Annotated in this window: 57 protein-coding genes (2 of these 57 cut by a window edge); 23 read left to right on the top strand and 34 right to left on the bottom strand. The window is 68.6% G+C overall.

The genetic code is table 11. The features are described 5' to 3' along the window. The 3 genes in view from BLV94_RS37690 to BLV94_RS37680 are tightly spaced (at most 11 nt apart) and all read left to right on the top strand, a layout consistent with a single transcriptional unit that may run on beyond the window. Nucleotides 1-791, top strand: the 3' portion of a protein-coding gene (locus BLV94_RS37690) for an ATP-binding protein (protein ID WP_072940182.1). 313 nt of this gene lie to the left of the window's left edge; the window shows 791 of its 1,104 coding nt (coding positions 314-1,104); its start codon lies beyond the left edge, outside the window; the stop codon is at nt 789-791. Nucleotides 792-802: 11 nt separating this feature from the next. Next, nucleotides 803-2,980: a DUF5682 family protein gene (locus BLV94_RS37685; protein WP_072940446.1), complete on the top strand. Its 2,178-nt coding sequence runs from the start codon at nt 803-805 to the stop codon at nt 2,978-2,980. Continuing rightward, nucleotides 2,977-4,137 (top strand): VWA domain-containing protein, encoded by a 1,161-nt coding sequence (locus BLV94_RS37680; RefSeq protein WP_072940179.1) that lies wholly within the window; start codon nt 2,977-2,979, stop codon nt 4,135-4,137. The genes BLV94_RS37685 and BLV94_RS37680 overlap by 4 nt, the downstream gene beginning before the upstream one ends. Before the next feature lie 8 nt (nt 4,138-4,145). Here the strand turns inward: BLV94_RS37680 and BLV94_RS37675 are convergent, their stop codons facing one another. The 3 genes from BLV94_RS37675 to BLV94_RS37665 all read right to left on the bottom strand — a co-directional run bounded on the left by BLV94_RS37675 (nt 4,146) and on the right by BLV94_RS37665 (nt 6,846). Then, nucleotides 4,146-4,349, bottom strand: coding sequence for a hypothetical protein (locus BLV94_RS37675; protein WP_012688808.1), 204 nt, complete (start codon nt 4,347-4,349; stop codon nt 4,146-4,148). Between the two features lie 184 nt (nt 4,350-4,533). After that, a complete protein-coding gene (locus tag BLV94_RS37670; protein WP_072940176.1) occupies nt 4,534-5,661 on the bottom strand; it encodes an acyl-CoA dehydrogenase family protein in 1,128 nt (375 codons plus the stop codon). A gap of 9 nt (nt 5,662-5,670) precedes the next feature. After that, nucleotides 5,671-6,846, bottom strand: a complete 1,176-nt coding sequence (locus BLV94_RS37665) for an acyl-CoA dehydrogenase family protein (RefSeq protein ID WP_072940173.1) — start codon at nt 6,844-6,846, stop codon at nt 5,671-5,673. A gap of 149 nt (nt 6,847-6,995) precedes the next feature. Between BLV94_RS37665 and pnuC the strand changes: the two genes are divergently transcribed. Genes pnuC through BLV94_RS37650 form a run of 3 tightly spaced genes read left to right on the top strand, consistent with a single transcriptional unit; the run spans nt 6,996 to nt 9,426 of the window. Next, on the top strand, nt 6,996-7,637 hold the full coding sequence (gene pnuC, locus BLV94_RS37660; RefSeq protein WP_072940170.1) for a nicotinamide riboside transporter PnuC: 642 nt from the start codon (nt 6,996-6,998) through the stop codon (nt 7,635-7,637). A 5-nt stretch (nt 7,638-7,642) separates the two neighbouring features. Then, nucleotides 7,643-8,728, top strand: coding sequence for an AAA family ATPase (locus BLV94_RS37655; RefSeq protein WP_072940442.1), 1,086 nt, complete (start codon nt 7,643-7,645; stop codon nt 8,726-8,728). A gap of 2 nt (nt 8,729-8,730) precedes the next feature. Further along, nucleotides 8,731-9,426, top strand: a complete 696-nt coding sequence (locus BLV94_RS37650; RefSeq protein WP_174705474.1) for an NUDIX hydrolase — start codon at nt 8,731-8,733, stop codon at nt 9,424-9,426. Between the two features lie 32 nt (nt 9,427-9,458). On the opposite strand, the gene BLV94_RS37645 is transcribed toward BLV94_RS37650, so the two are convergent. From BLV94_RS37645 to BLV94_RS37635, 3 genes are read right to left on the bottom strand one after another with little or no spacing between them, the layout of a single operon-like run. Continuing rightward, nucleotides 9,459-9,908: a hypothetical protein gene (locus BLV94_RS37645; RefSeq protein WP_072940167.1), complete on the bottom strand. Its 450-nt coding sequence runs from the start codon at nt 9,906-9,908 to the stop codon at nt 9,459-9,461. A gap of 11 nt (nt 9,909-9,919) precedes the next feature. Further along, on the bottom strand, nt 9,920-10,435 hold the full coding sequence (locus BLV94_RS37640) for a twin-arginine translocation pathway signal (RefSeq protein WP_072940164.1): 516 nt from the start codon (nt 10,433-10,435) through the stop codon (nt 9,920-9,922). Beyond that, nucleotides 10,432-11,055 carry a hypothetical protein gene (locus tag BLV94_RS37635; protein ID WP_307718309.1) on the bottom strand — a complete coding sequence of 208 codons (624 nt, stop codon included), beginning with the start codon at nt 11,053-11,055 and terminating at the stop codon, nt 10,432-10,434. Before BLV94_RS37635 ends, BLV94_RS37640 begins: the two co-directional genes overlap by 4 nt. Nucleotides 11,056-11,200: 145 nt before the next feature. On the opposite strand from BLV94_RS37635, the gene BLV94_RS37630 reads away from it, so the two are divergent. The 6 genes from BLV94_RS37630 to BLV94_RS37605 are packed head-to-tail and all read left to right on the top strand — an operon-like array spanning nt 11,201 to nt 14,001. Further along, nucleotides 11,201-11,662, top strand: coding sequence for an Asp23/Gls24 family envelope stress response protein (locus BLV94_RS37630; RefSeq protein ID WP_072940161.1), 462 nt, complete (start codon nt 11,201-11,203; stop codon nt 11,660-11,662). Then, the gene (locus BLV94_RS37625) at nt 11,659-11,973 is read left to right on the top strand and encodes an Asp23/Gls24 family envelope stress response protein (RefSeq protein ID WP_072940158.1); all 315 of its coding nucleotides are present in this window, start codon (nt 11,659-11,661) and stop codon (nt 11,971-11,973) included. The genes BLV94_RS37630 and BLV94_RS37625 overlap by 4 nt, the downstream gene beginning before the upstream one ends. Then, entirely contained in the window at nt 11,970-12,149 is a 180-nt protein-coding gene (locus tag BLV94_RS37620; protein WP_005252219.1) for a hypothetical protein, read from the top strand. Before BLV94_RS37625 ends, BLV94_RS37620 begins: the two co-directional genes overlap by 4 nt. After that, a complete protein-coding gene (locus BLV94_RS37615) occupies nt 12,142-13,122 on the top strand; it encodes a DUF6286 domain-containing Asp23/Gls24 family envelope stress response protein (RefSeq protein WP_072940155.1) in 981 nt (326 codons plus the stop codon). Before BLV94_RS37620 ends, BLV94_RS37615 begins: the two co-directional genes overlap by 8 nt. Next, a complete protein-coding gene (locus BLV94_RS37610; RefSeq protein ID WP_072940153.1) occupies nt 13,119-13,694 on the top strand; it encodes a hypothetical protein in 576 nt (191 codons plus the stop codon). Before BLV94_RS37615 ends, BLV94_RS37610 begins: the two co-directional genes overlap by 4 nt. Before the next feature lie 46 nt (nt 13,695-13,740). After that, complete coding sequence (locus BLV94_RS37605; RefSeq protein ID WP_241031307.1) at nt 13,741-14,001, top strand: YciI family protein; 261 nt, start codon at nt 13,741-13,743, stop codon at nt 13,999-14,001. Nucleotides 14,002-14,071: 70 nt separating this feature from the next. Here the strand turns inward: BLV94_RS37605 and tuf are convergent, their stop codons facing one another. From tuf to BLV94_RS37535, 14 genes are all read right to left on the bottom strand, one after another. Continuing rightward, nucleotides 14,072-15,262, bottom strand: a complete 1,191-nt coding sequence (gene tuf, locus BLV94_RS37600; protein WP_072940147.1) for an elongation factor Tu — start codon at nt 15,260-15,262, stop codon at nt 14,072-14,074. Nucleotides 15,263-15,351: 89 nt separating this feature from the next. Continuing rightward, nucleotides 15,352-17,454, bottom strand: coding sequence for an elongation factor G (fusA, locus tag BLV94_RS37595; RefSeq protein ID WP_072940144.1), 2,103 nt, complete (start codon nt 17,452-17,454; stop codon nt 15,352-15,354). Nucleotides 17,455-17,615: 161 nt separating this feature from the next. Next, complete coding sequence (gene rpsG / locus BLV94_RS37590) at nt 17,616-18,086, bottom strand: 30S ribosomal protein S7 (RefSeq protein ID WP_005252199.1); 471 nt, start codon at nt 18,084-18,086, stop codon at nt 17,616-17,618. After that, nucleotides 18,086-18,460, bottom strand: a complete 375-nt coding sequence (rpsL, locus tag BLV94_RS37585) for a 30S ribosomal protein S12 (RefSeq protein ID WP_005252198.1) — start codon at nt 18,458-18,460, stop codon at nt 18,086-18,088. Before rpsL ends, rpsG begins: the two co-directional genes overlap by 1 nt. A gap of 362 nt (nt 18,461-18,822) precedes the next feature. After that, nucleotides 18,823-19,362, bottom strand: coding sequence for a DUF3558 domain-containing protein (locus tag BLV94_RS37580; protein WP_072940141.1), 540 nt, complete (start codon nt 19,360-19,362; stop codon nt 18,823-18,825). A gap of 11 nt (nt 19,363-19,373) precedes the next feature. Next, the gene (locus BLV94_RS37575) at nt 19,374-19,898 is read right to left on the bottom strand and encodes a DUF3558 domain-containing protein (protein ID WP_072940138.1); all 525 of its coding nucleotides are present in this window, start codon (nt 19,896-19,898) and stop codon (nt 19,374-19,376) included. A gap of 38 nt (nt 19,899-19,936) precedes the next feature. Beyond that, complete coding sequence (locus BLV94_RS37570) at nt 19,937-20,578, bottom strand: TetR/AcrR family transcriptional regulator (protein WP_072940135.1); 642 nt, start codon at nt 20,576-20,578, stop codon at nt 19,937-19,939. A 59-nt stretch (nt 20,579-20,637) separates the two neighbouring features. Then, complete coding sequence (locus BLV94_RS37565; RefSeq protein WP_083395796.1) at nt 20,638-21,438, bottom strand: enoyl-CoA hydratase family protein; 801 nt, start codon at nt 21,436-21,438, stop codon at nt 20,638-20,640. Then, on the bottom strand, nt 21,438-22,628 hold the full coding sequence (locus tag BLV94_RS37560) for an acyl-CoA dehydrogenase family protein (protein WP_072940133.1): 1,191 nt from the start codon (nt 22,626-22,628) through the stop codon (nt 21,438-21,440). The genes BLV94_RS37565 and BLV94_RS37560 overlap by 1 nt, the downstream gene beginning before the upstream one ends. Further along, complete coding sequence (locus tag BLV94_RS37555) at nt 22,625-24,619, bottom strand: acetyl/propionyl/methylcrotonyl-CoA carboxylase subunit alpha (RefSeq protein WP_072940437.1); 1,995 nt, start codon at nt 24,617-24,619, stop codon at nt 22,625-22,627. Before BLV94_RS37555 ends, BLV94_RS37560 begins: the two co-directional genes overlap by 4 nt. Nucleotides 24,620-24,627: 8 nt before the next feature. After that, the gene (locus BLV94_RS37550) at nt 24,628-26,226 is read right to left on the bottom strand and encodes an acyl-CoA carboxylase subunit beta (RefSeq protein ID WP_072940130.1); all 1,599 of its coding nucleotides are present in this window, start codon (nt 26,224-26,226) and stop codon (nt 24,628-24,630) included. Continuing rightward, entirely contained in the window at nt 26,223-27,371 is a 1,149-nt protein-coding gene (locus BLV94_RS37545; protein WP_072940128.1) for an acyl-CoA dehydrogenase family protein, read from the bottom strand. Before BLV94_RS37545 ends, BLV94_RS37550 begins: the two co-directional genes overlap by 4 nt. Beyond that, on the bottom strand, nt 27,368-29,074 hold the full coding sequence (locus BLV94_RS37540; RefSeq protein ID WP_072940125.1) for an acyclic terpene utilization AtuA family protein: 1,707 nt from the start codon (nt 29,072-29,074) through the stop codon (nt 27,368-27,370). Before BLV94_RS37540 ends, BLV94_RS37545 begins: the two co-directional genes overlap by 4 nt. Next, nucleotides 29,071-29,862 carry a TIGR03084 family metal-binding protein gene (locus tag BLV94_RS37535; protein WP_072940123.1) on the bottom strand — a complete coding sequence of 264 codons (792 nt, stop codon included), beginning with the start codon at nt 29,860-29,862 and terminating at the stop codon, nt 29,071-29,073. Before BLV94_RS37535 ends, BLV94_RS37540 begins: the two co-directional genes overlap by 4 nt. A gap of 91 nt (nt 29,863-29,953) precedes the next feature. Between BLV94_RS37535 and BLV94_RS37530 the strand changes: the two genes are divergently transcribed. From BLV94_RS37530 to pepN, 4 genes are read left to right on the top strand one after another with little or no spacing between them, the layout of a single operon-like run. Further along, nucleotides 29,954-30,808, top strand: coding sequence for an SDR family oxidoreductase (locus BLV94_RS37530; protein ID WP_255314964.1), 855 nt, complete (start codon nt 29,954-29,956; stop codon nt 30,806-30,808). A 57-nt stretch (nt 30,809-30,865) separates the two neighbouring features. Further along, nucleotides 30,866-31,666: a crotonase/enoyl-CoA hydratase family protein gene (locus tag BLV94_RS37525; protein ID WP_072940117.1), complete on the top strand. Its 801-nt coding sequence runs from the start codon at nt 30,866-30,868 to the stop codon at nt 31,664-31,666. Nucleotides 31,667-31,685: 19 nt separating this feature from the next. Further along, nucleotides 31,686-32,540 carry an EamA family transporter gene (locus BLV94_RS37520; RefSeq protein ID WP_072940114.1) on the top strand — a complete coding sequence of 285 codons (855 nt, stop codon included), beginning with the start codon at nt 31,686-31,688 and terminating at the stop codon, nt 32,538-32,540. Nucleotides 32,541-32,577: 37 nt separating this feature from the next. Beyond that, on the top strand, nt 32,578-35,085 hold the full coding sequence (gene pepN, locus BLV94_RS37515; protein ID WP_072940111.1) for an aminopeptidase N: 2,508 nt from the start codon (nt 32,578-32,580) through the stop codon (nt 35,083-35,085). Here the strand turns inward: pepN and BLV94_RS37510 are convergent. After that, the gene (locus BLV94_RS37510; protein ID WP_072940108.1) at nt 35,075-36,517 is read right to left on the bottom strand and encodes an FAD-dependent oxidoreductase; all 1,443 of its coding nucleotides are present in this window, start codon (nt 36,515-36,517) and stop codon (nt 35,075-35,077) included. The two genes, pepN and BLV94_RS37510, sit on opposite strands and share 11 nt — an antisense overlap. A gap of 104 nt (nt 36,518-36,621) precedes the next feature. Here BLV94_RS37510 and BLV94_RS37505 point away from each other — a divergent pair, with 104 nt between their 5' ends. After that, nucleotides 36,622-37,182 (top strand): TetR/AcrR family transcriptional regulator, encoded by a 561-nt coding sequence (locus tag BLV94_RS37505; protein ID WP_072940105.1) that lies wholly within the window; start codon nt 36,622-36,624, stop codon nt 37,180-37,182. A gap of 5 nt (nt 37,183-37,187) precedes the next feature. On the opposite strand, the gene BLV94_RS37500 is transcribed toward BLV94_RS37505, so the two are convergent. After that, nucleotides 37,188-37,493, bottom strand: coding sequence for a hypothetical protein (locus BLV94_RS37500; protein WP_072940103.1), 306 nt, complete (start codon nt 37,491-37,493; stop codon nt 37,188-37,190). Nucleotides 37,494-37,576: 83 nt separating this feature from the next. Then, complete coding sequence (locus tag BLV94_RS37495) at nt 37,577-38,779, bottom strand: adenylate/guanylate cyclase domain-containing protein (RefSeq protein ID WP_072940100.1); 1,203 nt, start codon at nt 38,777-38,779, stop codon at nt 37,577-37,579. Between the two features lie 89 nt (nt 38,780-38,868). Here BLV94_RS37495 and BLV94_RS37490 point away from each other — a divergent pair, with 89 nt between their 5' ends. Genes BLV94_RS37490 through BLV94_RS37480 form a run of 3 tightly spaced genes read left to right on the top strand, consistent with a single transcriptional unit; the run spans nt 38,869 to nt 40,840 of the window. After that, the gene (locus BLV94_RS37490) at nt 38,869-39,432 is read left to right on the top strand and encodes a TetR/AcrR family transcriptional regulator (RefSeq protein ID WP_072940098.1); all 564 of its coding nucleotides are present in this window, start codon (nt 38,869-38,871) and stop codon (nt 39,430-39,432) included. Nucleotides 39,433-39,436: 4 nt separating this feature from the next. Beyond that, complete coding sequence (locus tag BLV94_RS37485; RefSeq protein ID WP_072940095.1) at nt 39,437-39,865, top strand: PaaI family thioesterase; 429 nt, start codon at nt 39,437-39,439, stop codon at nt 39,863-39,865. A 30-nt stretch (nt 39,866-39,895) separates the two neighbouring features. Further along, the gene (locus BLV94_RS37480) at nt 39,896-40,840 is read left to right on the top strand and encodes a serine/threonine dehydratase (RefSeq protein ID WP_072940092.1); all 945 of its coding nucleotides are present in this window, start codon (nt 39,896-39,898) and stop codon (nt 40,838-40,840) included. A 12-nt stretch (nt 40,841-40,852) separates the two neighbouring features. Here the strand turns inward: BLV94_RS37480 and BLV94_RS37475 are convergent, their stop codons facing one another. The 7 genes from BLV94_RS37475 to BLV94_RS37445 form a co-directional block, all read right to left on the bottom strand. Then, entirely contained in the window at nt 40,853-41,830 is a 978-nt protein-coding gene (locus BLV94_RS37475) for a pirin family protein (RefSeq protein ID WP_072940089.1), read from the bottom strand. Between the two features lie 19 nt (nt 41,831-41,849). Further along, nucleotides 41,850-42,296: a MarR family winged helix-turn-helix transcriptional regulator gene (locus BLV94_RS37470; protein ID WP_072940086.1), complete on the bottom strand. Its 447-nt coding sequence runs from the start codon at nt 42,294-42,296 to the stop codon at nt 41,850-41,852. After that, the gene (locus BLV94_RS37465) at nt 42,280-43,377 is read right to left on the bottom strand and encodes an LLM class flavin-dependent oxidoreductase (RefSeq protein WP_072940083.1); all 1,098 of its coding nucleotides are present in this window, start codon (nt 43,375-43,377) and stop codon (nt 42,280-42,282) included. Before BLV94_RS37465 ends, BLV94_RS37470 begins: the two co-directional genes overlap by 17 nt. A 145-nt stretch (nt 43,378-43,522) precedes the next feature. Continuing rightward, nucleotides 43,523-45,052: a DHA2 family efflux MFS transporter permease subunit gene (locus BLV94_RS37460; protein WP_072940080.1), complete on the bottom strand. Its 1,530-nt coding sequence runs from the start codon at nt 45,050-45,052 to the stop codon at nt 43,523-43,525. Further along, nucleotides 45,049-45,519 carry a MarR family winged helix-turn-helix transcriptional regulator gene (locus BLV94_RS37455; protein ID WP_072940077.1) on the bottom strand — a complete coding sequence of 157 codons (471 nt, stop codon included), beginning with the start codon at nt 45,517-45,519 and terminating at the stop codon, nt 45,049-45,051. Before BLV94_RS37455 ends, BLV94_RS37460 begins: the two co-directional genes overlap by 4 nt. A gap of 107 nt (nt 45,520-45,626) precedes the next feature. Continuing rightward, nucleotides 45,627-46,592, bottom strand: a complete 966-nt coding sequence (locus BLV94_RS37450; RefSeq protein WP_072940075.1) for an NADPH:quinone oxidoreductase family protein — start codon at nt 46,590-46,592, stop codon at nt 45,627-45,629. 37 nt (nt 46,593-46,629) lie between these two features. Beyond that, a complete protein-coding gene (locus BLV94_RS37445; RefSeq protein WP_072940072.1) occupies nt 46,630-48,291 on the bottom strand; it encodes an FAD-dependent oxidoreductase in 1,662 nt (553 codons plus the stop codon). A 151-nt stretch (nt 48,292-48,442) separates the two neighbouring features. Here BLV94_RS37445 and BLV94_RS37440 point away from each other — a divergent pair, with 151 nt between their 5' ends. Beyond that, on the top strand, nt 48,443-49,222 hold the full coding sequence (locus BLV94_RS37440) for an acyl-[acyl-carrier-protein] thioesterase (protein ID WP_072940069.1): 780 nt from the start codon (nt 48,443-48,445) through the stop codon (nt 49,220-49,222). On the opposite strand, the gene BLV94_RS37435 is transcribed toward BLV94_RS37440, so the two are convergent. After that, the gene (locus BLV94_RS37435) at nt 49,223-50,059 is read right to left on the bottom strand and encodes a helix-turn-helix transcriptional regulator (RefSeq protein WP_072940067.1); all 837 of its coding nucleotides are present in this window, start codon (nt 50,057-50,059) and stop codon (nt 49,223-49,225) included. Nucleotides 50,060-50,193: 134 nt separating this feature from the next. Here BLV94_RS37435 and BLV94_RS37430 point away from each other — a divergent pair, with 134 nt between their 5' ends. Both BLV94_RS37430 and BLV94_RS37425 read left to right on the top strand, forming a co-directional pair. Beyond that, nucleotides 50,194-51,207 (top strand): aldo/keto reductase, encoded by a 1,014-nt coding sequence (locus BLV94_RS37430; protein WP_072940435.1) that lies wholly within the window; start codon nt 50,194-50,196, stop codon nt 51,205-51,207. Between the two features lie 9 nt (nt 51,208-51,216). Continuing rightward, the gene (locus tag BLV94_RS37425) at nt 51,217-51,729 is read left to right on the top strand and encodes a SixA phosphatase family protein (protein ID WP_072940064.1); all 513 of its coding nucleotides are present in this window, start codon (nt 51,217-51,219) and stop codon (nt 51,727-51,729) included. Between the two features lie 5 nt (nt 51,730-51,734). On the opposite strand, the gene BLV94_RS37420 is transcribed toward BLV94_RS37425, so the two are convergent. From BLV94_RS37420 to BLV94_RS37410, 3 genes are all read right to left on the bottom strand, one after another. Next, nucleotides 51,735-51,935 carry a hypothetical protein gene (locus BLV94_RS37420; protein WP_043826362.1) on the bottom strand — a complete coding sequence of 67 codons (201 nt, stop codon included), beginning with the start codon at nt 51,933-51,935 and terminating at the stop codon, nt 51,735-51,737. Between the two features lie 96 nt (nt 51,936-52,031). Further along, complete coding sequence (locus BLV94_RS37415) at nt 52,032-53,264, bottom strand: M23 family metallopeptidase (protein WP_083395795.1); 1,233 nt, start codon at nt 53,262-53,264, stop codon at nt 52,032-52,034. A gap of 165 nt (nt 53,265-53,429) precedes the next feature. Continuing rightward, nucleotides 53,430-56,505, bottom strand: the 3' portion of a protein-coding gene (locus BLV94_RS37410) for a DNA-directed RNA polymerase subunit beta' (protein ID WP_072940061.1). Its footprint extends 881 nt past the window's final position; the window shows 3,076 of its 3,957 coding nt (coding positions 882-3,957); its start codon lies off the right edge, out of view; it ends in the stop codon at nt 53,430-53,432.

Below are 56,505 nucleotides of genomic sequence, written 5' to 3'. Positions count from 1 at the left end.
CGGTGTCCGGCGAGTCGACCCTGCTCGTCCAGGGAACGTCGGGCACACCCGAGGAGGCCATCCGGTACGGCTGGAACTACGCGAGGCTCCTCGCCGAGGGTCCGACCGCGGGCGCACTCGTTCCGTCCCCGGTGATGACGGCCATGCAGGGTGGCCGTATCGCGCGCGTCGAGGAACTGACCCGCATTCCCGCCGACGTGCAGGACGCGCTCATCACCGTGCTGTCGGAGAAGACGCTGCCGATCCCCGAACTGGGCACCGAGGTGCAGGCCACCAAGGGTTTCAACCTGATCGCCACCGCCAACGACCGAGACCGCGGCGTCAACGACCTGTCCTCCGCGCTGCGCAGGCGTTTCAACACGGTCGTCCTGCCCCTGCCCGCCGACGAGGAGGACGAGGTCGCCATCGTCGCGCGGCGAGTCGAGCAACTCGGGTCCTCCCTGGAACTGCCGGCAGTCCCGGCGACGGACGACGAGATCCGGCGTGTGGTCACCGTGTTCCGGGAACTGCGGTCCGGCGCCACGAGCGACGGTCGCACCAAGCTGAAGTCGCCGTCCGGAACGCTGTCGACGGCGGAGGCGATCTCCGTGGTCACCAACGGACTCGCCCTCGCCGCGCACTTCGGGGACGGGGTGCTCCGTCCCTCCGACGTCGCCGCAGGCATCCTCGGGTCCGTACTGAAGGACCCGGTGGCCGACCGGGTGGTGTGGACGGAATACCTCGAGGCCGTGGTCCGCGAACGGGAGGGCTGGGCCGACTTCTACCGGGCGTGCCGCGAGGTCACCGGGTGAGCACCAGGGCGATGAGCCCGCCGGCGGGCGACGTCCGAGTCTTCGGCATCCGCCACCACGGGCCCGGTTCCGCACGATCGGTGCGTCGCGCGCTCGACGAGTTCGTCCCCGACGCCGTGCTGATCGAAGGGCCCGCCGACGCCGATCCGCTGGTCGCGCTGACCGCGTCCGGCACCATGGAACCCCCGGTGGCGCTGCTCGCGTATGCCACCGGCGAACCCCGGACGGCGGCGTTCTGGCCGTTCGCCGTGTTCTCCCCGGAGTGGCAGGCGCTGTCGTGGGCGGCCGGACACGGCGTCGACGTGCGCTTCTGCGACCTTCCGGCCGCCAACACCCTCGCCGCCGACCGCGCCGAGTCCCGTTCCGAGGATCCACTGGCGGCGCTGGCCGCGGCGGCCGGCTACGACGACACCGAACGCTGGTGGGACGCCGTCATCGAATCCGGTTCGGGGGCCGACTCGTTCGACGCGATCACCGACGCCATGACCGCGCTGCGCGGCACCGTCGAACTCGACGAACCCACCAGCAGACGCGAGGCGTACATGCGCCAGACCCTGCGGAAGGTGATCAAGGGCGGTGCCGTGCGGATCGCGGTGGTGTGCGGCGCCTGGCACGCCCCGGCACTCGCCGGACCCCTCGGACCGGCCACCGCGGACGCGCGAATCCTCAAGGGAATCCCCAAGATCAAGACCTCGCTGACGTGGGTGCCGTGGACGCATTCGCGGCTGTCCACGGCGTCCGGATACGGCGCCGGCATCACCTCCCCCGGCTGGTATCACCACCTGTTCACCGCCCCGGACCGCACGATCACCCGGTGGCTCACGAAGGTCGCGCGGGTGCTGCGGGACGAGGACCTTCCCGTGTCGAGTGCACACGTCATCGAATCCGTCCGTCTCGCAGACACGTTGGCCGCGTTGCGAGCGCGGCCGCTGGCCGGACTCTCCGAGGTCACCGAAGCCACCCGCGCCGTGATGTGCGACGGGGACGACGTCCTGCTCGACCTGATCACGCGTCGCCTCGTCGTCGGCGAGGCCCTCGGCGCCGTCCCCGACGACACCCCGACCGTTCCGCTCGACGCCGACCTGCGTGCCCGGGCGAAGACCCTGCGCCTGAAGCAGCAGGCCACCGAGAAGACCATCGACCTCGACCTCCGCCGGGACAACGACGTCGCGCGGTCCCGGCTCCTGCACCGCCTGCAGATCCTCGGTGTCGACTGGGGCACCCCGGCCGACAGCGACGTCCGCGGCACCGGCACGTTCCGTGAGACGTGGTCGCTCACCTGGCAACCCGAACTGGCGGTGTCGATCATCGAGGCGTCGCTGTGGGGCACCACCGTCGAGGCCGCGGCGACGGCGAAGGTCCGTGAGGAGGCGGCGGCCGGCGACGTCTCCCTCGCCCGGCTCACCGGGCTGCTCGAGCAGGCGCTGCTGTCGGATCTCGGCGACGCCCTGGCCGAACTGTTGCGCGCGCTGGAGACCGCGGCCACGCTCGACCACGACGTCATGCACCTGATGGACGCGCTGCCCGCGCTGACCCGCACCCTGCGGTACGGCGACGTCCGCGGCACCGACGTCTCGTCCCTCACCCGCGTCACCGACAGCCTCCTCGTCCGTATCTGCGCGGGACTGCCGTCGGCGATGTCCGGTTTGGACGACGACAGTGCCCTCGACCTGCGCCGCGCCGTCGACGACGTCCACGCGGCGGTGATGTTGCGCGACGACGACCGTGCGTCGGCGCGGTGGCTCGGCACGCTCACCGGCCTCGTCGACCGCACCGACGTGAACGGCCTCGTGATCGGGCGCATGGTCCGACTACTCCGCGACGCGGGCGCCGTCAGCGAAACCGAGGCCGCCACCCGGCTGTCGCGGGCGCTGTCCGTGGGCGCCGACCCGTCGGCCAAGGCCGGGTGGGTCGACGGCTTCCTCGGCGGCGGAGGGCTGCTGCTGGTCCACGACCGGCAACTGCTGCGACTGCTCGACGGGTGGGTGTCGGGGCTGCGCGAGCAGGATTTCGTCGACGTGCTGCCGCTGCTGCGGCGCACGTTCGGCAGCTTCGAGACCGGGGAACGCCGGGCCATCGGACAGTCCGTCGAGGGTGGCTCCACGGCCGAGACCCCCGCCGAGGTCGATGCCCGGCGCGGCACCGTCGCGATCCGCACCGTCGCCGACATCCTGGGGGTGACGTCGTGACCGAAGACGCGGAGCGGCTACGTCGGTGGCGACTCCTGCTCGGCAACGCCGCCGAGGAATCCACCGGCGGACTGGCGTCCAGGACGGACGCGGCGATGGACGGCGCACTGGCCGCGCTGTACGACACCAGCAGCGACGGGTCGAAGAGCCGCCGGCGCACTGCGGGTCTCGGCGGATCGGCACCGAAGGTCGCACGCTGGCTCGGCGACATCCGCACCTACTTCCCGAGCAGCGTCGTGCAGGTGATGCAGAAGGACGCCATCGACCGGCTCGGCCTCACCCAACTGCTCCTCGAACCCGAACTGCTCGACGCCGTCGAACCGGACGTCCACCTCGTCGGCACCCTCCTGAGCCTCAACCGGGTGATGCCCGAGACCAGCAAGGCCACCGCCCGGATGGTCGTCGAGAAGGTGGTCCGGGAGGTGGAGGACCGGATCGCGCAGAAGACCAGAACCGCCGTCACCGGTGCCCTCAACCGCTCCGCCCGAATCACCAATCCCCGGCACCGCGACATCGACTGGAATCGCACCATCCGCGCCAACCTCGCGCACTACCTGCCCGAGCACAAGACGGTGGTGCCGGAGCGGTTGCTCGGCTACGGCCGCCGATCGCAGGCCGTGCAGCGCGACGTCGTCCTCGCCATCGACCAGTCCGGCTCGATGGCGTCGAGCGTCGTGTTCGCGTCCGTGTTCGGCGCGGTGCTCGCGTCGATGCGCGCGCTGAAGACGTCGCTGGTCGTGTTCGACACGGCAGTCGTCGACCTCACCGACAAGCTGTCCGATCCCGTCGACGTGCTGTTCGGCACGCAACTCGGCGGCGGCACCGACATCAACCGGGCAATCGCCTACAGCCAGTCACTGATCGACAGGCCGGCGGAATCGTTGTTCGTGCTGATCTCCGACCTGTACGAGGGCGGGATCCGCGCGGAGATGCTCCGCCGGATGGCGGCGATGAAGAACGCGAGTGTCCAGGTGGTGGTGCTGCTCGCTCTGTCCGACGACGGCGCCCCGTCGTTCGATCACGACAACGCGGCGGCCCTCGGTGCGCTCGGCATTCCCGCGTTCGCCTGCACACCGGACACATTCCCGGAACTGCTGGCGCTCGCACTGGAACGCGGCGACATCGGCAGGTGGGCGGACGGGCTCCAGCAGGGGTGACGGCGGGGTCAGCCGGCAGCCATCCGGCGCTCGCTGTGCAGTTCGGGGTGTGCGTCGGCACGGATCCTGAGCAGGACCAGGCCGGACACCGACGCGACGATCAACGACGCGACCGTCCACGGGACGTGCAGTTCGGAGATCCCGACTCCCGCACCGACGAGTCCCACGACGAGCAGGCTCCACATGATCGCTTTGACTGGACCGGACCCCATGACAACGCTCCTTCACCGAGATACGTACATCCCCCGTGAGTTCTGATGTGCGCGCAGAACGTTAGCTGCGTCACACGGGGGTCCTCGTGCGACACGTCGAAAACGCTCTTTCCGATACCAATCCGAGACCTGCCCCGTGAGTACTTGTTAACCGCCCGCGGTTAACAAGTACTCACGGGTGGGGCTAGATGATGCTGACGGTGCCCTGGGTCGTCGCCGCCGCGAGCACGCGCAGGTGGTCGTCGGAGCCGCCGAGGGTGTGCTCGATGGCGGTCAGCCGGCTCACGTAGTGCCCGACCGGGTACTCGGCGGTCATGCCGATGCCGCCGTGCATCTGGATCGCTTCCTGCCCGATCGTCCGGGCCGACCGGCCGATCTGCAGCTTGGCGCGGGACGCGACCACCGGGTCCACGGTTCCGTCGGCCAGCGACATCGTGGCGTAGAGACTCATGCTGCGGGCCAGTTCCAGCAGCACGTACATGTCTGCCGCACGGTGGGTGAGTGTCTGGAACTTCGCGATCGGGACGCCGAACTGCTTGCGGGTCTTCAGGTACTCGGTCGTCAGCCGCAACGCCTCCTCCATCGCGCCGACGGCCTCCGCGCACAGTGCCGCCTGCGCCCGGATGTGTGCGCCCTCGATCGCCGAAGACGCGTCGCCGCCCGCACCGAGCGGCTCGGCCGGGGTGCCGGACAGTTCCACCTGCGCGGCCCGCAGTCCGTCGTGGGTCGCGTAGGGGGTGCGGGTCAGGCCGGCGGCGTCGCCGTCGACGAGGAACAGTCCGACCCCGCCGTCCGGGAGTGTCGCGCTGACGACCAGCATGTTCGCGCCGCCACCGTGCGGAACAGGATTCTTCGTACCTGTCAGGGTCCACGCGTCGCCGTCCTTCGTCGCGGTCGTGGACACCCGGGCCGACGGCCAGCGCACGCCCGGTTCCCGATCGGCGAAGGCCAGCAGGAGGGTGCCCTCGGACACGTCCGGGAGAATCCGGCGACGCTGCTCCGTACTGCCGGCCGCAGCGATCAGACCGCCCGGCACGAGCACGGCGTCGAGGACCGGTTCGGGGGCGAGGCGGCGGCCTATCTCGGTCATCACCGATGCCACCTCGACGGGTCCGGCGCCCATTCCCCCGTCTTCCTCGCCGAAGCTCAGGCCGAGCAGCCCCACCTCGGCGAGTTGCTTCCAGACCTGCGGGCTCCACCCCTGCTCGGTGTCGGTGACAGCGTTGCGCTTCTCCGCGTCGTAGCTGCGCCCCAGCAGTTCGCGGGTGGTGTCGCGCAGCAGTTTCTGTTCGTCGGTCAGGTCGAAGTCCATGTCACGCCCTCACAATCCGAGGATCGAGGAGGCGATGATGCTGCGCTGCACTTCGCTCGATCCGCTGTAGATGGAAACCTTGCGGTAGTTCAGATAGGTCGGTGCCGTCCGCTGCGCCCAGAGCGGTGAGGAGATGCCGTCACCGGCGGCGAAGGGTAGGGAGTCGGGGCCCGCGACGTCGGTCAGCAGTTCGAGTGTCGCCTGCTGCAGTTCGGACCCGCGCAGCTTCAGCAGCGACGACGCCGGGTTCGGCTTGCCGTCGGCCGAACTCGCGACGACCCGCAGCTGGGTGAGCTCGAGCGCGATGATCTCGTTCTCCAGTTCCGCGATGCGGGCGGCGAACAGCGGGTCGTCGAGCAGCGTCCCCTCGCCGACCGAGATCTCCGCGGCGCGCTTCTTCGCCTGCGCGAGCCGGACCTTGGAGAATCCCAGGCGGGTGACGCCGGCGCGCTCGTTGCCAAGCAGGAACTTGGCGTAGCTCCAGCCCTGGTTCTCCTCACCCACGAGATTCTCGGCGGGCACGCGCACGTCCTCGAAGAAGACCTCGTTGACCTCGTGGCCTCCGTCGATCAGCTTGATCGGGCGCACTGTGACGCCGGGCGTCTTCAGGTCGACGAGGATGAACGAGATGCCGGCCTGCTTCTTGGGGGCATCCGGGTTGGTGCGGGCGAGGACGAAGATCCAGTCTGCGTGCTGCGCGAGGGTGGTCCACGTCTTCTGGCCGTTGATCACGTAGTCGTCGCCGTCGCGGACGGCGCGGGTCTTCAGCGACGCGAGGTCGGAACCGGCCTCGGGCTCGGAAAATCCCTGGCACCACCAGATGTCGAGGTTGGCGGTCGCGGGAAGGAACTTCTTCTTCTGCTCCTGCGAACCGAACGCCGCGATGACGGGGCCCACCATGCTGGTGTTGAACGCGAGCGGCTCGGGCACCGACGCGAGCTGCAGTTCATCGAGCCAGATGTGCTTCTGCACCGGCGTCCAGTCGCGGCCGCCCCACTCGACCGGCCAGTGCGGCGTCGCGAGCCCGTTGGCGTTCAGAATCCGCTGAGACTCGATGAAGCCTTCTTTCCCCACTTCTTCGCCCCGCGCATACCGCTCGCGGATCTCCGCCGGAATCTGTGTGGTGAAGAACGTTCGCATCTCGTCGCGGAACGCCAGCTCCTCGTCGGTCAGGGCCAGATTCATCGGAATTCCTTCGCACTCGAGGTCGGATTCATGTTCTGGTCCCGACGGTACCCCCACCTCCCGCGGGACACCACGACATCCCCAGTTGTAGTCACAATGACCACATCAGTGATACCATTTCGTAGTCACTACGACTACAAGGAGTTCCCGTGATCGCACTACTCGTCGACTGGCTCAATTCGGCCGCGGTGACGTCGTTCGGGACGACGACGAGCTGGGCCGAAGTGCTCGGTTTCACGTCGGGCGCCGTGTGCGTCTGGCTCGTCGCCCGGCAGTCCACCTGGAACTGGCCGATCGGAATCGCGAACAACCTGGTCTGGATCCTGCTGTTCTACGCAGCCGGACTCTTCGCCGACTCGGCCCTCCAACTGGTCTACATCGCGCTCGCCGTGGCCGGGTGGATCCGGTGGATCCGCGGTCGCGCCGGCAACCCGTTGCCCGTCACCGGGACGTCGCCGGAGGAATGGAGGTGGCTCGCCGGGACCGGCATCGTCGGCACCGCCGCCTTGACCGTGCTCCTGCACACGGCGACGTCGTCCACGGTCCCGTTCTGGGACGCCGTCACCACAGCCCTCTCGCTGCTGGCCACCTGGGGACAGGTGAACAAGCGCTGGGAATCGTGGCTGCTGTGGATTGCAGCCGATCTGGTCTACGTCCCGCTCTACCTGCACAAGGGTCTGACGCTGACGGCCCTGCTGTACGTCGGCTTCCTCGTGCTCTGCGTCCGCGGTCTCCTCGAGTGGCGCAGGTCGTCGGGACTCCCCGCCCTCGCGACGACCGCGAGCAGGTGACCGCAATGCGCGACCACGCGCTCGTGATCGGAAAGTTCTATCCCCCGCACGCCGGGCACCACCTGCTGATCCGGGAGGCGGCGCGGGTAGCCGCCCGGGTGACGGTGGTGGTGATGGCGTCCCGGGTCGAGTCGATTCCCTTGGCGGACAGAGTGTCCTGCCTCGCCGAATCGCATGCGGGCGACCGCACGGTGACCGTGACCGGCATCGCGTGCGACGCCCCGATGGACCTGGCGTCGCGACCGGTGTGGGCCGCCCAGGTGGCGTGCATGCGCGCCGCGGTGCGCCAGGTCACCGGAATCGCCGTCGACGTGGTCGTGTCGAGCGAGAAGTACGGCGACGACCTCGCCCGCTGGTTCGACGCCGTCCACGTCCCCGTCGACCCCGAGCGGGTCCGGTTCCCGATTTCGGGAACCGCCTGTCGAGGCGACCTCGCCGGCAATTGGGAACACCTCGACGCGCCCGCGCAGGCACTGCTCACCACCCGGATCGTGGTGCTCGGCGCGGAATCCACCGGGACCACCACCGTCAGTCATGCGCTGGCGCAGCGCTTCCGCGCCCGCGGCGGGATCTGGCGGCGCACGCACTGGGTTCCCGAATACGGTCGCACGGCAACCGCCGACAAGCTGGCGAGAGCCCGCGTCGCCGACGCGTCCGCCGGCGTCGACGACCTCGTCTGGATCGGGCAGGATTTCGCCGACATCGCCCGCATCCAGAACGAGTGGGAAGAGGCGGCGGCGCGGTCGGGGTCGCCCCTGACGATCTGCGACACCGACGCAGAAGCCACCACCGTGTGGGAGCGGCGCTACCTCGGCCCCGACAGCACCCGGGCGCACGACCACCGGCCGGGCCGCCATGCCCTGTACCTCATTACCGACCACGTCGGTGTCCCCTTCGTGCAGGATGGGTTGCGTGACGGAGAGTCGATCCGGGAGGAGATGACAGAGTGGTTCGTCGATGCACTCACCGCCGCCGGGCGGTCGTGGGTGATGCTGACCGGGAGCCAGGCAGAGCGTCTCGACCTCGCGACGCAGGTCACTGAACAGGCACTCGCCCACCGATCGACGTTCGCCGCACCACTGGGAGGCTGACAGTGTACGACGCAACCGAGTACCCACCGTTCGCCGTGACCGTCGATCTCGCGATGTTCACGCTGCGCGGCCCCTCGCTGTCGGTCCTGCTGGTGCGGCGGGGAGAGGAACCGTTCCAGGGGATGCCCGCGCTGCCCGGCGGTTTCGTTCACGCCGACGAATCGGCGGACGTCGCGGCGCGACGCGAACTGGCGGAGGAGACCGGACTCGACAGCTTTCCCGGTCACCTCGAGCAGTTGGCGACGTACAGCGAGCCGGGCCGCGACCCGCGCATGCGCGTCGTGTCGGTGGTGTTCGTGGCGTTCGCGCCGAACCTGCCGGAGCCGTCCGCCGGTTCCGACGCCGCCGACGCCTACTGGATGCCGGTCGAGGACGCGTCCCGCGAGTCGCTGGCGTTCGACCACGCGCAGATCCTCGCCGACGCCCTCGAGCGGGTGCGGTCGAAACTCGAATACACCACTTTGGCAACCCATTTCGTGGAGTCTCCGTTCTCGATCCGGGACCTCCAGACGGTGTACGAGGCCGTGTGGGACGTGACGTGGGACCGCGCGAACTTCCGCCGCAAGGTCCTGGGAACGCGGGGGTTCGTCGAACCCGTCGAGGGCGTCGCCGACGCCGCATCCACGGGCGGCAGGCGCGCCCAGCTGTACCGCCCGGGCGACGCCACCACCCTGCACCCGCCGATCCCCCGCCCGTGAGTACTTGTTAACCGCAGGCGGTTAAGAAGTACTCACGGGTGGCGGAGCCGCAGAACGAGCAGAAACGCGCCACCGGCCGCGTCGATCTGCGTCTCGACGTCCAGTTCCGGTGCGAGACGGGACAACCGGTCGAGCAACCACTCCGACGCGTCCTCCGCATCCGACTTGCCCGGGCACCGCGCCACGGCCACCCGGCCGCCCTTGCGGCCGAGTTGTTCGACGACGCCGATGATCGGGGCGGGGTCGACGACGAACAACCGGTCGGGCCACGGCACCACCGGTTTGACGGCGCCCTTCTTGGTGTTGCACGCGCGATGAGCGAGGCGTTCGACGCCGCCCTTCGCCTTGGCCTTCTTCGCGGTGACGACACTGTCGATGCTGGGGCCGCGCGGGTCGTTGACCGACATGTCGGGATCCACCGGTTCGTCACACAACCAACAGCGCCACGACTCGCGGTCGCCGACCTCTCGAAGAGTGCTCATGGGCGCCAACGCTACCCGTGGGCCTGGACGGGATCGAAGCCGGAGATCAGCCAGTCGTCGCCGGATTTGGTCAGCTCGACGGAAATGCTCGTCGCCGTCACCGCCGGTTCCGGTTTCCCGGCGCTGGTGGTGCTCTGGTTGACGAACAGCAGCACCGTCGCCGTGTCGGCCGCCACCTCGACCGGACCGGACGCGGCCACCGTCGCCTGCGTGGCGACCCGGCTCTCCTTCGCCGCCGGGACGACGACGTCCGTCGTGAACTGCGTGTAATAGTCGAGGAACTCCCCCGTCAGGCGCTCCTTCGCGGCGCCGACGTCGTTCTCCACCGTGTCCGGACCGTACGACAGCAGAGCGATCGCGCCCTGCGAAGCGGTGTCGGTGACGGCGGCGCGGACGGTGTCGTCGACGCGCTGGCCGGGCCGGTAGAGCGTGAAGTACAGCACCCCGGCCAGCACGGCCGTGACCACGGTGAGCGCACCCAGGATCAGGAGGAGCCTGCGCGACTTCGGCGATGCGTCGGTACTCACTGCACGAACCCCGCCTTCACGATCTTGTACGTGCCGTCCTCGAGTTGCATCGTGACCCGCATTCTCTGACTACGCGGTTCCTCTGCGGCCCCGCCCGCATTCGACACCTTCTGGGCGACCGCGACGAGCACGTCGGCGGAGTCGCCGTCCTGCCTCTCGATCGCGGCCTGGCGCACCACCCCGACCGATTTGACCTGGGCCTCCTGCATGACGGCGATGAGATCCTTGGACCGGGCCTCGAATTCGTCGCGGAATTCTCCCGCCGAGCCGTCGAGCACCTTCTGCACGTCTTCGTCGGCCCGCTGGAAGTCCATCGTCGTCAGATTCACGACGCCCTGGCTCGCGGCGTCCACGATCTCGGACCGCTGCTGCGCCGCCCGCTCCGCCTGCCGGTGCGTGTAGCCGAAGTAGCCGCTCACCGCGAGGAACGCGAGCGCGAGAACGGACAGAACCGCCACACCTGCGGTGACGGCCGGCGTCCGGGGCCCGGGGGCAGTGCCCTCACCGGAAGCAGCGTCCTCACTGGAAGCGGCCTCCTCACTGGGGGCAGCGTCCTGGTCGGGGGCCACTTCCGCCATGGGATTCCTTCCGTCGTGCCGTACCTCTGTTACCTGGATCACGCCATGGTACCGGGTAGTCATATCAAATATTTTCCGCACCGGTATCCGGACAGATCCGCGGGCGGAAAGGCGCGTGGGAGACCCCGCGTACCGTCGGTGATCATTACTGTTGAGGAGAAGGCAGGCGACTCGAAGGGGATCCACGATGACCAGCGATTCAGGCGCACGCAGCCGCGTGCAGTTCGGTGCCGGGGCGACTCCGGAACTCGTCAGTTCCCAGGGACGGACCATCATCGCGGACGCCGTCGTCGCCAAGATCGCCGGTATCGCCACCCGTGAGATCAACGGCGTCTACGACGTGGGCGGCGGCACCGCACGCGCCGTCGGCGCCCTCCGGGACCGGATCCCCGGCGCCCGCGTCAACCACGCCCAGGGCGTCGCCGTCGAAGTCGGGGAGAAACAGGCCGCCATCGACATCGGCATCGTCGCCGAATACGGTGTTGCACTGCACGAACTCGCGGTCGGCATCCGACGCAACGTCATCGCGGCCGTCGAGCGCATGACCGGACTCGAAGTGACCGAAGTGAACATCACCGTCTTCGACGTCATGCTCTTCGACGAATCCGAGGCCGCGTCCGAACTCGACGGCAAACCGAGGGTGCAGTGACCGGACCGCTCCCACCGGACACTCACGCGGAGGACATCTCCGAACGCATCGTGGCCGCCGTCCTCGCGACCCCCGGAGTGGCAGCGATGCACGGCGGCGCGTTCGGCGAAGTCGCGACGTACCTGCCCGGACGCCGGGTGACCGGGGTGACCGTCGGCCCCACGTCCTGTGCCGTCCATCTCGCGGCGCGCTACCCCGCCAACGTCGTCGACACCGCCGAAAGGGTGCGGGCCGCAGTGGAATCACTGGTGGACGTCCCCGTCGACGTGATCATCGAAGATCTCCTGACAGAGACAGGACACGCTCAATGAACAGCACAATCACAGGCCTGATCGTTGGATTACTCCTCGCCATCGCCGGCATCCTCGGCGGTTTCAGCGGATTCGTCTTCGCCGTCCTGCTCGGCGCACTGGGCATGGCCGTGGGCGCGCACCGCGACGGGCACCTCGATCTCGGCGCCATCCTCCGAAGCCGCGGCCGTGGCTGAACCGTCCACCGCACCCCCCGCCGGACCCCGGGACGACGCTGCGCTCGACGACACCGCCCAGCGCGGCGAATTGGTCATCAAGGAACGCGCCGTCGTGAAGATCGCCGTCGCCGCAGCGCTCCAAGTACCCGGCGTCGTCAAGCAGTCCGGCGGACTGTCCCGGCTGACGGGCAGAGAACTCCCCCGCGCCGACGTCTCGACGGGTGCGGACGCCGTCGCGATCAACCTGTACATCGCGGTGCAGTGGCCGTGCCGGCTCGATCTCCTCAACCGCAGGCTCCGCGCACAGGTGCACCGCCAGGTCGAGCAGATGACCGGCATGCCGGTCATCGAACTCAACATCGTGGTCGTCGGAACGGAATCCGCGGCACCCGAAGACAGCGGCGCCGACAGCCTCTACTCCGAACAGGGCGATCCGGCGGTGCCGCCCCTCCCGGTGGCGCCGATCCGGCCCCGCACGCCGCGCGCGACACCCGCCGCCGTGCCCGCCGCGATCATCGTCGCCGTCGCCGCCCTCGGCCTCGCGGTCGTCGCCGCGCGTGAACTGCTCATCATGCGCGGCACGTTCGCCAACGCGCCCTGGATCCGCAACACCGCGCAATGGCTGGGCAGGCTGCACTGGTCCGATTGGATCGTCCCCGTCGCCGTCGGCGCGATCGTGCTGGGAATCGTGTTCATCGTCGCCGCCCTCAAACCGCGGCCGCGCACCCATCTGCCCCTCGCGGTGGGCGACACCCCGATCGTCTGGCTGCGCCCCACCGACCTCGCCCGCAATTCCAGTAGTCACGCCAACACGGTCCCCGGGGTGCTGTCGGCGCACACGACAGTCGACCGCAAGCACGTCACCGTCCGCGTGGTGCGCACCGAGTCGACACCCGCCGCAGACGTGGCCATCTCCGTCCGCGAGGCCGTCGAACCGACGCTGTCGCTGCTCGGCACGTCCCCCGAACTCCGAGTGCAGGTGAAGCCGTGACGCATCGGACCGCCGCCGTCAACCGGCTGATCGTCCTGCTCGTCGGGCTCGCGCTCCTCGGATTCGGCGCCTACGCCATCGCCTGGGACCTGCAGGTTCCGATCGTCCGGGAATGGGTGTCGCGGTACGACCGCGCACGCGTCACCGCGCTTCCCGACCAGGGCTGGTGGGGCTGGGCCCTCGCCGCGACGGTCGTCGTGGGACTGGTCTTCGGGATCGTGGTCCTCGCGCTGGACCTCACCCGGCGACGCACGTCCGCCGTCGCAGTCCCGGATCGCGAATCGGGCACCTACGTCACCGTCGACCTGGGCTCCCTCGCCAACGGGGTCGCCAGCGAACTCGCCCAGTACCCCGGAGTCCGGCAGACGCGGGCCCGCGCCGTCGTCGAACGCGGACTCCCCACCCTGTCGATCGTCGTGACCGCCGACCCCACCGTCGACATCCACGACTTCACCCGCAAGTCCGAGGACGTCGCATCATGGGTCGCGTCGACACTCGGCGGTGAGCAGGTCGCCACCCAGGTGCTGCTCCACCTCGACCGCGCCGACCACCCGGTACACGTCGAAAACTGACACGGGACGTCCCGGTCTCGGTAGGTTCTCCGCCATGGAGTACGTCGTGTTCTACACAACCGATCCGTCCGCCGCCGCCCGGATCCCGGAAGTCTATCCACGGCACCGTGAGTACCTCGACGCGTTCGCCGCGGAAGGCGGAATCCTCGGAATCGGACCGTTCGACGACCCGGCGAGCAACGGGTCCATGGCGCTGTTCACCAGCCGTGAGCGGGCGGAACAGTTCATCGCACGCGACCCGTTCGTCCTCGAAGGGATCGCCCATCCCAGCGACATCCGGGAATGGGACGCGCTGAACTACCGCTGACGCAGAACCCCGAAAACGCCGATGGCGCCCACCCCGGAGGGTGAGCGCCATCGGCGTTGGTGAAGCTAGATCACTTGTTGATCTTCGTGACCTTGCCGGCGCCGACCGTACGGCCGCCTTCGCGGATCGCGAAGCGCAGGCCCTCGTCCATGGCGACGGGCTGGATCAGCTTGACGGACATCTCGGTGTTGTCACCGGGCATGACCATCTCGGTGCCCTCGGGCAGCGTCACAACGCCCGTCACGTCCGTCGTACGGAAGTAGAACTGCGGACGGTAGTTGTTGAAGAACGGCGTGTGGCGGCCGCCCTCGTCCTTGGACAGGATGTACGCCTGGCCCTCGAACTCGGTGTGCGGGGTGGTGGTGCCGGGCTTGACGACAACCTGTCCACGCTCGACATCTTCGCGCTTGATACCACGAACCAGCAGACCGACGTTGTCACCGGCCTGGCCCGAGTCGAGGAGCTTGCGGAACATCTCGATACCGGTGACCGTGGTCTTGGTGACCGTCTCCTTGATGCCGACGATCTCGACCTCTTCGTTGACGTTGACCTGGCCACGCTCGATACGACCGGTGACGACGGTGCCACGACCGGTGATCGTGAAGACGTCCTCGACGGGCATGAGGAACGGCTTGTCGGTCTCGCGGACCGGGTCCGGGATCGACTCGTCGACCGCAGCCATGAGCTCGAGGATGTTCTTGGTCCACTCCGGGTCGCCCTCGAGCGCCTTCAGTGCGGAGACCTTGACGACGGGAGCTTCCTCGTCGAACTCCTGCGCAGCGAGGAGCTCACGGACCTCCATCTCGACGAGCTCGATGATCTCGTCGTCGTCCACCATGTCGGCCTTGTTCAGGGCGACGAGGATGTACGGCACGCCGACCTGGCGGGCGAGCAGCACGTGCTCACGCGTCTGGGGCATCGGGCCGTCGGTGGCCGCGACCACGAGGATGGCGCCGTCCATCTGCGCCGCACCGGTGATCATGTTCTTGATGTAGTCGGCGTGACCGGGAGCATCGACGTGCGCGTAGTGGCGCTTCTCGGTCTGGTACTCAACATGCGAGATGTTGATCGTGATACCGCGAGCCTTCTCCTCAGGAGCCTTGTCGATCTCGTCGAAGGCCGAGGCCTCGTTGAGATCCGGGTACGCGTCGTGCAGAACCTTGGTGATGGCCGCGGTCAGCGTGGTCTTGCCGTGGTCGACGTGACCGATGGTGCCGATGTTCACGTGCGGCTTCGTCCGCTCGAACTTCGCCTTCGCCACTGTGTGTCCTCCTGGACTGATTGATGCTTGCGGTATGCAGCAGTGCGGTTGTTATTACTGGGTCGTGCTTCGGCCGGCTGGAACCGAGGTTACTCGCCGGTCGCCTTGGCGATGATTTCCTTCGAGACGTTCGCGGGAACCTCTGCGTAGGAATCGAACACCATGGAGAAGTTCGCCCGGCCCTGGGTCTTCGACCGCAGATCACCGATGTAACCAAACATCTCCGAGAGCGGAACCAGCGCCTTCACGACACGGGCACCACTGCGTTCCTCCATGGCCTGGATCTGGCCACGGCGGGAGTTCAGGTCGCCGATCACGTCACCCATGTACTCCTCGGGTGTGGTGACCTCGACAGCCATGAGCGGCTCGAGAATGACCGGGCCGGCCTTGCGGGCGGCTTCCTTCAGCGCCTGCGAACCGGCGACCTTGAAGGCCATTTCCGACGAGTCGACGTCGTGGTACGCACCGTCGAGCAGCGACAGCTTCAGGTTCACCAGCGGGTAGCCGGCGAGAACGCCGTACTGCATCGCGTCCTGAGCGCCTGCATCCACGGAGGGGATGTACTCGCGAGGGATGCGGCCACCGGAGACCTTGTTCTCGAACTCGTAGGAGGCACCGTCTTCGCCGACGAACGGCTCCAGCGCGATGATCACCTTGGCGAACTGGCCCGATCCACCCGTCTGCTTCTTGTGGGTGTAGTCGTGCTTCTCGACCTTCTTGGTGATGGTCTCGCGGTAGGCGACCTGCGGCTTGCCGACGTTGGCCTCGACCTTGAACTCGCGACGCATACGGTCGACGAGGATGTCGAGGTGGAGCTCGCCCATGCCGCCGATGACGGTCTGGCCGGTCTCCTCGTCGAGTTCGACGGAGAACGTCGGGTCCTCTTCGGCGAGCTTCTGGATCGCGGTGCCCAGCTTCTCCTGGTCGGACTTCGTCTTGGGCTCGATCGAGACCTGGATGACCGGGTCCGGGAAGCTCATCGACTCGAGCACGATCGGGGCGTCCTGTGCACACAGGGTGTCACCGGTCGTGGTGTCCTTCAGGCCGATCATCGCGTAGATGTGGCCGGCCACGGCCTCGTCGACCGGGTTCTCCTTGTTGGCGTGCATCTGGAAGAGCTTTCCGATGCGCTCCTTCTTACCCTTGGTCGCGTTCATGACCTGGGCGCCCGGATCGATCCGGCCGGAGTACACGCGGACGAACGTCAGCTTTCCGAAGAACGGGTGCGAAGCGATCTTGAAGGCCAGAGCCGAGAACGGCTCTTCCTTGCTCGGCTTACGCGTGAGGATCTCTTCCTCGTTGCCGAGGGCGTGACCCTGGACCTCGCCGATGTCCAGCGGGTTCGGCAGGTAGTCGATGACCGCGTCGAGCATGGGCTGAACACCCTTGTTCTTGAACGCGGAACCACACAGCACCGGGTACAGCTCGGAGGCGACCGTCATCTTGCGGATGGCGCCCTTGATCTCCTCGATGGAGAGTTCCTCACCGGCGAAGTACTTCTCCATGAGAGATTCGTCGGACTCGGCAACGGTCTCGAGCAGCTTCTCGCGGTACTCGGCAGCCTTGTCGGCCAGATCGGCCGGGATCTCCTCGATGGTGGGCTCGGCACCCGTCGGCACGACGCCACGCCAGGTGATGGCCTTCATCTCGACCAGGTCGACGACACCGTCGAAGTCGTCCTCCGCGCCGATCGGCAGCTGCAGGACGAGCGGCTTCGCGCCGAGGCGGTCGATGATGGTCTGGACCGTGAAGTAGAAGTCCGCGCCCATCTTGTCCATCTTGTTGACGAAACAGATGCGCGGAACGTCGTACTTGGCGGCCTGACGCCACACCTGCTCCGACTGGGGCTCGACGCCCTCTTTGCCGTCGAACACTGCGACGGCGCCGTCGAGCACGCGGAGCGAACGCTCCACCTCGACGGTGAAGTCGACGTGGCCCGGCGTGTCGATGATGTTGATCTGGTTGTTGTTCCAGAAGCAGGTCACCGCGGCAGAGGTGATCGTGATGCCGCGTTCCTTCTCCTGTTCCATCCAGTCCGTGGTCGAGGCACCGTCGTGCGTCTCACCGATCTTGTAGTTGACACCGGTGTAGAACAGGATGCGCTCGGTGGTCGTGGTCTTGCCGGCATCGATGTGCGCCATGATGCCGATGTTGCGGACCTTGTTCAGGTCGGTCAGCACTTCCTGTGCCACAGGATTCTTCCCCGCTCGTAGCTCGTGTATCGGGTGTCGGCCTCCCCGGTGTTCCACCAGCGGGGCCATTGTCTCGAGTTGTAGATCAGCCGGTCCCCGGTAGGGGCCCGACGTGCGACGACGCCGGAGCAGTCACGGTTGGTGACTGCTCCGACGTGACGTCACCAGCGGTAGTGGGCGAATGCCTTGTTGGCTTCGGCCATCTTGTGAGTGTCCTCACGGCGCTTCACAGCGGCACCCAGGCCGTTGCTGGCATCGAGGAGCTCGTTGGCGAGACGCTCGACCATCGTCTTCTCACGACGCTGCCGGGAGAAGGTCACGAGCCAGCGGAGCGCGAGGGTGGTGGAGCGGCCCGGACGGACCTCGACCGGCACCTGGTAGGTGGCGCCACCGACACGGCGGCTGCGAACCTCGAGGGCAGGCTTGACGTTGTCCAGTGCGCGCTTGAGGGTGACGACCGGATCGGTGCCGGTCTTCTCGCGCGCCTGCTCGAGTGCTTCGTACACGATGCGCTCGGCGGTGGACTTCTTGCCGTCCAGGAGAATCTTGTTGACGAGCTGCGTCACCAGGGGCGAACCGTAGACCGGGTCGTTGATGAGCGGACGCTTCGGAGCGGGGCCCTTACGTGGCATTAGCTCTTCTCCTTCTTGGCGCCGTAGCGGCTGCGGGCCTGCTTGCGGCCCTTGACACCCTGGGTGTCGAGGGAGCCGCGGATGATCTTGTAGCGCACACCGGGGAGGTCCTTCACACGACCACCGCGGACGAGCACCATCGAGTGCTCCTGCAGGTTGTGGCCCTCGCCCGGGATGTAAGCGGTGACCTCGACGGAGCTGGTCAAGCGCACACGCGCGACCTTACGGAGCGCCGAGTTCGGCTTCTTCGGGGTGGTGGTGTACACGCGGGTGCACACGCCACGACGCTGCGGGCTGCCCTTGAGGGCTGCCGTCTTGACCTTCGCGGTCTTGTCGCGGCGGCCCTTGCGGACCAGCTGGTTGATGGTTGGCATTTACCGGCTTTCTTCGTGTTGAACAGACTGCTCTGGACAAGCAACCTTGGCTGTTCTGAAATTAGGGATCTAGCAGTTGGGGCAAGAGAGCTGCTGCCCCTCACCCGCACCTCGAGCTGCACCCGAGGTCGGGTGTGTCGCATACCCCCACACAGGCAGCCGGATGCTCGTTCCATGCAGAAATCTGCACGAACGCGCGCACGGCAATACCTCGCTAGGCACACAGATCGGCCCGGGCATGCCGGACACGACCCACAACGATACCCGGCGGCGCGCCGGAAGGTCAAAGTGGGCGGGCAATGGTAAGGGCTGACCTGCGATGTGGGGTACTGCTTGGAGCTGTCGGTACGGACACGGGCACATCAACTACTCAGATTGAGCGTCAGATCCGCAAGCGTCGATGCCGCCTGGCACGGGTCTGCCGCCCCCGCCTGGAACTGTACCCACCAGCCGACGACCCCCGATGAGGGCGACCCGACCGTCACTCCGCACGCCCCCGGATCGCCGGGCGGACGCATCACGACGGCCCTGCGCCCCTGGATGGTGGACGCCTCCACCGTGTAGCCGAGCTTCTCCGCGGTCGACTTCTCAGTGTCGAGGGAACCCGTCTCGAACCAGTTGAACGTCACCTTCACGGGACCGTTGGCGCCGACCGCGTCCCAGCGGCAGATCGCGCCGAAGAAGCCTCGTTGGATGGCGTCGGCGCCGACGGTCTGCGCGATCTGTTCGTCGGCGACCGCGTTGCACTCCTCGAGCAGGGCCGTGAACTGTTCGGTGTCCCCCGAGGAGGAACTGCCCTCCACCCTCGGTGAGCCCTCGATCGTCGACCCGCACCCCGCGATCAGCCCGATCGCGGTGGCCGCGGTCAGCACCCGCACGGCGCGCCACGTCCGCCCGCCCATCACTCCCCCGCTCACTTCGCCCTCGACACGCTGAGTTCGGCGAGGTCGCGCGCCACCGTGCACGGATCGGCCGCGGGTTGCGCGTCCGCATACATCACCGACCAGTGCACGAAGTCACCGCCGAACTCCACACCGAGTTCACACAGAATTCCTTCGGACGACGCGATGAATCCGGGATGTCCCTGGACGTCGATGTCGGTGGCCGGCCTGCCGATCAGCTCCGAACCCGCCCGCTCGCGGCCGATCGGACTGCCGCGGTACCAGGAGAACGTGACGCTGGGACCGCCTATTCCCGCGGTTTCCCACTCGCAGCCGACGGAATTGCGCGTCACCCCGGTGAAGGGAGGCATGCCGAACGCCTTCGCCACCTCGTCGTCGGTGACCGAACCGCACTGGCCGAAGAACGGGCCCGGATCGGTCACCTGCGGAAGACTCTGTGCGGCGGGTGCGGTACCGGAATCGTCTCCGTCTCCCCCACAGCCGGCCAGACCGGCCGCGACGGTGATCAGGACGAGCGCTCCCCATTTCCGGCCCATGGTCGGTGACTCTACCGATCGCCGCGATCTTTGCCCGGTCAGTCGAGAACGGCCACGTCGAGGCGCCTGGGCTCTACAGATCTGCCGCCCCGCGGTAGTGCCGCGTCCAACTGCGCAGCCCACTGCCGCACGATCTCCGCGCGCCTCTTGGAGTCGTCCGTGAGCACGTCGGCCAGGCCGAGTCCGCGGGCGAGATCGAGGGTGGCCTGGACGAGCCGGTGCGCCACCGGATCGGCGTCGTCGAACCCGAAGTGTTCGACGGCGGTGCGGTGCGCGACCCGCCCGAACCGTTCCTCGAGCGGCACGATCCGGGCCCGCAGTTCCGGGTCGGCGGCGGCCGCCGTCCACACCTGCAGCGCCGCCTTGAACAGGGTGCCGGTGTAGTAGTCGACGAGCCGCGACACCACCGCCTCGGTGCGCCCCTCCCCGGTCGGCAGGTCGGTGGCCTCGCGCCGGGCCTGCTCCATCCGGGCGTCGAACATGACCTCGAGCGCCGCGGTGATGAGGTCTTCGCGGGTGGGGAAATGGTGCTGGGTCGCGCCGCGGGACACGCCGGCGCGCTGGGCGACGAGGCTCACCGTCGTCGCGCCCCAGCCCAGTTCCGCGAGGCAGTCGATGGTGACCTCGAGGAGATGTCCGCGCGTGACCCGGCTACGGTCCTGCTTCGGTTCGCGGGTCATGTGTCACTTCCTCTCGTCGCGCTGCGCGCCCGTGAGTGGTTGACGAGTCCAGAGACTCGTCAACCACGCACAGGGCCGGAGGCCCATCTCGGCGGCCGCTTCTGCAGAAACGCCATCATGCCTTCCCGCGCCTCCTCGGATTCGAACAGCCTCGCCGACTGGGCGGTCAGCTCGTCGGTGTAGCGGTCGAAGTCGGCGAGCACACCGCGGGTGGTCAACGTCTTCGATTCGGCCAGACCCTGCGGCGACGCCTGCCGTAACTGGTCCAGCAATTCCTCGACGGTGTCCTCCGGGTCCTCGGCGGACTCGCTGATCAGCCCGATCGCCTCCGCCTCGTGGGCGCCGAACTTCTCGCCCGTGAGCAGGTAGCGGCTCGCGGCGCGCGAATCGATGCGGGGCAGCACGGTCAGCGAGATGATCGACGCGGCGAGCCCGAGCCGGACCTCGGTGAGCGCGAACGTGCTGCGCGGGCCGGCGACGGCGAGGTCGCACGCCCCGACCAGCCCCATGCCCCCGGCCCGGACGTGACCGTCGATCCGGGCGATCACCGGTTTCGGCAGCTCCACGATGGCGCGCAGCAGTTCGGCCATCTGCCGGGTGCGCGAGCCGACGTCGCCGGACGTCTCGCTCAGATCCGCCCCGGCGCAGAACGTGCCACCGGTGTGGGTGAGGACGACGCCGCGGACGTCGATGTCCGCGGCGGCGTCCCGCAATCCCTGCAGCAGCTCGTCCACGAGCCTGCCGGAGATCGCGTTCCTGTTGTGGGGCGAGTCGAGGGTGAGGGTGGCGAACCCTCGATTCACCTCGTACCGGACGTACCGGTCGGCTTCCACGTCGGTCATGTGCTGTCCGTTCGACATCAGTACGACTTCGGCAGCCCGAGCGAGTGCTGGGCGACGAAGTTGAGGACCATTTCCCTGCTCACCGGCGCGACGCGGCCGATGCGGGCCGCGCCGAGCATCGCCGCGAGACCGTATTCCTTGGTCAGGCCCGCGCCGCCGTGAGTCTGGACGGCCTGGTCGAGCGCCTTGATGCTGGCCTCGGCGGCGGCGTACTTGGCCATGTTGGCGGCCTCGGCGGCGCCGAAGTCGTCGCCGCTGTCGTAGAGGACGGCGGCCTTCTGCATCATCAGCTTGGCGAGTTCGAGTTCGATCTTGATCTGCGCCAGCGGATGCGAGATGCCCTGGTGTGTGCCGATCGGCTCCTTCCACACCGTGCGTTCCTTCGCGAACCGGACCGCGGCGTCCAGCGCGTAGCGGCCCATGCCGATCGCCATCGACGCGCCGAGGATGCGTTCGGGGTTGAGTCCCGCGAACAGCTGCATCAGGGCCGCGTCGGCCTCGCCGACGAGCGCGTCGGCGGGCAACCGGACGTCGTCGAGGAACAGCATGAACTGGTGGTCGGGCTCGACGATGTCCATCTCCATCGGCGTCTTCACGAAGTTCTCGGCGTCGGTGGGGACGATGAACAGCGCAGGCTTCAGCTTGCCGGTCTTCGAGTCCTCGGTCCGCGCGACGATCAGGACGGCGTCCGCCTGGTCGACCCCGGAGATATAGATCTTGTTCCCCGACAGCAGCCAATCCTCGCCGTCACCATCACCCCTCGCTCCGCTCGACCGGTCCCGCCGCGCAGTGGTCGTGATCTGATGCGAGTTCGACCCCGCGTCGGCCTCGGTGATGCCGAACGCCATGATCTTCGAGCCGTCGGCGAGTCCGGGGAGCCACTTCTGCTTCTGGTCCGCCGTGCCGTACTTGCCGATGATCGTGCCGCAGATGGCGGGCGAGACGACCACCAGCAGGAGTCCGGCGCCGTGGGCGGCGAGTTCTTCCTGGACGAGCGCCAATTCGTAGATACCCGCGCCGCCGCCTCCGTACTCCTCGGGGAGGTTGACGCCGAGGAAGCCGAGTTTGCCCGCCTCGTTCCATAATTCGGTGAGCGGTTCGCCGCGCCGCGCCCGCGGAAGCACGTAGTCGACGTAGTTGAAGCGCTCCCCGAGCCTCGACACGGACGCGCGGAGTTCCTTCTGTTCTTCTGTCTCGATGAAGCTCATGATTCTCCTTCAGCGTGCGCTGCTTCGACTACTGCCAGGACTGTTCCCACGTCGACCTGCGTGCCGACGGTCACGGAAAGTTCGGTGAGGACACCGGACGCCGGCGCCTTGATCGTGTGTTCCATCTTCATCGCCTCGAGCCACACGATCGGCTGACCGGCGGTCACCGCATCACCGACCGCCGCGCCGACGCGGATCACGGAACCCGGCATCGGCGCGAGCAGCGACCCCTCGGCGACGACGGCACTCGGATCGGTGAATCGCGGTGCGGCGTGCAGGCTCACCGGGCCCAGCGCGGAATCGACGAAGACGTCGTCCCCGTACCGGGACACCTCGAACGAGCGGCGCAGCCCCGCCGCGTCGAGTGCGACGTGCCGTGCCGTCGCGGACACGAGTGAGACGTCGTCGAAACCCTCCGCCTTCAGCCCGTACCGGGTGAGCAGGTACCGGATCTCGACGTCGCCGCCGGTACCGGTGAACGTCTTTGACTGCGGCGCGGACGCCAGGTTCCGCCACCCACTGGGGAGCGTCGAGTCGACCGTCGCGACGTCACGGTTGTGCGCGGCGTCGGCGAGGGCGGCGGCCAGCGCCGACAGTCGCTCGGTCTCCACCGACGCCAGTGGCTGCGCCAGCACGTCCAGTCCGTGGGTGTCGAAGAAGGCGGTGTCCGTGTCGCCCGCGAGGAACGCCGGGTGGCGGAGCACGTTGACCAGGAGGTCGCGGTTGGTGCGCAGACCGTGGATCTGCGTGCGGCCCAGTGCCGTCGCCAGCCGGGTCGCTGCCTGCGTCCGGGTGGGCGCGAACGAGATGACCTTCGCGAGCATCGGGTCGTAGTGCACGCCGACGGTGGACCCGTCGACCACCCCGGAGTCGAGGCGGATGCCCGGCGTGCGGAGAACGTCGAATTCGACCGCGGTGCCGGGTAGCGCCAGGCGGTGGACCGGCCCGCTCTGCGGCTGCCAGTTCTGCGCGGGGTCCTCGGCGTACAGCCGGACCTCGATGGAATGGCCGGACACGGCGGGCGAATCCGCGTCGAGTGCCAGACCCGACGCCACCTCCAGTTGCAGGTCCACCAGGTCGAGACCGGTGGTGCATTCGGTGACCGGGTGCTCCACCTGCAGGCGGGTGTTCATCTCCAGAAAGAAGAAGTCCCCACCGTCGGTGTCCGCTCGTCCGGTCGCCAGGAACTCGACCGTCCCCGCCCCCTCGTAGTCGATGGCCTTCGCCGCGAGCCGGGCGGCCTCGAACAGCCGCTCACGCATTCCGGGGACGGCCTCGACCAGCGGCGACGGCGCCTCCTCCACCACCTTCTGGTGCCGGCGCTGGATGGAGCACTCACGCTCCCCCACCGCCCACACGGTTCCGTGCCGGTCGGCCATCACCTGGACCTCGATGTGCCTGCCCGTCTCGAGGTAGCGCTCGCAGAACACGGTCGGGTCGCCGAACGCCGATTGCGCTTCGCGCCGCGCGCCTTCCAGCTGTTCCGGAAGGTCCGCGAGTTCACGCACCACGCGCATGCCACGTCCGCCGCCGCCGGCGGACGCCTTGACGAGCACCGGCAGATCGGCTTCGGTGACGGCGTCCGGATCGAGTTCGGCCAGCACCGGGACCCCCGCGGCGGCCATCAACTTCTTGGACTCGACCTTGGAACCCATCATCTCGATGGCGGGCGCGGGCGGTCCGATCCACGTCAGCCCCGCATCGTGGACGGCGCGCGCGAATTCCGCGTTCTCGGACAGGAACCCGTAGCCGGGGTGGATGGCGTCGGCACCGGCGAGGAGCGCTGCCTCGATGACGAGGTCACCGCGCAGGTAGGTGTCGGCTGGACTGTTGCCCGGCAAACGGACCGCGGCGTCGGCCTCGGTGACGTGCGGGCTGAGTGCGTCGGCGTCCGAGAACACGGCGACGGTCCCGATGCCTGAGCGGCGGCAGGTGGCGAAGATGCGGCGGGCGATCTCGCCGCGGTTGGCAACCAGTACGGACTGGATCATGTCGTGCCTCACATCCGGAAGACGCCGAAGTTCTCGGCGCCTTCGATCGGGGCGTTGGCAATGGCCGACAGGCACATTCCCACCACGGTGCGGGTGTCGCGCGGGTCGATGACGCCGTCGTCGTAGAGGCGACCGGACAGGAACATCGGCACGGACTCGGCCTCGATCTGGTTCTCGATCATGGCGCGCATCCCGGCGTCGGCTTCTTCGTCGAACGCCTGCCCCCGCGCCTCGGCGGAGGCCCGGCTGACGATGGAGATGACGCCGGCCAGCTGCGCGCCGCCCATGACGGCGGATTTGGAACTCGGCCAGGCGAACAGGAATCGGGGGTCGAATGCGCGTCCGCACATGCCGTAGTGGCCGGCGCCGTAGGACGCGCCGAGCAGGATCGAGATGTGCGGGACGGTGGAGTTGGAGACGGCGTTGATCATCATCGACCCGTGCTTGATCATCCCGCCTTCCTCGTACTCCTTGCCGACCATGTAGCCGGTCGTGTTGTGCAGGAACAACAGTGGGGTGTTCGAGCGGTTGGCGAGCTGGATGAACTGGGTGGCCTTCTGCGATTCCTCGCTGAACAGCACGCCGCGCGCGTTGGCGAGGATGCCCACCGGATATCCGTGCAGTTCGGCCCAGCCGGTGACGAGGGACGATCCGTACATCGGCTTGAACTCGTCGAAGTCGGAGCCGTCGACGATGCGGGCGATGACCTCGCGGGGGTCGAACGGGATCTTGAGGTCGGCGGGGACGATGCCGAGCAGTTCCTCGGGATCCTCGAGCGGCTCGATCACCTCCGCGCGCGGCGCCGGGCCCTGCTTCTTCCAGTTCAGGCGTTTGACGATGCTGCGGCCGATCCGGATGGCGTCCTGCTCGTCGACGGCGAAGTAGTCGGCGAGACCGGACTTGCGGGCGTGCATCTCGGCGCCGCCGAGGGTTTCGTCGTCGGATTCCTCACCGGTGGCCATCTTGACCAGCGGCGGCCCGGCGAGGAACACCTTGGACCGTTCCTTGATCATGACGACGTGATCAGACATGCCGGGGATGTACGCGCCGCCGGCGGTCGAGTTGCCGAAGACGAGGGCGATGGTCGGGATACCCGCCGCGGACAGCTGGGTGAGGTCGCGGAACATGCGCCCACCGGGTATGAACACTTCCTTCTGCGTGGGAAGGTCGGCGCCGCCGGATTCCACGAGGGAGATGACGGGGAGCCGGTTCTGCCGGGCGATGTCGTTGGCGCGGAATCCCTTCCGCAGCGTCCACGGGTTGCTGGTTCCGCCGCGGACCGTCGGGTCGTTGGCGACGATCAGGCATTCGACGCCTTCCACGACGCCGATGCCCACCACGGTGCTGGCGCCGACCGGGAAGTCGCTGCCCCACGCCGCGAGCGGGCACAGTTCGAGGAACGGCGAGTCCGGGTCGAGGAGCAGTTCGATGCGCTCTCGGGCGAGGAGTTTGCCGCGCTTCTTGTGCCGCTCGGTGTATTTCTCGCCGCCGCCCGCGAGCGCCTTGGCGTGCTCGGTCTCGATCTCGGCGAGTTTTTCCGTCATCGCGTTCGCGGCGGCGGCGTACTCCTCGGAACCGGTGTCCAGGGCGGATTTCAACGTGGTCATGACTGATACCCCAATCGCTTGGCCGCGAGCCCCGTCAGGATCTCGGTGGTGCCGCCACCGATTCCGAGGATGCGCATGTCGCGGTACTGTCGTTCCACTTCGCTCTCCCGCATGTAGCCGAGGCCGCCGAACAGCTGAACGGCCTGGTTGGCCACCCACTCGCCCGCCTCGACGGCGGTGTTCTTCGCGAAGCAGACCTCGGCGATGAAGTCCTCGTTCGACACGAGCGAGCGCTCCACCAGCGCCCGGGTGTAGACGCGGGCGACGTCGGTCCGGCGGGCCATCTCGGTGACTGTGTTCTGCACCGACTGCCTGCTGATCAGGGGACGGCCGAACGTCTCCCGGTCGCGTACCCACGCCAGCGTGAGGTCGAGGCACCGCTGCGCGCTCGCATAGGCCTGCGCGGCGAGGGCGATGCGCTCGGTGAGGAAGGCCTGGGCGATCTGCGCGAACCCGCTGTTCTCCTCGCCGACCAGGTTGGCGGCGGGTACCCGTGCGTCGACGAACGACAATTCGGCCGTGTCCGACGCGCGCCAGCCCATCTTGTCGAGTTTGCGCGCCACCTCGAATCCGGGTGTGCCCTTCTCGATCACGAGAAGGGAGACCCCGGACGCGCCAGGGCCGCCGGTGCGGACGGCGGTGACCACGAAGTCGGCGCGGACGGCGGACGTGATGAACGTCTTGGACCCGTTGACGACGAAGTGGTCGCCGTCGCGGACCGCGGTGGTCCGCAGATGCCCGACGTCGGAACCGCCACCGGGTTCGGTGATGGCGAGCGAGCCGATGAGTTCGCCGCGCAGGGTGGGGCGGACCCACTTCTCGATCTGCTCCGGATCGCCCGCGGTGGCGAGGTGCGGCAGCGCGATTCCCGAGGTGAACAGGGAAGCGAACACACCGCCCGACGCACCCGCCTGGTGGAATTCCTCGCAGATCAGCACCGCGTCGACGAGGTCGCCGCCCTCGCCGCCGACGGATTCGGGGAAGCCGGCGCCGAGCAGTCCCAGTTCGGCGGCCTCCCGGTGGAGGGTACGGGGCAGTTCACCGTCGCGCTCCCACTCGTCCAGGTGCGGCAGTATCTGTCGTTCGACGAAGCTGCGCACCGTCTTGCGCAGTTCCTGCCGCTCGGGTGTGTCCCACACGCTCACAACGGTGTCCCTTCGGGGAGGAGTGCTTTGGGTATGTCGAGGTGCCGGGATCTCAGCCATTCGCCGAGGCCCTTGGCCTGCGGGTCGAACCGGGCCTGGGACGCGACGCCCTGCCCGAGGATTCCCTCGATCACGAAGTTGACGGCGCGCAGTTTCGGCAGCACGTACCTCGTGACGGTGAGATCGGCGGCCTCCGGGAGCAGGCGCTTCACCTCGTCGACGGTCAATGCGTGGACCAGCCACCGCCACTGCTCGTCGGTGCGCACCCACACACCGACGTTCGCGTTGCCGCCCTTGTCGCCGCTACGTGCCCCGGCGATGGTGCCGAGCGCGACCCGGACCGTGGGTTCCGCCGCCCGCGGCTCCGGGAGCGCGGGCTCGTCGACATCCGCGAGTTCCCGGACGTCGGTGGCGGGTTCGATGTCGACGCGGGTGCCGTCCGGCAGCACCGCGACGTGCGGCACCTCCTTGGCGTACACGTAGCCGGGGGTGAACACCCCGTAGGGCTGCCCCTGCCCGGGCGGCGCCGTCAGCGTGAATCCGGGGTAGCTCGCGAGGGCCATTTCGACTGCGACGGAAGAGAATCCGCGACCGACAGCGTTGGCGTCGGGGTCCCGGACCACGCAGCGCAGCAGCGCGCTCGCCGCTTCCTCGGTGTCGGCGTCCGGGTGGTCGGTGCGGGCGAGCGACCAGTCGAGTTCGGCAGGCCGGGTGGGCAGCCACCCTTCGAGTTGCCGCTTCACGAGCGCCGCCTTGGCCTCGATGTCGAGGCCGGTGAGCACGAACACGGCCTCGTTGCGGAAGCCGGCGAGCGTGTTCAGCGACACCTTGAGCTGCGGCGGCGGCGCCTCCCCGCTGACGCCGCTGATCCGGACCCGGTCGGGGCCGTCCTGCGACAGTGCGGCGGTGTCGATCCGCGCGGTCACGTCGGGTCCGGCGTACCGGCCGCCGGTGATCTCGTACAGCAACTGCGCGGTGACGGTGCCGACGGTGACGGCGCCGCCCGTGCCGGGATGCTTGGTGATGACGGACGATCCGTCCGAGTCGATCTCGGCGATCGGGAACCCGGGGCGGTCGAGGTCGTCGATCTCGGTGAAGAACGCGTAGTTGCCGCCCGTCGCCTGAGTGCCGCACTCGATGACGTGTCCCGCGACCACGGCGCCGGCGAGCTGATCGACATCGTCTCGCTGCCAGCCGAAGTGCGCGGCGGCCGGGCCCACGATCACGGACGCGTCGGTGACCCGTCCGGTGACGACCACGTCGGCGCCGGCGTTCAGACATTCGACGATGCCCCACGCCCCGAGGTAGGCGTTGGCGGTCAGCGGGCTACCCAGCCCCAGTTCGGCGGCCCGGCCGATCAGGTCGTCGCCTTCGACGTGGGCGATCTTCGCCTGCAACCCCAGCCTGTCGTTCACCTCCCGCAATGCGTCCGCGAGGCCGGCAGGGTTGAGCCCGCCGGCGTTCGCGACGATGCGAACCCCGCGGTCGAGGGCGAGCCCGAGGCAGTCCTCCGCCTGACGGAGGAACGTCTTGGCGTAGCCACGGTTCGGGTCCTTCATGCGGTCGCGGCCGAGGATCAGCATGGTGAGTTCGGCGAGGTAGTCGCCGGTCAGGTAGTCGAGTTCGCCGCCCTCGAGCATCTCGCGCATCGCCGACAGGCGGTCGCCGTAGAAGCCGGAGCAGTTGCCGATCCGCACGGTCATCGGGTTCCCGCCTGACGGCCGCCGCCCGCCGGGCCCGCGAAGGCCTGAGCGATGTTCAGCCACGCGTCGGCGTCCGCGCCGGTGGCCGCGATGGCGAGGTCGGCACGGTTCGCGCGCTGGGTGACGAGGAGGCAGAAGTCCTCGGCGGGTCCGGTGACCTTCTGCGCGGCGCCCTCGGGACCCCACGTCCAGACGGACACTCCGTCGGGGGCGGTGAGTTCCACGCGGAACTCCTCCGCGGGCGGGGCGAGTTCGTTGACGGCGTAGGCGAAGTCGCGGGTGCGGACGCCGAGGTGGGCGATGCTCTTCAACCGCTCGGTGGGTTTGCGCGGCACTCTGAGCGCGTCGGCGACGTCCTGGCCGTGCGCCCAGGTTTCCATCAACCGGGCGGTAGCCATCGACGCCGCCTTCATCGGCGGGCCGTACCAGAGGATCTTCTGTCCCGGCGGCACGGCCAGGAGGGCCTCCGCGAGCCGTGTTCGGGCCGAACGCCACGCCGCCAGGAGTTCCGCGGGTGCGCGCCGGGCGTGTTCGGCGGCGCCGGCGTCGACGAATCCACCGGGGTTCGCGGCGGCCACCGTCAGCTGCTCGGTGAAGCCGTCGGGGTCGGTGATCGCCAGCAGCGCGGCCTCGTCGGTCCACAGCAGATGCCCGATCTGGTGGGCGATGGTCCAGCCCTCGGCCGGTGTCGGATCGGCCCAGCGGGTGTCGGGGAGGTCGGCGACGAGCGCGTCCAGCGAGTCGCTCTCGGCGCACAGATCATCGATGAACCTCTGCAGTTCAGCCATGCGACCAGCATCACACCGACCCGATAAAAAAGCAAGCACGATTGATTGTTATTTGGCTGCGCATCGCTCGGCGAGCTGACATCCTGGTCACGTGATCCGACAGATGCTCACCCAGGCCGCGCTCAACCCACTCCCCACCCCGCGCACCCTGGCAGCCCGACTGGTCCCGGGAACCGGCCACACCATCGCCGGGAAGCGGATCCTCGTCACCGGCGGTTCCTCGGGCGTCGGCGAAGCGGCGGCACGCCGGCTCGCGACCCTCGGCGCGGAGGTCGTCCTCGTCGCCCGCGGCTCCGACGCCCTCGAGTCGGTGCGCGACGACATCCTGCGATCGGGTTGCGACGCCCACGCCGTCCCGTGCGACCTCACGGACCCGGAGTCCGTCGACGCCCTCGTCGCGCGGGTGCTCGGGGAGATCGGACCCGTCGACGTTCTCGTCAACAACGCCGGACGGTCGATCCGGCGGACCGTGGAGGACTCGCTGGACCGCTTCCACGACTTCGAACGCACCATGGCCGTCAACTACTTCGGCTCGACGCGGCTGACCCTGAAGTTGCTCCCGTCGATGCTCGAGCGCGGCGAGGGGCACGTCATCAACGTCGCGACGTGGGGTGTGCCGGCCGGGGTCATGCCCAAGTTCTCCGCCTACCACGCGTCCAAGGCGGCCGTCGGCGCGTTCGGCCGCAGCCTCGGCGCCGAACTGCGCGACCGCGGGATCTCGGTGACCACCCTCGACTTCCCCTTGGTCCGCACTCCGATGATCGCGCCCACCGCGGACTACGACGCGATGGCGGCACTGACTCCCGAGCAGGCGGCGGAATGGTTCGTCACGGCGGTGCGCACCCGCCCGATCGAACTGCTCCCCAGTTACGCCGAATTGTTCCGGCTACTCGGCACGTTCGCGCCGTCCGCCACCGACGCACTGGTACGGCGCACCGGCATCTGAGCGCAATGACAGACTGGGACGGTCTCGAATCCGCGCTCACACCCGAGGGAGTCGTCCATGACCGACGCCGTGCTCACCACCCGCGAAGGCGACATCGTCACCTGGACGCTCAACCGCCCGGAGGCCCGCAATCCCATCTCCGAGCCGGACGTGATCGAGGCGCTGGAGAATGCGGTGGCCGACGTCAACGGTGATCCCAGTGTGCGCGCCGCGATCGTCACCGGTGCCGGTTCGGCGTTCTCCTCCGGCGGCAACGTCAAGCACATGCGCGACCGCGCGGGAATGTTCGGCGGCTCCCCCGCCGACCTGCGTCAGGGCTACCGGCACGGCATCCAGCGCATCCCGCTCGCGCTCTACCACTGCGAGGTGCCGACCATCGCCGCCGTCAACGGACCCGCGATCGGCGCCGGCTGCGACCTGTCGCTGATGTGCGACATGCGGATCGCCTCCACGGCCGCCGTGTTCGCCGAGAGCTTCGTCAAGGTCGGACTCGTTCCCGGCGACGGCGGCGCCTGGTTCCTTCCGCAGGCGGTCGGGATGGCGCGGGCCAGCGAGATGGCGTTCACCGGCGACGCGATCGACGCCGCGAAGGCGCTCGAATGGGGACTCGTCTCGCAGGTCGTCGAACCCGGGGAACTCCTCGACGCGGCACGGGCACTCGCCGACCGGGTGGCGGTCAACCCGCCGCAGGTGCTGCGGATGACCAAGAAACTGCTGCGCGAGGGCCGTCACCAGAGCCTCGAGAGCCTCCTCGAACTGTCTGCGGCCATGCAGTCGCTCGCCCACCACACCGCGGACCATCACGAGGCCGTCGGCGCGATGCTCGACCGCCGCACTCCGAACTTCACCGGCCGGTGACCCCGGGCAGCGCACACCCGTGACAGCCGAACCGCGCAGTCAACTTCTCCCCGTCGTCTCGGTCCTCGGATCGGTGCTGTCCGTCCAGTTCGGTGCCGCGTTCGCGAGCACCCTGTTCGATGCGGTCGGCGCAGGCGGCGCCGTGTCGCTGCGCCTGACGATCGCGGCGATCATCCTCGGGGTGATCGTGCGGCCGCGGTGGCGACGGTGGACACGCACGCAGCGGCAGGGTGTTCTCGCACTCGGAGTGGCGCTCGCCGTGATGAACTCGGCGTTCTACGAGGCCCTCGCGCGGCTCCCGCTCGGCACCGCGGTCACCATCGAATTCCTGGGTCCGCTCACCCTCGCCGCCGTGCTGTCGCGGAGACTGCAGGACGGCGTGTGGGTGCTCGCGGCGCTGACCGGCGTGGTCCTGCTCGGTCTGCGCGAGAACTCGGGCGCCGAGCCCCTCGACCTCGTGGGGGTGGGGTTCGCGCTCGTCGCCGGCACGGCCTGGGCCGGCTACATCGTCGCCGGCTCACACCTCGCCGCGAGGGTACCCAGCGCGGACGGCCTGGCCGGGGCGAGCATCGTCGCAGCGGTGCTGACGATTCCGCTCGGCGCTGTTTCGGGCGGCACCGCGCTGTTCGACCCCCGGATCCTGGCCGTCGGCGCGGTGGTGGCCTTGCTGTCCTCGGTAATTCCGTACTCGCTCGAACTGCGGGCGCTGCAGGTGATGAGCAAGAAGGTGTTCGCCGTACTCATCGCGCTGGAACCGGCGGCCGCGACCCTCGCCGGGGTGATCGTGCTCGGGCAGGTCCTCGGACTGCAGTCGCTCGCCGCGATCGCGCTCGTCGTCGCGGCGGGCGTCGGATCCGTGCTGGGCAACCGGTAGCGGCACGGACGACGGGCCCGGCTGGCAGGATCGACCCGTGAGCACCGCGAACCTGACCCGAGCCGAAACCGCCGAACGTTCCCGCGCGATCGAGGTTCTCGGCTATCGGGTGGAACTGGACATACTCGGCGCCGTCGACCCGGAGGTCGGGACGTTCGCGACCACGACCACCGTCGAGTTCACCGCGAGCGCGTCCACGACCTGGCTCGACTTCCTCGGGGCCGGCGTGGAATCGGTGACCGTCAACGGCGCCGGCGTCCCCGTCGACTACGACGGCGCCCGCATCGCGTTGACCGGGCTGCGGGAATCGAACGTCGTGACGGTCGCCGCCCGGGGCGAATACAGCCGTTCCGGTGAGGGACTGCACCGGTTCCTCGACCCGGCCGACGACCGGACGTACCTCTACACGCAGTACGAACCGGCGGACGCGCGGCGGGTGTTCGCGTGCTTCGAGCAGCCGGACCTGAAGGCGCCGTTCACGTTCGTCGTCACCGCGCCGCACGGGTGGGAGGTGATCTCCAACCAGCAGGTCGCCGAGCGGGAAGACACGACCGGCGGGCAGGTCGTCACGTTCGCGCCGACCCTGCCGATCTCCACGTACATCACCGCGGTCGTGGCCGGGCCGTACCACCGGGTGGACTCGGCGTGGAGCGGCGGCGATCTCACGATCCCGCTGGGCGTCCTCTGCCGGGCGTCGCTCGCGCAGTACCTCGACGCCGACACGATCTTCGAGATCACCCGGCAGGGGCTGAGCTTCTTCGCGGACGGCTTCGACTACCCGTACCCGTTCGGCAAGTACGACCAGGTGTTCGTTCCCGAGTACAACCTCGGGGCCATGGAGAACCCGGGCTGCGTGACGTTCACCGAGGCGTACGTGTTCCGCGGCGCCGCCACGGATTCCCAGTACGAGGGCCGCGCGAACACGATCCTGCACGAGATGGCCCACATGTGGTTCGGCGACCTCGTGACGATGGTGTGGTGGGACGACCTGTGGCTCAAGGAATCGTTCGCCGACTACATGGGCGCCCTGGCGAACGCGGAAGCCACCCGGTGGACGGACGCGTGGGTGGCCTTCGCCAACCGCCGCAAGGCGTGGGCGTACCTGCAGGACCAGCTGCCGACGACGCATCCGATCGTGGCGGACATCGTCGACCTCGAGGCCGCGAAACTGAACTTCGACGGCATCACGTATGCGAAGGGCGCCAGCGTCCTCAAGCAACTCGTCGCGTACGCCGGGCGGGAGGCGTTCTTCGAGGGGGCGCGCCGCTACTTCCGTGCCCACGCGTTCGGGAACACCACCCTCACGGATCTGCTGACGGAGCTGTCGGCGACGTCGGGCCGGGACCTGACGAGCTGGGCACGCGCCTGGTTGCAGACCACCGGGGTGTCCGCGCTGAGTCTGGAACGGGACCCCGACGGGCGCGCCGCGATCGTGCAGACCGATCCGCGCCCACATCGGCTCGGCGTGGGGCGCTACGACTTCGACGCGGCCGGCGATCTCGTGTGCGCGGCGCGGGTCGAAGTCGACCTCGCGGTCGCCCGCACCCCGATCGACCTCGACGACGCGCCGCTCGTGGTGCTCAACGACGCCGACCTGACGTATGCGAAGGTGCGGTTGGACGATCGATCGCTGAGCACCGTCGAGCAGTCCCTCGACCGGGTGCGGGACCCGCTGGCGCGTGGCCTGATCTGGTCGTCGCTGTGGAACACGACCCGCGACAGCGAACTGGGCGCGAAGCGGTATCAGTCGATGGCCCAGCGGTTCTCCCCGGCGGAATCGCACCTGACCCTGCTCACGTCCGTGCTGGCCAACGCCCCGTACGCGATCGAGCACTATCTGCCCGAGACCGCGCGCGCCGCCGCTCGTCGCGAGTGGCTCGACCACACGTGGCGTGCATTGTGGGATGCCCCGCCTGCGTCGGGGAGCCAACTCGCCTGGGCACGTGCGGTGGCGGCCGCCGCCGAGGTGGACGACAGTCGCGCGGAGGACATCCGGTCGCTGCTCGACACCGACGGGCGGGCACCGGCCGGGTTGTCGCTCGACCCGGACCTGCGGTGGGCGCTGAGGGGCGCGCTCGCCGCCACCGGGCACGCCGACGACGCGGACCTCGACGGTGAACTGCGCCGCGACGACACCGGTTCCGGCCGCACCGCGTACCTGCGGGCGACGTTCTCACGACCGGACCCGGACGTGAAGGCGAAGGCCTGGGACACGATCTTCCACGACCGCACACTGTCCAACGACCACCTCGGCGCGATCATCGCCGGATTCCGCGCAGGCGCCCGGCACGACCTCGTCGCCGGCTACGCCGCCGACTACTTCGCCGCGATCCGCTCGGTGTGGGAGACGCGCAGCATCGAGATCGCCCGGCGGATCGTGGTCGGGCTGTTCCCGGCCGCGCCGGGTCTCGACGCCGCCGACGAATGGCTCGCAAGCAACACCGATGCGCCCGCCGCGCTACGCCGGCTGGTGCTCGAGCAGCGGGATCACCTCGCCCGGGACCTGCGGGCGCAGGCCTTCAACAGCTCGGAGGTCACCGGCTGACCGGCCCGGCCCCGATCGCGGTGCGGGCGGTCCAGCGTTCCAGGGCGCGGCGCCACAGCCCCGACGCACTGTCGCCGGCCCACGCGACGTACCCGTCGGGACGGACGAGCAGTGCGGGCCCGGCATCGGTCCGGGTCACCGCGTGAATGCCGCAGGGAACGGGCGCCCCCGGCTCGGTGACCAGGACGAACCCGCCCGAGCGCAGCACCTCGTAGAGTCGGCCGGCGTCGGTGGGCACGTCCTCGGCCCGTCGGCCCACAAGAGCGCTCTCGCCGGCGTCGTGGCCGTAGCCGATACCGATGCCCGAGAACATCCGCGCCACCGCGTCGCCGATCGGCGGAATGCCGAGAAGCGCTGCCACCGCGCCGTTCCGGAGCTTCCGCAGAATCCACGTCCGCACGGTCATCATGCGCATCGTGGCACCACTCGACCGCAGCACCAGCCGCCCCACCGGGTGCCGTTCGGAGTGATACGTGTCGAGCACCGCGTCGTCCGCGCCGCCGAGAACGGCCGCGAGTTTCCAGCCGAGATTGATCGCGTCCTGAATGCCGGTGTTCATCCCCTGGCCGCCCGCCGGTGAATGCACGTGGGCGGCATCGCCTGCGAGGAACACCCGGCCCGTCCGGTACTGCGGGACCTGCCGTTCGTCGCTGTGGAATCGCGACTGCCACCGCACGTCGCCGAGTCCGTAGTCCGTGCCCATCGCGAGTCGGATGGTGCTACGCAGTTCCTCCCGGTCCACGGGGGCGCTGTCGTCCACCTGGTGGCTGCGATTCCAGGCGATCACGCGAAACAGGTTGTCGCCGTAGGGCGCGATGAAGGCGAATCCGTCGCGGACGGCGTTGACGGTCACGAGGTTGTCCGGCGGGTTCTCGAGTTCGACGTCGGCGAGCATGATCGACCGCAGCACGGCCTTGCCCGGGAACGGCTGCCCGATCAACGTCCGCACCACGCTGTGCGCGCCGTCCGCACCGACCGCATACGCCGCGTGAAACGTGCCGGCGCGTCCCGAACCGTCGTGGCCGTGAACGCAGACGCCGTCCCCGTCCTGCTCCACACCGGTGACGGTGAAACCCCGGACGAAGTCGGCGCCGCGCTCCCCGGCGTGCGCCTCGAGGAGGGCGTCGACGTTCTGCTGCGGGGTGACGAGGACGTACGGGAAGCGGGACCGCAGGCGCCCGAGGTTCAGCGCTGCGCCGCGCCACAGTTTCAGGCCCGGTGAGGCGGCACCGGTGGCCACGAGACGGTCGGCGAGTCCGCGGGCGTCGAGCAGTTCGAGAGTGCGGGCGTGGACGCCGAATGCGCGGCTGAGGGTCGACGGCGCGGCGCGTTTGTCGAGCACCGTCACGGATCGGCCCGCCGTCGCCAACTCGGCCGCGAGCATGCATCCGGTGGGTCCCGCGCCGATCACCACCACGTCGATGTGCTTCATGACGTTGCCTCCGATCGAAAGGTTCCCAGCAAGTCAACAACTGTTGACTTTGACGGTAGACGCATCCCGACGCCAGGTCAACAGTTGTTGACTACACTTCGGGAATGCCTGAACGCCGCGCCCGCTCCGCCGTCGCCACCCGCGCCGCGATCCTCGACGCGGCCCGTGCCCGGTTCGGCACGAACGGCTACGAACGCACGACGATGCGCGCCGTCGCGTCGGACGTCGGCGTCGACCCCGCACTCGTGGTCCGGTACTTCACCAACAAGGAATCGCTGTTCGCCGAGGCCGCCGAATTCGAACTGCACCTCCCCGACCTCCGCGACGTTCCGGTGCGGGAACTCGCGACCGTGCTGATGCCGCGCTTCTTCGCGGTGTGGGAGAACGACGGCGCGTTCCTCCCCCTGCTCCGCGCGGCGGCCAGCAGCCCGCGGGCCGCCGAGGCGATGTTGCAGGTCTTCGCCCGCCAGGTGGCGCCCGCGCTCGCAGCGGTCGCGGCCGATCACGCCGACGAGCGCGCGGCCCTCGTCGGGTCGCAGGTCCTCGGACTCGCCTTCTCCCGCTACGTACTCCGGGTGCCGCCCCTCGCGGATATGACGCACGAACAGCTGATGCGGTGGGTCGGGCCCGTGCTCGAGTACTACCTCACCACGGAACCGCAGTAGCCGCCCTACCGGTGATGTCTGCCGCCGTTCAGCATCCAGCGGGCGTCGATTTCACTCGTGCTGCGGCGGTGCCGCCGGATGGTGAACGACGTGATCGGCAACCGCTCGACGACGCTCGCGTCGGCCCGCGGATCACCCGCAATCCCCTGTTCGAGAACCGAATACGCGGTGTGGTTGACCGAATGGACGGCCAGCCGGAGGGCGTCGAGCGCCGTCGGCCTCGGCCCGAACGCGGCGAGCGTGTGACCGCCGTCCACCGCGGTCTCCACCACTGCGTAGAAATGCCAGTCTGCGCCCGAATCGCCAGTCATGTTGCGCCTCGCTCGATGTGCTTCTGTGAGCTGTGCCATGACCGTATCGCGAGGGTACGACACGTTTTCCGGCGGCGCGCCGGTCAGGCCACGGACCGGCGGCCGATCCCGAAAAGCTTCTGCGGGGCGTCGATTCCCTCGAGCCGGTGACTGCCCGCCGGTTCACCCCAGAACTCGTCGCTGTCCAGTTCGTCGTAGAACTCCCCCGTCACGACCACCTCCTGGGACGGCGCGACCGTGACGACGCGACCGGCCATGGCGACCGGCCTGCCGAACCAGTCGCCGGCGCTCGGTACCGCCGTGCCCCAGGCGATCCCGGCCCGCAACTGCGGAAGCCCCTCGGCGCGCGCGGCTTGCACGAGGTCGAGCGCGACATGCGCCAGCGCGTTGGGATCGGGCGAGACCATCATGACGGCGTCCCCGATCGTCTTCACCAGACGCACCGGCGGCGACACCAGATCCGTGGCCACCAGGTCGAGGCGCTCGGCCACCCGGCCCAGATCGGCGGGCTCCGCCTGCTCCCCGAGCAGCGTGAATCCGACGAGGTCCGCGAAACAGACCCCGACCTCCTGCGCTCCCCGCACCTGGAGGTTCGCGTCGCCCGCGATTCCCACCGCGTCGGACCGGAGTTGATGGCGCAGAGCGGTGGCGATGAGATGAGCCAGGATCTGCGCCTCGAAATCCACGATGCGACGCATCTCCACCGCGTACCGCAGGGCCACCTCGGGATGCTCGCGCGTCGCCTCGAGCCGCTCCTGCAGGAGCGAGTCCGCGGCGCCGGCGACCGTCCAGAGGTTGCGGCCGAGCACCCGGGCGGCCGCGAAGATGGCGCTCTCGTCGAGACCCAGATCCCGGTACTGCTCCAGTCCGCGCGCGAGGTCGAGGTCGCCGTCGTCGTAGAACGTGCCGTCCGCCGACGCACCCCGCCCGATGGCGCGGAACCACCGGCGGGCGTCGTCGACGGTGACGCCCACCTTCCGGGCGATGTCGTCGATGCTGTACCGGCCTTTCGGCGACAGCGCGTGCTCGAGCAGCACGTGTGCGAGGCGATCGCCCCGCGCGGCGCCGCGGAGATCGTCGACCGACGCCCCGTCCTCGATGAGGGTGTTCAGCACCCCCATGCGCGCGGACCGGTCCGGCCCGCTGAGCCCGTCGAGGAGGCCGGCGCGCTCGAACTCGTGGAGCAGCGACGGCGGCGGACCGGGGCGTCGCAGCGGGCGGGTCGGTGGGGACACCAGACGTCCCGTCCGGGGCGTGATCCGTCGGGGCTGTCGCGGAGTGCGCACGTCCCCATCGTCCCAGGAACGACGTCGCCCTTCGCCGTAATCCTCCGAACTCCCTGTCCCCGCGACCGGGACCGAACTATATTCGGTGTGTGCCGATTCAAAGTCTGTTACTGGACGTGGCGGAGGGCCATTTCGCCCGCCGCGGCGTCCTCGGCACCCGGCTGGCCGACATCCGGCAGGAGGCCGGGGTCAGCGTGGGAGCCGTCTACCACCACTTTCCGAACAAGGAAGAGCTGTACCTGCAGGTCTGGTTGCGCGCACTCGCCGACTACCAGGGCGGATTCCGGGCCGCACTCGCGGAATGCGCCGATGCCCGGTCCGGGGTGGAAGGTGCCGTCGTCCGCCACCTGCACTGGGTGTCCGGCAACCCACAGCGGGCCACCATCCTCGCCGCGCCGCGCCCGCCGGGCGTCGACGAGCGGGCCGACACCACCAATGCCGCGTTCTTCCGCGACGTCACCCACTGGTGGCGGGTCCACGAACACTACGGAACGGTCCGCCGATTCGACTTCGACGTGCTCTACGCGTTGTGGCTCGGCCCGGCGCAGGAGTACTCGCGCCAATGGCTCGCGGGCGCCATGACCACCGACCCCACCACGGTCGCGCCCGAACTGGCGCGCGCCGCGTGGGATTCGTTACGAAACCAGGAGTAAAGGGATGACAGTCGACGTCGCGCTCACCGCCGACACCGCGCAGGCCGTGCTGGAGGCCCAGCCGTTCAGCGTGCTCGTCGGCGCACGGATGACGCAGTTCGGCGAGGGCGGCACCACCCTCGAGATCCCGGTCCGGGACGAACTGCGGCAACAGAACGGCTTCGTGCACGGCGGTGTCCTGTCGTACGCCGCCGACAACGCCCTCACGTTCGCCGCGGGCACGGTCCTCGGCGCGAACATCATGACCGCGGGCTTCACGATCACCTACCTCCGGCCCGCGCAGGGCGTACTGCTGCGAGCGGACGCCCGGGCCGACGCGTCCACTCGCCGCCAGGCGCTGTGCCGGTGCGACATCTACGCGGTGCAGGAGGACGGTTCGGAGGTACTGTGCGCCGCCGCCCAGGGCACGGCGACAGTCAAGCAGCCGCGATAGTCGCGGCACACGGGATGGAACGATGAGACCATGGCTGATTCCGTCGATCGCGCATCCGTGGACAGGGCGCGTGAACGTATCACCGGCCTGATCCGCCGGACCCCTACGTTCCGCACCACCGTGCCCACCGTCCACGGCGCCGTGCCGGTGATCTTCAAACTCGAATTCCTGCAGTACGGCGGCTCGTTCAAGGTGCGGGGCAGTCTCAACGCGCTGCTGCACGCCGAGGAGGACGGACGCCTCGACGACGCAGGCGTCGTCATCGCGTCGGGCGGGAACGCCGCCATCGGAGCGGCGTGGGCGTCGCGGCTCCGGGGTGTGAAGTGCACCGTGGTCGTCCCCGTCACGGCACCCGACGTCAAGATCGACAAGCTGATCGCGCTCGGCGCGGACGTGCGCAAGGTCGGCGACCGGTACGCCGAGGCGGCCGAGTACGCGACGGAACTCGCGGCGTCGTCGAGCGCCCTCGCCCTGCACGCCTACGATCTCCCCGACATCGTCGCCGGGGCGGGCACCATCGCGCTCGAGATCCAGGACGACGTCGCCGAGCCGCTGTCCTACGTGATCGCCGTCGGCGGCGGCGGACTGCTGTCCGGCGTCATCGCCGGCAGCGGCGAGGACGACAGCATCTTCGGTGTGGAGCCGAGCGGAGCGGCGACGCTGCACTCCGCGGTCGCCGCCCGGCAACCCGCGGACATCGACATCGACAGCATCGCCGGCGATTCCCTCGGCGCCACCCGGATCGGCTCCATCGCCTGGGAGACGGTCCGCTCGCGGCCCGTCTCCAGCCTGATCGTCGACGACGACGCCCTGATCGACGCGCGAACGCTGCTGTGGGAGGAGTTCCGGATCGTCGTCGAACACGGCACCGCAGCGGCGCTCGCCGCGATCGTCACCGGACAGCTCCGCCCCACCGGCGACAAGCCGCTCTGCGTGGTGCTGTGCGGCGCCAACACGTCGCTGACCAGTTACTGATCCGGCCGCCCGTCAGCTGCGCGGTTTCAGGCGGCTGTTCGGCAGTTCGGGAGCGGGCAGCGGATCGCCGTCGTAGCCCTCGACCGTGCCGAACCGGGGGTCGGCGGGCGCCGCGCCCCGGAGTTCGGACTGCCATTCGCGGCGGTAGCCGACGATGTCCTCGTGGCTGCGGCCGAGGAAATTCCACCACATGATCACCTGCTCGCCGAGCGGCTCGCCGCCGAGCACCAGCAGCCGCGCCCGGGTACCGCCCGTGTTGCGCAGCGCCACCAGCGACTCGCCGGGCGGCTGATAGCCGAGTTCCGCCCAGCGCAGCGTGGTCCCGCGCAGCTGCACCTCACCCTCGTCCACGAGCACCCCCACCTCGAAGCCGCGCTCGATGTCGAGGGTGATGTCGGCACCCGGCTCCAGCAGGATTTCCGCACCGACCAGCGGCGTGAACGTGCGCACCGGCGACGTGGAGCCCACCGTGCTTCCGAGGAACACTCGCACCGTTGCCCCGCCCCGGACGACCGGATCGGGCGCGTACGTCTCGAATGCCGGCTCCGCGTCCTGCGCCGACGCCGGCAACGCCACCCACAGTTGCGCGCCGTGCAGGATCCGCGTCTGCGGTGTCGAGACCTCGGAGTGCGCGATCCCCCGCCCCGCGGTCATCAGGTTGACCTCACCGGGACGCACCATCGCGTGCGAGCCGATGCTGTCGCGGTGTTCGATCTCGCCGGTGAACAGCCAGCTCACCGTCTGCAGTCCCGTGTGCGGGTGCGGTGGCACGTTCATCCCGCCCGTCTTCGCGACGTCGTCCGGACCGTAGTGGTCGGCGAAGCACCAGGCTCCGATCAGCGAACGGTCGCGCTGCGGGAGGGTGCGCCGGACCGGCATCGCGCGGGGGCCGCCGAGCGGGACCTCGCGCGCGCCGAGCACCTGGATGCCGCCGCCGTCGGGGTGCGATTCGCACCGCTCTTCCACCGTGTTCGTCTCCAGATTGCTCACTGCTCCATCGTGCCTTTCGTCAGTCCTGTGCGCCGCGTAGTTTCGCGCAGAGTTCGGTGAGCGTGTCGAGTTCGTCTTCGGACAGTGCCGGGCCGACGTGCCGCCGGATGCTCGCCGCGTGCCTGCGTCCGACGGACTTCTGCACCCGCACACCCTCCTCGGTCAGTGCGACGACGGTCCCGCGGCGGTCGCCGGGATCGCCCTCCCGGGTGACGTACCCGGAGCCGGCCAGCCGCTCGACGAGCCTGCTCAGCGACGGCTGGCTGAGCAGGATCTCCCGATTGAGGTCGTGCAGGCGCAGCCTGCGCCCGGGTGCCCGGCCGAGTGTGAACAGCACGTCGTACTCGCGCATGCTCAGCTCGTCCCACACGTCGTCGGCTGCGAGGTTCCGCATCACCGCGACCTGCGCGCGGAACAGCGCCTCCCACGCCTCGGCCGCCCGTTCGGTCCTACTGGCGGGCGGCATCGACCGGCTCGCGATCGGACTTCATCGACGCGTGCGTCGGCGGGTTGTCCGGCACCCCGGCAGGCCTGCGGGCGTCGAACTCCTTGCGCAGCACGGGCACGACCTCGCCGCCGAGCAGGTCCAGCTGCTCGAGCACCGTCTTCAGGGGAAGTCCCGCGTGATCGACGAGGAACAACTGCCGCTGGTAGTCGCCGAAGAAGTCGGCGAACGTCAGGGTCTTCTCGATCACCTGCTCCGGGGTGCCGACGGTCAACGGGGTCTGGTCGGTGAAGTCCTCGAGGCTCGGCCCGTGGCCGTAGACCGGGGCGTTGTCGAAGTAGGGCCGGAACTCGTCGACGGCGTCCTGGGCGTTGCGGCGCATGAACACCTGCCCGCCCAGGCCGACGATCGCCTGGTCCGCGCGGCCGTGGCCGTAGTGCTCGTACCGCTCGCGATAGAGGTTGATCAGGGCGATGTAGTGCTCCTTGGGCCAGAAGATGTTGTTGGCGAAGAAACCGTCGCCGTGGAATGCCGCGATCTCGGCGATCTCCGGGCTGCGGATCGACCCGTGCCAGACGAACGGCGGGACGCCGTCGAGCGGGCGCGGCGTGGAGGTGAAGCCCTGCAGCGGAGTGCGGAACTGCCCCTGCCAGTCCACGACATCCTCGTCCCACAGTCGGCGCAGCAACCGGTAGTGCTCGAGCGCCAGCGGGATGCCCTGCCGGATGTCCTGGCCGAACCACGGATAGACGGGGGCCGTGTTTCCGCGGCCCATCATCAGATCCACCCGGCCGTCCGCGAGGTGCTGCAACATCGCGTAGTCCTCGGCGATCTTCACCGGGTCGTTGGTGGTGATCAGCGTCGTGGACGTGGACAGGATGATCTTCTCGGTCTGCGCGGCGAGGTAGCCCAGCATGGTGGTGGGTGACGAAGGCACGAACGGCGGGTTGTGGTGCTCGCCGGTGGCGAACACGTCGAGCCCGACGTCCTCGGCGTGCTTGGCGATGGTCGTCATCGCCTTGATGCGCTCGTGCTCGGTGGGTGTGCGGCCGGTAGTGGGATCGGCCGTGACGTCGCCGACGGTGAAGATTCCGAACTGCATAGCTGTTCCTCTCGCGTCAGAACTCCATGCATTTGCATGAACCTATTGCAACATTCAACCACTTCGGCCTATTCCGGAAACGGCCGAGGGCGGCAAGCGCAGTGCGCTTGCCGCCCTCGGCGACGTTCGGTCGGGACGAGCCCGATCAGTGCATCATGACCGTCGGGGCACCCTCGGCCTCGAGACGCGGGTTGACCGACTTCTTCCGCGGCAGCAGGAACGCCGGGATGAGCGTCAACGCGATCAGCACGGTGGCGACCAGGAACGTGTTGCCGAACGCGTCGGCGGCCTGGCTCAGGACCTGGTCCACCATTCCGGGAGGCTCCTGTGCGGCGACCTCGGGCACGTGCTGCATCGCGACCGTCTGACTGTCGAGACCGCGATCGAGCAACTGGTTGGTGAGGACCACCGACATGACGGCGGTACCGATCGAACCCGCGGTCTGCTGGACGATGTTCATCAGCGTGGAACCACGCGCGACCTGGTCGTTGGACAGCGTCACGATCGCCGCGGTCATCAGCGGCATCATGGTGCAGCCCATGCCCATACCCATCACGAACAGCGCACCCATCAGCAGCCAGGTCGGCGAATCCGCCGCCACCTGCGTGAAGACGCCCAGCCCGATTAGGATCAGCGGCAGACCCGTCAGCACGATCTTGCCGGGGCCCATCTTGTCGACGAGTCGTCCGGCCACCGGCATCGTCAGCATCGCGCCGATACCCTGCGGAGCCATCAGCAGACCGGCCGCGAGCGTGGTGTGCCCGCCGACCTGGATGAAGTAGCTCGGAAACAGCAGACCGGCACCCATGAACGCGACGATGAACAGCGAAGTCGTGATGACCGCGACCGACAGCTGCCGGTTCTTGAACAGGTGCAGGTCGATCAGCGGGTGGTCCTTGCGCAGCGCGTGGAAGATGAACGCGACGATCAGGACCAGGCCGATCACACCGGGCGCCAGCACGCGGGCCGAGGCGACGGTGCCCACCTCCGGGATGGACGACACACCGAACAGGAACAGCGCCAGACCCGGCGAGAGCAGCAGCATGCCGAGGAAGTCGAAGGACTCGGACGGCGAGGCCTGGTCGGACGGCAGGATGATGAACGCGGCAGCCAGGGCGATGATGCCGATGGGCAGGTTGATCAGGAAGATCCAGTGCCAGCTCGCCGCCTCGATCAGCCAGCCGCCGAGGATCGGGCCACCGATGGGTCCGAGCAGCATGGGGATACCGAGAACCGCCATGACCCGGCCGACGCGGTCGGGGCCTGCAGCCTTCGTCATGATCGTCATGCCGAGCGGCATCAACATGCCGCCGCCGAGCCCCTGCAGGACGCGGAAGCCGATCAGCGACGTGATGTCCCACGCGAAACTACACAGCACCGAGCCGAGCACGAACAGCACGAGGGCCGTCATGTAGAGGCGTTTGGTGCCGAAGCGGTCGGCCGCCCACCCGGTGACGGGGATGACGGTCGCCAGGGCGAGGGTGTACGCGGTCATCGTCCATGCGACGGTGGCGTACGTGGTGTCGAACTCGGTGGCGAACGTCGGCAGCGCAACGCTGACGACGGTCACGTCGAGGATCGACATGATGGCACCGAGCACCACCACGGACGCGATCTTGAGGACCGTGCCGTCGAGCTTGTCGGGCGCCGCGTTCGCGGCGGTCGGCGATGTCATCCGAATATCTCCTGGTTGAGTTCTCGCAGGGACTCCCCCGCGAGGATCGGTTGTAGTGCCTCGATCAGCCGAGTCCGCTCGCTCTCCGGAACCCGCCATGCGAACCGTCGCAACTGATCACGCTTGCAGTCGATGTGCTGGTTGGCGACCTTATGCCCAGCCTCCGACAGGGAGACCCGTTTGACCCGCCGGTCCCGCTCGTCCTCCCGGCGGACCACGAGACCCAGCTTCACGAGTTGATCGACGTTTCGACCCGCCGCGGCAACCGAGAGCCGCAACCGCTCGGCCACTTCGTTGATCGGAAGCGGCTCACCGTGCTGAGCCAGCGCGAAGAGCATGCGCACCTGCGAAAACGTGAGGTCCAGCTCGATGAGGTTGTCCATCGACTCCGACTCCCCCGCACTCAACAGTTGGGTGAAGAAGTCGTTGAGTAGTTCGAAGAGAAGATCAGGAGAATTGTCGGGCACCCTCGAATGCTAGCGCTTATGCAACTATTGCCCAAGAGCAACTAAGGCGCAACCGAATAAATGGTGTCCGGTATCACATTCCCCGGCAGCGCCCACGACCTGCGGGTTCAGTCCTGGACGAGGACCGCCTTGCCCAGCACGAGGCCGGCCTCGAGATCGCGCAGCGCATCCGCGGCCTGCTCGAGCGGGTACCTGGACGTGACCACCGGGCGCAGTCCGCGCTCCACGTGCCGGATCAGCGCGGCGTGCACCTCTTCCAGCGCATTCGGTTCGGTGCGGAGGAACTCGCCCCACGCCGCCCCGACGATGCTGATGTTGCGGAACAGCACGCGGTTCACCTTCACCTCGGGGATCGCACCGCCGGCGAAACCGATCACGACCAGACGCCCTTCCGGGGCCAGCACTCGGACGGCCTCGTCGAATGCGTCGCCGCCGACCGGGTCCACCACGATCTGCGCGCCCCGGCCGCCGGTCAGCTCACGCGCCCGGGCGCCCCAGCCGTCGTCGAGGCGGACGACCTCGTCGGCCCCCAGTTCGCGGAGGAAGTCGTCGGCCCCGTCCCGGCGCACCACCGCGATCACGTGGGCGCCGTGCGCCTTGGCCAGCTGGATGCTGGACGTCCCCACGCCACCCGCAGCGCCGAGGACGACGACGGTTTCGCCGGCCCGCAGTCGTGCCCGGCGCTCCAGCGCGAATTCCATCGTCTGGTAGTTGACGATCAGCGACGCCGCTTCCTCGAAACCCAGCGTCGACGGGATGGGCAGCACCTGCGCGGCAGGCACCGCGGCCCGTTCGGCGTAACCGCCGACCTGCGGTGCCGCCAGCACCCGGCGGCCCGGCTCGAGTCCGCTCCCGTCGGGCGCCGACACCACGACACCCGCGACTTCGGAGCCGGGGACGAACGGCGGTTCGGGCCGGAGCTGATACTTGCCGTAGCTGATCAGCAGGTCGGGAAAGCACACGCCGCTCGCCTTGACGTCGATCAGGACCAGCCCCTCGGCCGCCGGTTCGGGAACGTCCCGCAGCGTCATGCCGCCCGGCCCCGACAGCTCCGTCACCACCACTGCGCGCATGCTCGAAACACTAGACGCGCAGGGGTGGCGGGTGGCGTCAACGAGCGAACAGTCGCTTCCGTCTGCGGGCGACGGTCACCATCTCGACCTTGTCGGTCATCTTCACGCGCGGCCGGGCCGATCCCGCCGCGCGCGATGTCTCCGCCTTGTCGATCGCACGCCAGCCGGCGAAGCCGATCTGTTCCGGCTGGCGCCGCTCGACGAGCTTCTTCACGTCCTTGCGGGTCCCGACCGTGCCGAGGAGTTCGCCGGCCTCGAAATCCGCGAGCAGCGAGGACACGGTCTCCTTGGCACACGCCTTGTTGGTGCCGATGACCCCGCTGGGACCGCGCTTGATCCACCCGGTGACATACACCCGGTCGGTGACCCGGCCGTGCTCGTTGGGGATCACGCCGCGCCTGTCGTCGAAGGCGACGCCGCCGACGGGATTTCCGCGGTACCCGATGGAGCGCAGCACGAGCGAGGTCTCCAGCGAACCCTCCTCGCCGCGGGCCCGGGCGGACAGCGCGCCGGATTCGTCGACCACCAGTTCGTTGCGCCCGTAACGCAGGGCCTCGGCGTTGCCGGTGCCGGTGACCTCGATCGGCGACGTCAGGTAGCGGAACACGATGCGCTTGTGACCGGGTCGGGGCGCGCGCTGCGCGAACTCTCGCGCCAGCCGGACCTTCATCGCGGTGGCCGGATCGTCCAGCAGCGCCGCGCTGGCCGGGTCGAGGTCCAGGTCGGCGTCGTCGATGACGAGGTCCACGTTCTCGAGGTCGCCGAGCGCCAGGAACTCCGGGTTGCTGTATGCGGCCTGAGCCGGTCCACGACGGCCGAGGAGCACGACCTCCTCGATGTTGCTGCGCCGCAGCGCGGCGAGGGCGTGATCGGCGATGTCCGTCCGCTCCAGCTCCTCGACGTTCATCGTGAGGATGCGGGCCACGTCGAGCGCGACGTTGCCGTTGCCGACGATCACCGCGCGCTTCGCGGACAGGTCGAACGTGCACCCCGCGTAGTCCGGGTGGCCGTTGTACCAGGCCACGAACTCCGTGGCGGCGTGCACGCCGGGGAGATCCTCACCCGGGATTCCCAGCCGCCGGTCGCTCGACGCCCCGACGGCGTAGATGACGGCGTGGTGATTCTCCAGCAGCTCGTCGTGGGTGACGTGCTTGCCGACCTCGACGTTGAGGTGGAACTCGAAATTGGGCCGGTCGAGACTCCATTCGAACATCCGGGTCACCTCCTTGGTGCCGGGATGGTCGGGCGCGACGCCGGCGCGGACGAGTCCCCACGGGGTCGGCAGCTTCTCGAACATCTCGACCTCGACGTCCGAACGTTCGAGCAGTTCACCCGCGGCGTAGCAGGCGGCCGGGCCGGCCCCGACGACGGCGACCCGCAGCGTGCCCAGGTCGCGCCGCGGCGGGGTCGCGGGCGTGAGCGGGATCCACCCGGTCGGCATGGGGTTGGTCGTGTAGTACTCGGCGTTGATGTCCTTGTAGCGGGTGAGCGAGCCGAGGAGCTTGTCTTCGGGGAAGATCGCGTCGACCGGACAGGCGTCGACGCAGGCCCCGCAGTCGATGCAGGTTTCCGGGTCGATGTGCAGCATCTCGGTCTGCGCGAATTCCCGTTCCTCCGGCGTCGGATGGATGCAGTTCACGGGGCATGCGGAGACGCAGCTCGCGTCGTTGCAGCACGCCTGGGTGATGACATATGCCATTGCGGTTTCCTCACACCTGTCCGGACCATCGAACTAATTTGTGTTACACGTGGTAACAGTTATATGAACTGTACTGAGAATCGCGTCCGCAAACAAGCACCGGCGCCGGATGAAAGAATCAGGGCCCGTCCACGAGCGAAGGAACCGCATCTTGGCACTCGACCGCCCCCTCGCCGCTCCGCCCTCACGCGGCCGCTTCTTCGAGACGTCCTGGCCGGTTCGCACCGGCGACATCGACGCCGCCAAACGACTCCGCCTCGACGGCATCGCGCGCTACCTGCAGGACGCCGGTCTGGACAACCTCGACGCGGTCGACGCCGCCGACAGCCACCCGCTGTGGATCGTCCGGCGCACCGTCATCGACGTCCTGCGGCCCGCCGTGTGGCCCGAACGCGTACACCTCCGACGCTGGTGCTCGGCACTGTCGACGCGCTGGACGAACATGCGCGTGCAGATCCAGGGTGAGGCGGGCGCGCTGATCGAGACCGAGGGGTTCTGGATCCACATCAGCGGCGAAACGGGCATGCCCACCCGCATCGACGACGGGTTCATCGAACGCCTCGGGGAGTCCGCAGAGGAACACCGGCTGAAGTGGAAACGGTGGCTCGTCGAGAACGCGCCGGCCGCCGACGAGGACGGGATCGAGGACAGCGAGTTCGTTCTGCGCCGCACCGACATCGACCCCTTCGACCACGTCAACAACGCCGTCTACTGGCAGGCGGTCGAGGAACTGCTCGCCGACCACGAGCATCCCGGCGGCGGCCGCCTCGTCGACAACCCACACCGCGCAGTGCTCGAATACCTCGCGCCCATCGTGTCGACCGACAGGATCGTCCTGCGCAGGCGCCGGGACGACACGTCGCTGACGGTGTGGTTCCTGGTCGACGACGCGCTGCGGGCGGTGGCCCACGTCGGGCCGATCACCACCTGATCACACCATCTGCTGGGTGCCGATCACCCGCAACAGGTCGAGCTTGGCGCGCGCATCGGAGCCCGGCTGCGGCATGTACACGAGCAGGTGCTGATAGGCGCCCTGCGTCAGCAACGTCTCGCAGACGAGGTCGATGCGCCCGACCTCGTCGTGGAGAACGCTCTTCGTGTCGGATCGGCGGACGGCCACGTCGTGCCGGTCCCAGAGCGCCGCGAATTCGGTGCTCGTCTCGTACAGCCGGGCGACGAGTTCGGTGACGTCGGCGTCGCCCGCGCGCCGGGCGGCTGTCGCCCGCAGATCCGCGACGTGCTGTCCGGCGAGACGATCGTGATCGTCCGCGGGGAACAGTCCGCGCTCGGCGGGGTGCGCGAACCACCGCCACGTGATGTACCGGTCGAGTCCCGCATACCGGGTCACGTCGCCGAACAGGATCACGTGCATGCGGTTCTGGACCAGCACTTCCCCGAGGTCCGAGATGACGCAGCCCGGGGTGTCGTCGAGTTTGTCGAGCAGATGCAAAAGCCCCGGTCCGACGTGCTTGTTGCCCGCGGCCCGCATCGGCGGCACCTGCCCGGACAGCAGATACAGGTGATCGCGCTGATCGTCGGTGAGCCGCAGAGCCCGCGCCATCGACGCCAGGACCTGCGTCGACGGGTGCGGACCGCGAGCCTGCTCGAGTCGCGTGTAGTAGTCGGTGGACATTCCCGCCAGCAGCGCCACCTCGTCGCGCCGCAGTCCCGGCGTCCGCCGCCGCACTCCCGGCGCCAGGCCGACGTCCGCAGGCACCAGCTGTTCCCGGCGACGGCGGAGGAAGTCGGCCAGCTCGGAACGGTCCATGACCCAACTGTGCCGGACCGGCCGGGGCGCTGCCAGGGATCGCCGGTCCCCCGATGAACGGTCTCTGGTTGCCGGGCCCGCCGACGGCGACGCTGGTGTCGGTCAGGAACACACACCGATCATCGGAGCAGAACATGATCAGCACCACCGCACTCGGAACCACGGGTCCGGCCGTCGGCCGGCTCGGCCTCGGCGCAATGGGAATGTCCGGGACGTACGGCGCTTCGGACGACGTGGAGTCCGTCGCCACGATCCATGCGGCCCTCGACGCCGGGATCGACCTCGTCGACACCGGAGACTTCTACGGCTCGGGCCACAACGAGTCCCTGATCGGCACGGCCCTGCACGGCCGTCGGCGCGAGGAGGTGGTCCTCAGCGTCAAGTTCGGTGGGCTGCGCGGGCCCGGCGGAACGTGGGCCGGTGTCGACACGAGACCCGACTCGATCCGGAACTTCCTCGCGTACTCGCTGCAGCGGCTCGGCGTCGACTACATCGACATCTACCGCCCCGCCCGCCTCGACCCCGACGTGCCGATCGAGGACACCGTCGGCACGATCGGTGAACTCGTCGACGCCGGCTACGTGCGCCACATCGGACTGTCCGAGGTGGGTCCCGAAACGCTGCGCCGAGCCGCGGCGGTGCACCCGATCACGGACCTGCAGATCGAGTACTCGCTCATCTCCCGGGGCATCGAGGCCGAGATCCTGCCGCTCTGCCGGGAACTCGGGATCGGCATCACGGCCTACGGCGTACTCTCCCGCGGTCTGCTCAGCGATTCGCTGCACACCGGCCAGGCCCTCGCGGCCGACGACTTCCGCGCGCACAGCCCCCGGTTCCAGGGTGAGAACCTCCGGCAGAACCTCACCCTCGTCGACTCGCTCGCCGCCGTCGCCGCGCAGCACGGGGTGAGCGCCGCACAACTGGCGATCGCGTGGGTTCTCGCCCAGGGCGACGACATCGTGCCGGTGATCGGGGCACGCACCGTCGCCCGGCTCGAGGAGACCCTCGGCGCGCTCGACGTCCACCTCGGCGCCGGCGACCTCACGGCGATCGCCGCGGCGGTCCCCGACACCGCTGTCGCCGGGGAGCGCTACGCGCCTGCGCAGATGGCCCAGCTCGACAGTGAACGCGCCGGCGTGGGGCGCTAGCGTCTAGCCATGGCCTCGCACAGCTCGTCGCGGAATCGCACCCTCATACTGATGCGCCACGGCAAGTCGGCGTACCCGGAGGGGGTCGCGGATCACGAGCGGCCGTTGGCGCCGCGCGGACGGAAGCAGGCGGGTCTGGCTGGTGAGTGGCTGCGGTCGACCCAGCCTCCGATCGACGCCGTGCTGTGTTCGACCGCTCGCCGCACCCGGGAAACACTGGAGGCGACCCGGGTCGGCGCTCCCGCCCGGTTCGCCGAGGAACTCTACGGCGCGTACCCGTCCGAGGTGCTCATGGAAATCGTGCGGATCGAACCGTCGGTGCGCACGCTGCTCGTCGTCGGGCATGTTCCCGGCATGCCGTCGACGGCTCTGGATCTCGCAGGCAACCCCGACACCGGGGACGCCGACCTGATGCGGGAGAAGTTCCCGACGTCCGCGCTCGCGGTCCTCACGGTGCCGTGCGAGTGGGACGAACTCACGTCGAGCGCGGCGTCACTGGCCACGTTCCACGTTCCGCGGTAGCGGCCTCAGAACAGCTTCCGGCCGACGACGGCGACGACACCGAGGATCAGGACCAGCACCAGCGCGGACCAGAATCCGAACAGCCACCAGACCACGCCGAAGACGACCAGCGCCGGCGCGACGGTGATGAGCGCGATCGTCGGGCTCTCCCGCACGACTTCGAGTGCCGACTCGGCCTTCACGCGATCGATCTTCTTCTCGGACATCTCGTCTCCGTTCAGCGAACCACGCATATCGGACAGGTGATGTCGAGGATAGTCTTCACGGGGCGAGTGCCGTCGTGCTCGGGCGCCGCTCCTCGGCTAGCTGCCCGGGAACGTCACGACGTCGAGGTACAGCGGCATCTCGTCGGTGCGCGATCCGGTCTGCGTTCCCGTCGCGTCGACCACCGGGGCGCCGGCAGTGGCAGCGGCCTCGAAGCTCTCCCCCGTCACCCGACCGTCGAGGTCGAAGTTCTCGAACTCGAACGGAATGCCGTTCGACGCCAGGAAATCCGGCCCGTCCATCACATGGAAGTGCAGGTGCGGCGCGTCGGTGTTTCCGCTGTTGCCGAGCAAACCGATCTGCTCGCCCGCCCGCAGGTTCTGGCCGACGCTGATGTTGTCCACGCTGCCGGGCTGCAGGTGCGCGTAGAACGCGAACCGCCCGTCCCCGATCGCCTGCACGACGTGGTTCCCGCCGTACTGGTCGAGCGGCAGTCCCTGCGGAGTGGCCCCCGGAACCTGTTCGGACAGATCGCCCACGACGGCGATGATTTCGCCGTCCGACACGGCGCGGACCGGTGCGCCGTAGTACGCGTAGCTCGACAGCTGCTTTTGGTCGCCGGTGTAGATGCGACCCTGCTCGTCGAGTTGGACGAAATCGATCGCGAAACGCTCGGCCGCCAGCATCCGGCCGTTGATCGGCAGCACGGCGGCGCGGTGGGAGGTGACCGTGCAGCAGCCGGTGCCGTCGAGCCAACGCGGACCGTCGAGCGGCGAGCGGATCCGGACGGCCTCGCGGGTGTCGACGTTCGTGTCCGCCACGTTCTCGGCGAGTTGCTTCGGCACGAGCGACGTCGCCTGCGGGAAGTCGACGTTCACGACGTGGTCGAGGCTGCGCGGCACGTCGTCGGGACTGTCGAGGGTCGCGTCGATCCACACCAGCCCCTGCTGTCCGGGGGCGAGGACGTTGCCTGCCTTCGGACCGCCGCCCAGGGCCTGGAACCACGGTGTCAGCGCATCGCCGCTCAGGTCCACCAGTGTGCGGCCGTCACCTTTCACCTGCAGCGATGTGATCGTCGCCGGCTGCGAACCGGTGTTCGTCAGCCGCAGTTCGTAGGCCAGGTGCACGCGGCCGTCGCTGCCCGTCACCGGGATCGGTGCGGCCACCACGTCCGCGACCACCGGGGTGATCACCGCGGGGGTGCCGGACGAGGCCGGCGCCGCAGACGACGTCGCCTCGCTCTGCTGGGTGTCCGAGGCCGTGCAGGAGGTCGCGACTCCCACGACGGCGGCGAGTGCGAGCGCGACGGCGAACCTCGACCGGGCCATCATTCGACGCTAGCAACGCTGAACATCCTGCGACAAGGCTCGAAACGGCTGGAGGCACCGAAACCAGATGAAGGCCCCACCCCCGAAGAGAGAGGGGTGGGGCCTTCGTCCGTTGGTGAGTGCTCAGCGAGTCCGGGGACTCGTCAACCACTCACAGGCGCGGAGCGCCTACCGGTAATCGTTGCTGAAACCGTAGTCGTCCAGCGGCACCGCGGCACCGGTGTTCTGGCCGAAGCCGTCCGGGCTGTAGTACTGGTCGTCGTAGGACGGAACCGCGTACGCAGCAGCGCGGGCCTCTTCGGTCGGCTGAACCTGGATGTTGCGGTAACGGTTGATACCGGTACCGGCAGGGATCAGCTTTCCGATGATCACGTTTTCCTTCAGACCGATCAGCTTGTCGCTGCGGCAGTTGATCGCCGCATCGGTCAAGACGCGAGTGGTCTCCTGGAACGACGCCGCGGACAGCCACGAGTCGGTCGCCAGCGATGCCTTGGTGATACCCATCAGCACCGGACGTCCGGCTGCCGGCTCGCCACCCTCGGCGACGACACGGCGGTTGGCCGCCTCGAAGTCGGCACGCTCGGTCAGCGAACCGGGCAGGAACTCCGTGGCGCCCGAATCGATGATCGTCACGCGACGCAGCATCTGGCGCACGATGACCTCGATGTGCTTGTCGTGGATCGACACACCCTGGCTCCGGTACACCTCCTGGACCTCGTTGACGAGGTGGATCTGCACCTGACGGGGGCCCATGACACGCAGCACCTCGTGCGGATCGGCAGCACCTTCCATGAGCTGCTGACCGACCTCGACGTGGTCACCGTCGGCCAGAAGGCGTTCGGTGCCGTCGTCGTGCTTGAAGACACGCAGACGCTGACGCTTCGAGAGCTTGTCGTAGACAACCTCTTCGCCACCGTCGTCCGGGACGATGGTGATCTTGTAGAAGCGGTCGCCGTCCTCGAGCTGCACGCGTCCGGTGACGTCGGCGATCGGGGCCTTGCCCTTGGGGACGCGGGCCTCGAACAGCTCCTGGACACGCGGCAGACCACCGGTGATGTCTTCTCCGGCGACACCACCCTGGTGGAAGGTACGCATGGTCAGCTGAGTACCGGGCTCACCGATGGACTGGGCGGCGACGATACCGACGGCCTCACCGATGTCGACCAGCTTGCCGGTGGCCATCGAACGGCCGTAGCAGGTGGCGCAGACGCCGGTGCCCGTGGTGCAGGTGAGCACCGAACGGACCTTGACCTTAGTGATGCCTGCCTCGAGCAGTGCGTCGATTGCCGGGTCGCCCAGGTCGTGTCCGCGCTGGACGATGACGTTGCCGTTCTCGTCCACCGCATCGGCTGACAGGGTACGAGCGTACGTGCTCGTCTCCACGTGAGCGTCGCGGATCATCGAGCCGTCGGCCTGCTTCTCCGCGATCGTGGTGATGATGCCCCGCTCGGTTCCACAATCCTCCTCGCGGACGATGACGTCCTGCGAGACGTCCACCAGACGACGGGTCAGGTAACCCGAGTCGGCGGTGCGGAGCGCGGTGTCGGCCAGACCCTTACGGGCACCGTGCGTGTTGATGAAGTACTCGAGAACGGTCAGGCCTTCCTTGAAGGAAGACTTGATCGGACGCGGGATGAACTCACCCTTCGGGTTGGTCACCAGACCCTTCATACCGGCGAGCGAACGAACCTGAGTCATGTTGCCGGCGGCGCCGGACTTCACGATCATCGGGATCGGGTTGTCGTCGGGGAAGTGGGCCTCCATGGCCTTACCGACCTCGTCGGTGGCCTCGGACCAGATCTTGACCAGAGCGCTGTTGCGCTCGGTCTTGTTCAGAGCACCACGCTGGTACTTCTTCTCGATCTGATCGGCCTGAGCTTCGAAGGACTCCATGATCTGAGCCTTCTCCGGCGGCACGAGGACGTCGGAGATCGAGACCGTGACACCCGAACGCGTGGCCCAGTAGAAGCCGGCGTCCTTCAGCTTGTCGACGGTCTGCGCGACCACGATCATGGGGTAGCGCTCGGCGAGATCGTTGATGATCGTCGCCTGACGCTTCTTCGGCATCTGCTCGTTGACGAACGGGTAGTCCGCCGGCAGCAGCTCGTTGAAGAGCACGCGACCCAGCGTCGTCTCCGCGGTCCAGCCGTCACCGTAGTTCCAGCCTTCGGGGAACAGCTCCGACTCGATGTCGCGGGGCGGGCGCTGCTGCGTGAGCCGCACCTTGATCTTCGCCTGCACGACGAGCGCGCCACGATCGACGGCCATCTGAGCCTCGGCGGGCGAGGAGTACACGCCCTGCTCCGCCTCGTCGTTCGTCGACGCGGCGAGTTCGCCGGTGGCACCCTCGTCCAACCGGGTCAGGTGGTACAGACCGGTGACCATGTCCAGACGGGGCATGGCGAGCGGTCGACCCGACGCGGGCGACAGGATGTTGTTCGACGACAGCATCAGGATGCGTGCCTCGGCCTGCGCCTCCGCGGACAGCGGAAGGTGCACGGCCATCTGGTCACCGTCGAAGTCGGCGTTGAAGGCCTCACACACCAGCGGGTGGAGCTGAATGGCCTTGCCCTCGACCAGCTGCGGCTCGAAGGCCTGGATGCCCAGGCGGTGCAGCGTCGGTGCACGGTTCAGCAGCACGGGGTGCTCGGCGATGACCTCTTCGAGGACGTCCCACACCTGTGCGCGCTGACGTTCCACCATGCGCTTGGCGGACTTGATGTTCTGCGCGTGGTTCAGGTCGACCAGGCGCTTCATCACGAACGGCTTGAACAGCTCGAGAGCCATCAGCTTCGGCAGGCCGCACTGGTGCAGCTTGAGCTGCGGACCGACGACGATGACGGAACGACCCGAGTAGTCGACGCGCTTACCGAGCAGGTTCTGACGGAAACGACCCTGCTTGCCCTTGAGCAGGTCGCTCAGGGACTTCAGCGGGCGGTTACCGGGACCCGTGACGGGGCGGCCGCGACGGCCGTTGTCGAACAGCGCGTCCACGGACTCCTGCAGCATCCGCTTCTCGTTGTTGACGATGATCTCGGGGGCACCGAGGTCGATCAGTCGCTTGAGGCGGTTGTTGCGGTTGATGACGCGGCGGTACAGGTCGTTCAGGTCGGAGGTGGCGAAGCGGCCACCGTCGAGCTGAACCATCGGACGCAGCTCCGGCGGGATCACCGGGACGGCGTTCAGAACCATGCCCATGGGCGAGTTCTGGTTGACCTGGAAGGCTGCGACGACCTTGAGACGC

Origin of the sequence: Rhodococcus koreensis, from assembly GCF_900105905.1 — a bacterium.
Classification (GTDB): domain Bacteria; phylum Actinomycetota; class Actinomycetes; order Mycobacteriales; family Mycobacteriaceae; genus Rhodococcus_F; species Rhodococcus_F koreensis.
The sequence above is the reverse complement of the archived record's forward strand: the minus strand, read 5'-3'. Positions and strand labels throughout refer to the sequence as shown.

Excerpts from the sequence above, each read along its gene's own strand:
- BLV94_RS37685 (WP_072940446.1), top strand. The coding sequence starts at position 803 with ATGAGCCCGCCGGCGGGCGACGTCCGAGTCTTCGGCATCCGCCACCAC.
- BLV94_RS37630 (WP_072940161.1), top strand. The coding sequence starts at position 11,201 with ATGACCAGCGATTCAGGCGCACGCAGCCGCGTGCAGTTCGGTGCCGGG.
- BLV94_RS37500 (WP_072940103.1), bottom strand. The coding sequence starts at position 37,493 with ATGACTGGCGATTCGGGCGCAGACTGGCATTTCTACGCAGTGGTGGAG.
- BLV94_RS37575 (WP_072940138.1), bottom strand. The coding sequence starts at position 19,898 with ATGGGCCGGAAATGGGGAGCGCTCGTCCTGATCACCGTCGCGGCCGGT.
- BLV94_RS37550 (WP_072940130.1), bottom strand. The coding sequence starts at position 26,226 with ATGACCACGTTGAAATCCGCCCTGGACACCGGTTCCGAGGAGTACGCC.
- BLV94_RS37620 (WP_005252219.1), top strand. The coding sequence starts at position 11,970 with ATGAACAGCACAATCACAGGCCTGATCGTTGGATTACTCCTCGCCATC.
- BLV94_RS37415 (WP_083395795.1), bottom strand. The coding sequence starts at position 53,264 with ATGATGGCCCGGTCGAGGTTCGCCGTCGCGCTCGCACTCGCCGCCGTC.
- rpsG (WP_005252199.1), bottom strand. The coding sequence starts at position 18,086 with ATGCCACGTAAGGGCCCCGCTCCGAAGCGTCCGCTCATCAACGACCCG.
- BLV94_RS37425 (WP_072940064.1), top strand. The coding sequence starts at position 51,217 with ATGGCCTCGCACAGCTCGTCGCGGAATCGCACCCTCATACTGATGCGC.
- BLV94_RS37565 (WP_083395796.1), bottom strand. The coding sequence starts at position 21,438 with ATGTCGAACGGACAGCACATGACCGACGTGGAAGCCGACCGGTACGTC.
- BLV94_RS37445 (WP_072940072.1), bottom strand. The coding sequence starts at position 48,291 with ATGGCATATGTCATCACCCAGGCGTGCTGCAACGACGCGAGCTGCGTC.
- BLV94_RS37645 (WP_072940167.1), bottom strand. The coding sequence starts at position 9,908 with ATGAGCACTCTTCGAGAGGTCGGCGACCGCGAGTCGTGGCGCTGTTGG.
- BLV94_RS37505 (WP_072940105.1), top strand. The coding sequence starts at position 36,622 with ATGCCTGAACGCCGCGCCCGCTCCGCCGTCGCCACCCGCGCCGCGATC.
- BLV94_RS37435 (WP_072940067.1), bottom strand. The coding sequence starts at position 50,059 with ATGGACCGTTCCGAGCTGGCCGACTTCCTCCGCCGTCGCCGGGAACAG.
- BLV94_RS37460 (WP_072940080.1), bottom strand. The coding sequence starts at position 45,052 with ATGACATCGCCGACCGCCGCGAACGCGGCGCCCGACAAGCTCGACGGC.
- BLV94_RS37510 (WP_072940108.1), bottom strand. The coding sequence starts at position 36,517 with ATGAAGCACATCGACGTGGTGGTGATCGGCGCGGGACCCACCGGATGC.
- BLV94_RS37420 (WP_043826362.1), bottom strand. The coding sequence starts at position 51,935 with ATGTCCGAGAAGAAGATCGATCGCGTGAAGGCCGAGTCGGCACTCGAA.
- BLV94_RS37535 (WP_072940123.1), bottom strand. The coding sequence starts at position 29,862 with ATGGCTGAACTGCAGAGGTTCATCGATGATCTGTGCGCCGAGAGCGAC.
- BLV94_RS37465 (WP_072940083.1), bottom strand. The coding sequence starts at position 43,377 with ATGCAGTTCGGAATCTTCACCGTCGGCGACGTCACGGCCGATCCCACT.
- BLV94_RS37580 (WP_072940141.1), bottom strand. The coding sequence starts at position 19,362 with ATGGGCGGGCGGACGTGGCGCGCCGTGCGGGTGCTGACCGCGGCCACC.
- BLV94_RS37430 (WP_072940435.1), top strand. The coding sequence starts at position 50,194 with ATGATCAGCACCACCGCACTCGGAACCACGGGTCCGGCCGTCGGCCGG.
- BLV94_RS37540 (WP_072940125.1), bottom strand. The coding sequence starts at position 29,074 with ATGACCGTGCGGATCGGCAACTGCTCCGGCTTCTACGGCGACCGCCTG.
- BLV94_RS37670 (WP_072940176.1), bottom strand. The coding sequence starts at position 5,661 with ATGGACTTCGACCTGACCGACGAACAGAAACTGCTGCGCGACACCACC.
- BLV94_RS37675 (WP_012688808.1), bottom strand. The coding sequence starts at position 4,349 with ATGGGGTCCGGTCCAGTCAAAGCGATCATGTGGAGCCTGCTCGTCGTG.
- BLV94_RS37485 (WP_072940095.1), top strand. The coding sequence starts at position 39,437 with ATGACAGTCGACGTCGCGCTCACCGCCGACACCGCGCAGGCCGTGCTG.
- BLV94_RS37470 (WP_072940086.1), bottom strand. The coding sequence starts at position 42,296 with ATGCCGCCCGCCAGTAGGACCGAACGGGCGGCCGAGGCGTGGGAGGCG.
- BLV94_RS37525 (WP_072940117.1), top strand. The coding sequence starts at position 30,866 with ATGACCGACGCCGTGCTCACCACCCGCGAAGGCGACATCGTCACCTGG.
- BLV94_RS37555 (WP_072940437.1), bottom strand. The coding sequence starts at position 24,619 with ATGATCCAGTCCGTACTGGTTGCCAACCGCGGCGAGATCGCCCGCCGC.
- BLV94_RS37665 (WP_072940173.1), bottom strand. The coding sequence starts at position 6,846 with ATGAATCTGGCCCTGACCGACGAGGAGCTGGCGTTCCGCGACGAGATG.
- BLV94_RS37570 (WP_072940135.1), bottom strand. The coding sequence starts at position 20,578 with ATGACCCGCGAACCGAAGCAGGACCGTAGCCGGGTCACGCGCGGACAT.
- BLV94_RS37450 (WP_072940075.1), bottom strand. The coding sequence starts at position 46,592 with ATGCGCGCAGTGGTGGTGACGGAGCTGTCGGGGCCGGGCGGCATGACG.
- BLV94_RS37560 (WP_072940133.1), bottom strand. The coding sequence starts at position 22,628 with ATGAGCTTCATCGAGACAGAAGAACAGAAGGAACTCCGCGCGTCCGTG.
- BLV94_RS37655 (WP_072940442.1), top strand. The coding sequence starts at position 7,643 with ATGCGCGACCACGCGCTCGTGATCGGAAAGTTCTATCCCCCGCACGCC.
- BLV94_RS37480 (WP_072940092.1), top strand. The coding sequence starts at position 39,896 with ATGGCTGATTCCGTCGATCGCGCATCCGTGGACAGGGCGCGTGAACGT.
- rpsL (WP_005252198.1), bottom strand. The coding sequence starts at position 18,460 with ATGCCAACCATCAACCAGCTGGTCCGCAAGGGCCGCCGCGACAAGACC.